The organism is Pseudomonas sp. RIT-PI-o, assembly GCF_001297215.1.
Taxonomy (GTDB): Bacteria; Pseudomonadota; Gammaproteobacteria; order Pseudomonadales; family Pseudomonadaceae; genus Aquipseudomonas; species Aquipseudomonas moraviensis_A.
Map to the genome: position 1 here is coordinate 57,067 of NZ_LHPA01000020.1, position 57,671 is coordinate 114,737.

The 57,671-nt window shown below is 61.7% G+C and carries 44 protein-coding genes (2 of these 44 only partly in view); 23 read left to right on the plus strand and 21 right to left on the minus strand.

Going from position 1 to position 57,671, the window contains the following annotated elements:
- The 5 genes from AEQ63_RS09095 to AEQ63_RS09115 form a co-directional block, all read right to left on the minus strand.
- A protein-coding gene (locus AEQ63_RS09095) for a pilus assembly protein TadG-related protein (protein WP_064362967.1) crosses the window boundary here: on the minus strand, positions 1-26 show its 5' end (the start). 1,972 nt of this gene lie to the left of the window's left edge; 26 of the gene's 1,998 nt are visible here — the first part of the coding sequence; it begins with the start codon at positions 24-26; the stop codon falls past the left edge of the window.
- A gap of 209 nt (positions 27-235) precedes the next feature.
- On the minus strand, positions 236-793 hold the full coding sequence (locus AEQ63_RS09100) for a DUF4136 domain-containing protein (protein ID WP_042608892.1): 558 nt from the start codon (positions 791-793) through the stop codon (positions 236-238).
- Between the two features lie 40 nt (positions 794-833).
- Positions 834-1,445, minus strand: coding sequence for a DUF4136 domain-containing protein (locus AEQ63_RS09105; RefSeq protein WP_064362969.1), 612 nt, complete (start codon positions 1,443-1,445; stop codon positions 834-836).
- Between the two features lie 12 nt (positions 1,446-1,457).
- Positions 1,458-2,207 (minus strand): methyltransferase, encoded by a 750-nt coding sequence (locus tag AEQ63_RS09110; RefSeq protein ID WP_064362971.1) that lies wholly within the window; start codon positions 2,205-2,207, stop codon positions 1,458-1,460.
- The gene (locus AEQ63_RS09115; RefSeq protein ID WP_064362974.1) at positions 2,207-2,509 is read right to left on the minus strand and encodes a MazG-like family protein; all 303 of its coding nucleotides are present in this window, start codon (positions 2,507-2,509) and stop codon (positions 2,207-2,209) included. Before AEQ63_RS09115 ends, AEQ63_RS09110 begins: the two co-directional genes overlap by 1 nt.
- 237 nt (positions 2,510-2,746) lie before the next feature.
- Here AEQ63_RS09115 and AEQ63_RS09120 point away from each other — a divergent pair, with 237 nt between their 5' ends.
- Both AEQ63_RS09120 and AEQ63_RS09125 read left to right on the plus strand, forming a co-directional pair.
- Positions 2,747-3,040, plus strand: coding sequence for a hypothetical protein (locus AEQ63_RS09120; RefSeq protein ID WP_039757018.1), 294 nt, complete (start codon positions 2,747-2,749; stop codon positions 3,038-3,040).
- Between the two features lie 148 nt (positions 3,041-3,188).
- On the plus strand, positions 3,189-4,538 hold the full coding sequence (locus tag AEQ63_RS09125; protein ID WP_064362976.1) for an MATE family efflux transporter: 1,350 nt from the start codon (positions 3,189-3,191) through the stop codon (positions 4,536-4,538).
- Between the two features lie 9 nt (positions 4,539-4,547).
- On the opposite strand, the gene AEQ63_RS09130 is transcribed toward AEQ63_RS09125, so the two are convergent.
- From AEQ63_RS09130 to AEQ63_RS09155, 6 genes are all read right to left on the minus strand, one after another.
- Positions 4,548-5,339 carry a DUF4123 domain-containing protein gene (locus AEQ63_RS09130; protein ID WP_064362978.1) on the minus strand — a complete coding sequence of 264 codons (792 nt, stop codon included), beginning with the start codon at positions 5,337-5,339 and terminating at the stop codon, positions 4,548-4,550.
- Positions 5,336-6,682 carry a type VI secretion system Vgr family protein gene (locus AEQ63_RS09135; protein ID WP_064362979.1) on the minus strand — a complete coding sequence of 449 codons (1,347 nt, stop codon included), beginning with the start codon at positions 6,680-6,682 and terminating at the stop codon, positions 5,336-5,338. Before AEQ63_RS09135 ends, AEQ63_RS09130 begins: the two co-directional genes overlap by 4 nt.
- Before the next feature lie 233 nt (positions 6,683-6,915).
- Positions 6,916-8,829, minus strand: coding sequence for an arginine decarboxylase (speA, locus tag AEQ63_RS09140; RefSeq protein ID WP_016771856.1), 1,914 nt, complete (start codon positions 8,827-8,829; stop codon positions 6,916-6,918).
- 220 nt (positions 8,830-9,049) lie between these two features.
- A complete protein-coding gene (locus tag AEQ63_RS09145; RefSeq protein WP_007914613.1) occupies positions 9,050-9,421 on the minus strand; it encodes a translation initiation factor Sui1 in 372 nt (123 codons plus the stop codon).
- Between the two features lie 217 nt (positions 9,422-9,638).
- Positions 9,639-10,196, minus strand: a complete 558-nt coding sequence (locus AEQ63_RS09150; protein WP_042608899.1) for an NUDIX hydrolase — start codon at positions 10,194-10,196, stop codon at positions 9,639-9,641.
- Between the two features lie 3 nt (positions 10,197-10,199).
- On the minus strand, positions 10,200-11,267 hold the full coding sequence (locus AEQ63_RS09155; RefSeq protein WP_064362981.1) for a DUF2333 family protein: 1,068 nt from the start codon (positions 11,265-11,267) through the stop codon (positions 10,200-10,202).
- A 415-nt stretch (positions 11,268-11,682) separates the two neighbouring features.
- Between AEQ63_RS09155 and gcbA the strand changes: the two genes are divergently transcribed.
- The 5 genes from gcbA to accC all read left to right on the plus strand — a co-directional run bounded on the left by gcbA (position 11,683) and on the right by accC (position 17,916).
- Positions 11,683-13,353, plus strand: coding sequence for a diguanylate cyclase GcbA (gene gcbA, locus AEQ63_RS09160; protein ID WP_064362982.1), 1,671 nt, complete (start codon positions 11,683-11,685; stop codon positions 13,351-13,353).
- A gap of 954 nt (positions 13,354-14,307) precedes the next feature.
- Positions 14,308-15,351: a methyl-accepting chemotaxis protein gene (locus AEQ63_RS29260; protein WP_442965704.1), complete on the plus strand. Its 1,044-nt coding sequence runs from the start codon at positions 14,308-14,310 to the stop codon at positions 15,349-15,351.
- Between the two features lie 253 nt (positions 15,352-15,604).
- Positions 15,605-16,060 carry a type II 3-dehydroquinate dehydratase gene (aroQ, locus tag AEQ63_RS09170; RefSeq protein WP_042608903.1) on the plus strand — a complete coding sequence of 152 codons (456 nt, stop codon included), beginning with the start codon at positions 15,605-15,607 and terminating at the stop codon, positions 16,058-16,060.
- 24 nt (positions 16,061-16,084) lie between these two features.
- Positions 16,085-16,543, plus strand: a complete 459-nt coding sequence (accB, locus tag AEQ63_RS09175; protein WP_016771862.1) for an acetyl-CoA carboxylase biotin carboxyl carrier protein — start codon at positions 16,085-16,087, stop codon at positions 16,541-16,543.
- A gap of 17 nt (positions 16,544-16,560) precedes the next feature.
- A complete protein-coding gene (gene accC, locus AEQ63_RS09180; protein ID WP_024011424.1) occupies positions 16,561-17,916 on the plus strand; it encodes an acetyl-CoA carboxylase biotin carboxylase subunit in 1,356 nt (451 codons plus the stop codon).
- A 66-nt stretch (positions 17,917-17,982) separates the two neighbouring features.
- On the opposite strand, the gene AEQ63_RS28610 is transcribed toward accC, so the two are convergent.
- The gene (locus AEQ63_RS28610; RefSeq protein WP_161806071.1) at positions 17,983-21,942 is read right to left on the minus strand and encodes a type III effector 1; all 3,960 of its coding nucleotides are present in this window, start codon (positions 21,940-21,942) and stop codon (positions 17,983-17,985) included.
- Positions 21,943-22,137: 195 nt separating this feature from the next.
- On the opposite strand from AEQ63_RS28610, the gene prmA reads away from it, so the two are divergent.
- From prmA to AEQ63_RS09220, 7 genes are all read left to right on the plus strand, one after another.
- Complete coding sequence (prmA, locus tag AEQ63_RS09190; RefSeq protein WP_042608905.1) at positions 22,138-23,016, plus strand: 50S ribosomal protein L11 methyltransferase; 879 nt, start codon at positions 22,138-22,140, stop codon at positions 23,014-23,016.
- Positions 23,017-23,046: 30 nt separating this feature from the next.
- On the plus strand, positions 23,047-24,306 hold the full coding sequence (locus AEQ63_RS09195; protein WP_064362986.1) for a DUF3426 domain-containing protein: 1,260 nt from the start codon (positions 23,047-23,049) through the stop codon (positions 24,304-24,306).
- A 185-nt stretch (positions 24,307-24,491) separates the two neighbouring features.
- Complete coding sequence (dusB, locus tag AEQ63_RS09200; RefSeq protein ID WP_042608907.1) at positions 24,492-25,502, plus strand: tRNA dihydrouridine synthase DusB; 1,011 nt, start codon at positions 24,492-24,494, stop codon at positions 25,500-25,502.
- Complete coding sequence (gene fis, locus AEQ63_RS09205; protein WP_002555375.1) at positions 25,499-25,819, plus strand: DNA-binding transcriptional regulator Fis; 321 nt, start codon at positions 25,499-25,501, stop codon at positions 25,817-25,819. The genes dusB and fis overlap by 4 nt, the downstream gene beginning before the upstream one ends.
- Before the next feature lie 83 nt (positions 25,820-25,902).
- Positions 25,903-27,510 (plus strand): bifunctional phosphoribosylaminoimidazolecarboxamide formyltransferase/IMP cyclohydrolase, encoded by a 1,608-nt coding sequence (gene purH / locus AEQ63_RS09210; RefSeq protein ID WP_064362987.1) that lies wholly within the window; start codon positions 25,903-25,905, stop codon positions 27,508-27,510.
- Positions 27,511-27,665: 155 nt separating this feature from the next.
- Positions 27,666-28,961, plus strand: a complete 1,296-nt coding sequence (gene purD / locus AEQ63_RS09215; protein WP_064362989.1) for a phosphoribosylamine--glycine ligase — start codon at positions 27,666-27,668, stop codon at positions 28,959-28,961.
- 99 nt (positions 28,962-29,060) lie between these two features.
- Positions 29,061-31,835 carry a hybrid sensor histidine kinase/response regulator gene (locus AEQ63_RS09220; protein WP_064362991.1) on the plus strand — a complete coding sequence of 925 codons (2,775 nt, stop codon included), beginning with the start codon at positions 29,061-29,063 and terminating at the stop codon, positions 31,833-31,835.
- A gap of 4 nt (positions 31,836-31,839) precedes the next feature.
- On the opposite strand, the gene AEQ63_RS09225 is transcribed toward AEQ63_RS09220, so the two are convergent.
- Genes AEQ63_RS09225 through AEQ63_RS09235 form a run of 3 tightly spaced genes read right to left on the minus strand, consistent with a single transcriptional unit; the run spans position 31,840 to position 33,998 of the window.
- Positions 31,840-32,481, minus strand: coding sequence for a hypothetical protein (locus tag AEQ63_RS09225; protein WP_064362992.1), 642 nt, complete (start codon positions 32,479-32,481; stop codon positions 31,840-31,842).
- Positions 32,478-33,152, minus strand: a complete 675-nt coding sequence (locus AEQ63_RS09230) for a hypothetical protein (protein ID WP_064362995.1) — start codon at positions 33,150-33,152, stop codon at positions 32,478-32,480. The genes AEQ63_RS09225 and AEQ63_RS09230 overlap by 4 nt, the downstream gene beginning before the upstream one ends.
- A gap of 57 nt (positions 33,153-33,209) precedes the next feature.
- A complete protein-coding gene (locus AEQ63_RS09235) occupies positions 33,210-33,998 on the minus strand; it encodes a hypothetical protein (RefSeq protein ID WP_064362997.1) in 789 nt (262 codons plus the stop codon).
- Between the two features lie 245 nt (positions 33,999-34,243).
- On the opposite strand from AEQ63_RS09235, the gene AEQ63_RS09240 reads away from it, so the two are divergent.
- Complete coding sequence (locus AEQ63_RS09240) at positions 34,244-34,840, plus strand: MarC family protein (protein WP_016771870.1); 597 nt, start codon at positions 34,244-34,246, stop codon at positions 34,838-34,840.
- Between the two features lie 78 nt (positions 34,841-34,918).
- Here AEQ63_RS09240 and AEQ63_RS09245 read toward each other — a convergent pair whose 3' ends face one another.
- From AEQ63_RS09245 to cobG, 5 genes are all read right to left on the minus strand, one after another.
- The gene (locus tag AEQ63_RS09245) at positions 34,919-42,025 is read right to left on the minus strand and encodes a TcdA/TcdB pore-forming domain-containing protein (RefSeq protein ID WP_064362999.1); all 7,107 of its coding nucleotides are present in this window, start codon (positions 42,023-42,025) and stop codon (positions 34,919-34,921) included.
- Positions 42,026-42,393: 368 nt separating this feature from the next.
- A complete protein-coding gene (cobJ, locus tag AEQ63_RS09250) occupies positions 42,394-44,094 on the minus strand; it encodes a precorrin-3B C(17)-methyltransferase (protein ID WP_064363000.1) in 1,701 nt (566 codons plus the stop codon).
- The gene (locus AEQ63_RS09255; RefSeq protein WP_376779064.1) at positions 44,094-44,828 is read right to left on the minus strand and encodes a precorrin-2 C(20)-methyltransferase; all 735 of its coding nucleotides are present in this window, start codon (positions 44,826-44,828) and stop codon (positions 44,094-44,096) included. The genes cobJ and AEQ63_RS09255 overlap by 1 nt, the downstream gene beginning before the upstream one ends.
- Positions 44,825-45,451 (minus strand): precorrin-8X methylmutase, encoded by a 627-nt coding sequence (locus AEQ63_RS09260; RefSeq protein WP_042608916.1) that lies wholly within the window; start codon positions 45,449-45,451, stop codon positions 44,825-44,827. The genes AEQ63_RS09255 and AEQ63_RS09260 overlap by 4 nt, the downstream gene beginning before the upstream one ends.
- Complete coding sequence (gene cobG, locus AEQ63_RS09265; RefSeq protein WP_064363002.1) at positions 45,444-46,742, minus strand: precorrin-3B synthase; 1,299 nt, start codon at positions 46,740-46,742, stop codon at positions 45,444-45,446. Before cobG ends, AEQ63_RS09260 begins: the two co-directional genes overlap by 8 nt.
- A gap of 132 nt (positions 46,743-46,874) precedes the next feature.
- Here cobG and AEQ63_RS09270 point away from each other — a divergent pair, with 132 nt between their 5' ends.
- The 8 genes from AEQ63_RS09270 (at position 46,875) to AEQ63_RS09305 (ending at position 55,375) form a co-directional block, all read left to right on the plus strand.
- Positions 46,875-48,086, plus strand: coding sequence for a bifunctional cobalt-precorrin-7 (C(5))-methyltransferase/cobalt-precorrin-6B (C(15))-methyltransferase (locus AEQ63_RS09270; protein ID WP_064363005.1), 1,212 nt, complete (start codon positions 46,875-46,877; stop codon positions 48,084-48,086).
- The gene (locus tag AEQ63_RS09275; protein ID WP_064363008.1) at positions 48,079-49,176 is read left to right on the plus strand and encodes a cobalt-precorrin-5B (C(1))-methyltransferase; all 1,098 of its coding nucleotides are present in this window, start codon (positions 48,079-48,081) and stop codon (positions 49,174-49,176) included. The genes AEQ63_RS09270 and AEQ63_RS09275 overlap by 8 nt, the downstream gene beginning before the upstream one ends.
- A complete protein-coding gene (locus tag AEQ63_RS09280; protein WP_064363010.1) occupies positions 49,173-49,889 on the plus strand; it encodes a cobalt-precorrin-6A reductase in 717 nt (238 codons plus the stop codon). The genes AEQ63_RS09275 and AEQ63_RS09280 overlap by 4 nt, the downstream gene beginning before the upstream one ends.
- 318 nt (positions 49,890-50,207) lie before the next feature.
- Entirely contained in the window at positions 50,208-50,606 is a 399-nt protein-coding gene (locus AEQ63_RS09285) for a DUF2946 domain-containing protein (RefSeq protein ID WP_064363012.1), read from the plus strand.
- 48 nt (positions 50,607-50,654) lie between these two features.
- Complete coding sequence (locus AEQ63_RS09290; RefSeq protein WP_064363013.1) at positions 50,655-51,134, plus strand: copper chaperone PCu(A)C; 480 nt, start codon at positions 50,655-50,657, stop codon at positions 51,132-51,134.
- A 21-nt stretch (positions 51,135-51,155) separates the two neighbouring features.
- On the plus strand, positions 51,156-51,602 hold the full coding sequence (locus AEQ63_RS09295; protein WP_064363014.1) for a DUF2946 domain-containing protein: 447 nt from the start codon (positions 51,156-51,158) through the stop codon (positions 51,600-51,602).
- 84 nt (positions 51,603-51,686) lie between these two features.
- The gene (locus tag AEQ63_RS09300; protein ID WP_064363016.1) at positions 51,687-53,807 is read left to right on the plus strand and encodes a TonB-dependent copper receptor; all 2,121 of its coding nucleotides are present in this window, start codon (positions 51,687-51,689) and stop codon (positions 53,805-53,807) included.
- Positions 53,808-54,001: 194 nt separating this feature from the next.
- Positions 54,002-55,375 (plus strand): PepSY-associated TM helix domain-containing protein, encoded by a 1,374-nt coding sequence (locus AEQ63_RS09305; RefSeq protein ID WP_064363018.1) that lies wholly within the window; start codon positions 54,002-54,004, stop codon positions 55,373-55,375.
- A gap of 46 nt (positions 55,376-55,421) precedes the next feature.
- On the opposite strand, the gene AEQ63_RS09310 is transcribed toward AEQ63_RS09305, so the two are convergent.
- Positions 55,422-57,671, minus strand: the 3' end of a protein-coding gene (locus tag AEQ63_RS09310) for a DUF4329 domain-containing protein (protein WP_161806072.1). Its footprint extends 2,556 nt past the window's final position; the window shows 2,250 of its 4,806 coding nt (coding positions 2,557-4,806); the start codon falls outside the window, past its right edge — the gene reads right to left on this strand; the stop codon is at positions 55,422-55,424.

The following is a 57,671-nucleotide window of genomic DNA, read 5'->3' on the forward strand; positions in this document are numbered from 1 at the left end:
CCGTTGCATTGCGATCCTCGCGACATGGCGCACTCCTGTGCCGGCGCAGTGCCGAGCGCTACCTCCGTTAATGAAAAAGAGTGTAGACGCGGTCGGTCGAGAGTGCTGGCGTCACGTCCCCTGTAGGAGTGAGCCTGCTCGCGATAGCGGTGTGTCAGTCACCGGCCAGGAACCAGACATACCGCTATCGCGAGCAGGCTCACTCCTACAGGGCTGTGCCGGTTTCAGGAAATAATCAACGCGGTGGATAGTTGGCCAGAATCCTTGCGACGGTCTCGCGAATGGCATTGCTGCGATCGGCCGGATTCGGGCGGCTGCTGAGCATTTGTTCATCGCTGCCGCGCCACACCAGTTTGCCGTCCTTGCCGTCGAGCAGGTCGATCTGAATGGTCGCGACCTTGTAGGTGATGTTGCGCGTTTCGTTGTACATCGGCGCGCCCCAGTAGCCGTTCCACGGACCGCCCCAACCGCCGCCGTAATTGGTCGTCACCTGCTGCTGCCGATCCTCGACGATCAGGTAGGTCTGCACATTCAGATCACCCTTGCCGCCGCCAGCGGCCGGGCGCAAACCGCGCTGATCGAGTTGATCGGACACCGCCTGGCGGATGCGCTGTTCGGTCAGATCACTCTTGATGCGCGGGTCATCGGGACGATATTGCAGGGCCGGATCTTTCCAGCTCCAACTGCGATACGCGGCAAAGTCGCGGCTGGCGTCGAAGTCGTGATTGACCTGGTTGGCAGCGCAGGCGCTGAGCAGCGCGGCAAAAGCGAGTAGAGCGAGACGGCGGAACATGATTTTCTCCGGGTGAAGACATGAACCTGCTGACACGAAGTCAGCTGGGAGGATACGCCGCCATGGCTTTTTCCACAGCCTCGCGAATCGCATCGGCGCGTTCGATCTGATTGCCCTGGGTGCCGGTTTCGGCGCTGGCGCTCCACACCGGTTGACCATTGCCGGCATCGAACAGATCGACCCGCACCACCACGACCTGCTCCTGATAAGTGCGCACGATCGGAACGGAGTTGTACATGCCGTAACCGCGACCATACCGATCATAGCCGCCGTAACCGCCGTAGTAGCCGTAATCGTCGCGGACCTGTCGCAATCGGGTTTCCAGATGAAGATCGGCGCTGACCAGCAGGTCGGCCGGGCGGTTGTCGCGCATCGGCCGCAAGCCGCGCTGGTCGAGGGCGTTGCTGACCGCCTCGGCCACCTGCGCCGAGTCGGCCCACGCCGTGCCCGGTGGCAACTGGCCGTTGAGCCAGGCCCAGTTGCGGTAGCGCCCGTAATCACGCGGCGGCGCCGGGTAGGCGCTACGGTCGAAAGTAGTGGCGGCTTGCGGCGGCGCCGGCGGCAAGGGCCGCGACTGCGCCACGTAGGGGTTGCTGCCCTGACAGGCGGCCAACCCCAGACACATCAGCAATAACCCGCATTGAGCTTTCATGTCGCGCTCCGCTCAGATCGGCCGGCAGATCCAGTGCAAGTAACGCCCAAGCCCGGCGAAGCCTGGGTGACGACGGTGCGCGAGTTCCATTTCCAGCAAATCCGCCAGTTCGGCGCGGGCCTGGAATTCCACCGGCATGTAATCGTGAAATACCCGTACGCCGCTCTGACTTTCGACCTGCCACATTCCGCCGAGTTGCGTCGCCAATTCCCGTGGGTCGAGAGGCTGTTGCGGCGTCAGGCTCTGCTTTTCGCCGGCCATGACGTTCTTGCGCATCTTCTTGAAATGGCCTTTGAGCAGATTGCGATAAATCAGTGCATCACGGTTGTAAAACGCCAGCGACAGCCAGCCGCCGGGCTTGGTCAACTGGTGCAGCACCGGCAGGATCGCATGGGGCTCGGCGAGCCATTCCAGCACGGCGTGGCAGATCACCAGATCATAGGGTTCGGTGAGCTGACCGGGGAGTGCCTGCCACGGCGCCTGAATGAACGTCGCGCTTTGTCCGGCTTCGGCAAACCGCTGGCGCGCACCTTCGAGCATCGGTTCGGCCGGCTCGGTGAAGGTGACGTCATGGCCGCGCTCGGCCAGCCACAGCGACATGTGCCCCAAGCCCCCGCCGATATCGAGCACCCGCAGCGGACGATCCGGCAAAGCCTCGCTCAGGTCGGCCTGCAACACGGCGAGACGAATCGCGCCTTTGGCGCCGCCGTAGATTTTTTCGGCGAAGCGCGTGGCCAACTGATCGAAATGACGGTCGCTCATCAGTTGAACCGCCGTTCGCTGTCGGCAAGCTTGGCGCGCACCACTTCATTCATGTCCAGGCCCAGCTCGCTGCACAGCAGCAACAGATACAGGACGATATCGCCGACTTCCTGCCCGGCATGGGCGAGTTTGTCCGCCGGCAACTGGCGCGACTGGTCTTCTGTCAGCCACTGGAAGATTTCCACCAGCTCGGCCATTTCCACGCTGGCGGCCATGGCGAGGTTTTTCGGGCTGTGAAATTGCCGCCAGTCATTGCGGTCGCGAATGGCGTGCAGGCGTTCGGTCAGTTCAACAAGGTTCATCGGGCTCTCCTGAAGACGCATAGCTTCGGGGGGATAGGTGCTTAAGGCAAGCGCAAAACCTGTAGGAGTGAGCCTGCTCGCGATTGCGGTGTTTCAGTTAATAATGATGCTGGATGTAACGACCTCATCGCGAGCAGGCTCACTCCTACAGAGGACGTGCAAACGCTCTATAGTTGCAGGGAACTCGGCCGCCCTCGGCGTGGCCCAAGGCTCAGCTCTTTCATCAGGGATGCAGACATGCGTGTAGAAAGCTTTTTCGAATGGCTCGGCCAGGCACTCGGTTCGGTCATCCGCTTCATCGTCGATGGCCTCAGCGGTCTGTTCAACATGCTCAGCAACGCTGGCGGCAATTTTGTCGATGGCCTGGCGCAGACGCTGGGGATGGACACCTCGATCATCAGCATCATCGCGCTGATCGTTGGCCTGATGCTCTTGTGGTCGGCGATTAGGGCGTTCATGAACGCGTCGATCATTGCCGGGATCATCTGGTTGCTGCTCGGGTTGTGGTTGTTGAGCTGGATCATCCATTAACCCACCGCCCCCTGTAGGAGTGAGCCTGCTCGCGATCGCGGTATGTCATTCGAAGCTTGTGTGACTGAACGGGCGCTATCGCGAGCAGGCTCACTCCTACAGTAAATTGCGTTAATCGCTACAATCCCCGCTCCCCCAAGGAGCCTGCATGTCCTCTCTGATTACCGACTGGCGCGACCGCCCGACTCACCGCAAGGTCTGGGCGCTCGCCGCGCCGATGATCCTCTCCAATATTTCCGTGCCGCTGGTGGCGCTGGTCGACAGCACTGTCGTTGGCCACCTGCCGCATGCCCATCAGTTGGGCGCGGTGGCGGTCGGCGCCAGCCTGTACACGTTTCTGGCCTGGGCGATGGGTTTTCTGCGCATGGGCACCACCGGTTTTGCCGCACAGGCTGCCGGGCGCAGCGATGGCGCGGCGTTGCGGCAGATTCTCCTGCAGGGTCTGTTGCTGACGATGGGGCTGGCGATCGTGCTCGGCTGTCTTGGTGTGCCGCTCAGCGGCGTTGCGCTGCACTTCATGCAGCCATCGGCGGAACTGGAGCTACTGACCCGGGAGTTTTTCCACACGCGCCTGTTCGGCCTGCCCGCAGCGCTGGCAACCTACGCGCTGGTCGGCTGGTTCCTCGGCACGCAGAACGCGCGGGCGCCGTTGGCGATTCTGTTGAGCACCAACCTGATCAACATCGTTCTCAATCTGTGGTTTGTCATCGGTCTGGAATGGGGCGTGGTCGGCTCTGCCCGCGCTTCGGTGATCGCCGAATGGAGCGGCGCCCTCCTCGGCCTGTGGCTGACGCGCACAGCGTTGCGCGCCTATCCGGGGCAGATCATCTGGTCGGCGCTGAAAGTCTGGCAGAGCTGGCGCCCGCTGCTGGCGGTCAACCGTGACATCTTCATCCGCAGCCTCGCCCTGCAATCGGTGTTTTTCCTGATCACCGTGCAAGGCGCGCGGCTCGGCGATGCGACGGTGGCCGCCAATGCGCTGTTGCTCAACGGCCTGCTGCTGACGGCTCATGCCCTGGACGGTCTGGCCCACGCCGTCGAAGCCTTGTGCGGCCATGCCATCGGCGCGCGGGATCGACTGGCACTGCGCCGTTCGCTGGTGGTGGCCGGCGGCTGGTCACTGATCGCCAGCCTTGGCTTCGCTGCGCTGTTTCTGCTCGCCGGACACCTGTTCATCGAAATGCAGACCGATATCCAGAGCGTGCGCGACACTGCTTTCGTCTACCTGCCCTACCTCGCCGTGCTGCCGTTGATAGCGGTCTGGAGTTACCTGCTCGACGGGCTGTTCATCGGCGCCACCCGCGCCCGGGAAATGCGCAACGGCATGCTGCTGACGGTGCTGCTGTTGCTGCCCTTCGCCTGGTTCTTGCAGGACCTGGGCAATCACGGCCTGTGGATATCTTTCCTGCTGTTCATGGTCTTGCGCAGCGTGACCCTTGGCGCGCAAGCCCTGTGGCTGAAACGCAGCGATGGCTGGTTCAGCGGCAAGGCTCACTGAGCAAAACAGTCAGCCCGCCGCACCCCACTGACGACGCAGATGATCGAGCCGCTCCTGCTGCGTCAGCCCCGCCGGCGGCGCAACCAGCGCGGCGCGTGGATGCAGCAGACGCAACCACAGCCAGCCGTCGAGCACGGCACGATCGCTGAAACCCAGCGCCAGACCTTGTTGCACATGCACAGAGATCGTCTGGTAATCGGCGCTCAGGGACTGGCACCAGCGCCAGATATGCTGCTCCAAAAGGCAGGTTTGCAGGCGTTCACGCTGGCGCCGGGTCAGACTTTCCTCGATGCCCAACGGTTCGACGAGCAGACCGGGATTACGCAATTGCTGCCAGCCCTGACTGCCGATGGCGCGGTCGGCCCACGTACCGCCAAACCAGCGCAGGTAGCGGATCGGCCCGAGCCAGCGACTCAGTTGCGCGGCGTCGCAGGCGTCGAAGAAATAGCTCGCGGTCTGACGGTTGTAATAGCTGAGCAAGGCCCGATGATTCAGACCGAACGAAACCGTGAGCATGCGCTGCAAATGGCTCAGCAACTGCTGCGCGGGTATTTCGCAGCTCAGCAGCAGGCCGCGCCAAGTGTCCGGATCGTGCAGACATAACGCCGTCAATCCCGGGCTGTTGCGCAAATCGACGAGGACCGGGCCATGCTCACTGACCGGTTGAAACTCAGTGCCGTCAAACAATCGGTGACGTTGCACATCGGCAAACCCCTGGCGCAAAGTTCGCAGGGCACGTGACGCGTCCGGAGTATCGAGCAACAGCCAGTGCGCCACAGGCTCAAGCGCCGCGCCGCTCATCTTGCGCTGCTCTGGTCGAGCGCAGTGAGCAACCGGCAGCTGCATACGGATTCAGCGCAATGGTTGAAACTCCCCCCACCCGGCAGCAGACACAGCAGCAGCAACGGTTCGCCGGACTGTAGCAATTGCTGCAATCCATCACTGACCAGCAGTTCCGGCAGCGGTGACGGAGCATCGTCCTCAACCGCATCCTCTGGCAGCACCGAGGGCTTAAGAACGCCAGTGACCATCGGCTGATCAGGATCGCCTTCAAGAAAACTCACCACCACCTCCACGCCATCGGCCAACGCTGCCGAAGGCAAATCGCTCAGGGTTGGCGCGAGGGGCAGCCAGCAATGGCTCGGCGCTGCGCCCTCGCCCTGATAGAGCCAGTCGAATTGCACCGCGACGGGCCGCGAGCGATCAGGTTGCGCTTCGTCGACCGACACTACCCAAGCGCGCTGCAGGCTGTGCATGCGTTGTTTGGGCGGCATCGCGGCGGCCGCAGAGACTGGCACCCGCGCGGCCGCGAACAGGCGATTGCTGTAGGCCGGTTCGAGAGACTGATCGGCGCGGTGCTCGATGCGGGTCAGCAACCAGGGGCGATTGCATTCGATGAAAGGATGGTCGTCCAGCGGCAGCCACTGACCGCTGCGCAGGGCGGGCAAATCGCTGTGTCCTTCGGCATAGGGTCCTCGCTGGCTGGCCTGGGAATCGTCTTGCAGTCGCCATTGGCGGACGGCTGGCGCAACGCCCCGGTGGTCATGCTCAGCCTGATAGTGCGCGACATCGGCCTGCGGCAACCGCGTCGGATCGTCGCCGAACACCAGGCAATGCCGGTCGCGGAGATGCTCGAAGTGATAGTGAATGCGGGCCTGTGCGCACAAGCGCTGGAGCAGTTGCAGATCGGATTCGCGGTACTGGGTGCAGAAGGTGCGGGCCGGGTAGTCGCTGTGCAGGTCGAAACGCCGTTGCAGGCCGACGATGCCATGTTCGCGCAGCACCTGTTCGATGATCTGCGGCACAGAGCGGCCGCTGAAAATGCGCTGGCTCAAGCGCAGGTCGAGGCAATCGAGCCTCGGCCCCAGGCGCACTCGGCTCAAGCGCAGACCATGGCTGTGCTCATGCTGGACAAGGCTGTGCAACTGTCCGTGCACGCCTTGGCCGGGCGGGCCGAAACACAGGTAGGCCGAACGGTGCAGCAGGCCGGCGAGATCCAGATGCGGATCGTCGATTACCACATCGATCTCGAAGGCGAAGGGTTCGCTGAGCGCTTCCCTTCCGGTAAAGGCGAGAACTTCGAAGGGGTCGGACAGGCCCGCTACATCGAGACGAAACGACGGCTCGTTGACTGGATCGAACATGGGCGGATCTCTACAGGAGGGGCGGCCGGGGATTCTCGCCGAGAGGCTTGGCCGAGTAGAGAGGCGAAGTACAACTTAGGAAATGACCTACGCGAAAAGCAGACCAGAAGAGTTTGCTGACCTAAGTAGCACAGGTTTTCCTGAAAAAATCAGGAGATGTCCCACCGGGTTATCCGAATTTTCCACAGCTTGCGGAAAAAAATCGGACAACCCGGTCGGAACGCTATCGGGTCTCAGGAAGACAGATAGGACGAGCGGGTCAGGCCCAGACGCAAAGCATCGAGGAACTGCGTGCGCTCGCTGGCGCTGATGCGGGCACTGGCGCACTTGTCACGGTAATGAGTCATCAGTTCTTCCGGCGACAAGTGCACGTACCGCAGCATGTCTTCGATGGTGTCGTGGGTCTCGATGCCCGCGTGGTATACGCTGCCATCGGCGTTCTGATAGATGTTCACCGAGTCGGTGTCACCGAACAGGTTGTGCATGTCGCCGAGGATTTCCTGGTAGGCGCCGACCAGGAACACGCCCAGCAGGTAATCTTCGCCTTCGTTCAACGCATGCACCGGCAGGCTGGTTTCAATGCTCTGCTCGTCGACGTACTGGTTGATCTTGCCATCGGAGTCGCAGGTCAGATCCTGCAGCACCGCCCGGCGCAGCGGCTCTTCGTCGAGACGGTGCAGCGGGATGATCGGCAACACCTGATCGATCGCCCAGGTGTCCGGCAGGCTCTGGAATACCGAGAAGTTGCAGATGTACTTGTCGGCCAGCTTGTCGTTGAGTTCGTCGAGCACCTGACGGTGCGAACGCTGACGCGCCTTCAACGAGTTGTGCAGGCGCCGGCAAACAGCGAAATAGCATTGTTCCGCCAAGGCCTTTTCCGCCAGGGTCAGCTTGCCATCGGCGTACTGCGCGGCCACGTCGCTCATGTAGTGCGTAGCGCGCCAGTAGGTTTCGGTGACCATTTCGATGTCGGTCGGGCCGAGCAGGTCCACCAGCCACTGCACGGTTTCCGGCAGGCTTTCCTTGTTTTCGATCAGCGGGATTTCGTCGTTGTGTTTCTCGACGTCGGTCACCTGCACCACCAGCATTGCGTGGTGTGCAGTCAGCGAACGGCCGCTTTCCGAGAAGATGTGCGGATGCGGCAGGCTCTGCGCGTCGCAGAATTCCTTGAGCATGCCGACCACGACGCCGGCGTAATCGTCCATGTCGTAGTTGATCGAACTGGCGTTGCGCGAGTGGGTGCCGTCGTAGTCGACACCAAGGCCACCGCCGACGTCGATGTGATCGACCGGCAGACCGAGGTTGCGCAGTTCGCCGTAGTAACGAATCGCTTCCTTGAAGCCGTGCTGGTAGTCCGCGAGGTTGGCGATCTGCGAGCCCATGTGGAAGTGCAGCAGGCGAATGCCCTGATCCAGACCGGCGCCACGGAAGCGCTCGACCACCGACAGCAACTGCGCCGCCGACAGACCGAATTTGGATTTCTCGCCACCGGTGTCCGCCCATTTCGACGAGGCCAGCGACGACAGGCGCACGCGCAGACCCACCTGCGGCTTGACCTTCAGCGAGGCCGCTTCTTCGATCACCAGACCGACTTCGGATTCTTTTTCGATGACGATGAACACGTTGTGGCCGAGCTTCTGGCCCATCAGCGCCAGACGGATGAACTCGCGGTCCTTGTAACCGTTGCAGACGATCGTGCCGCCCTTCGGCGCCAGCGCCAGCACGGCCAGCAGCTCAGGCTTGGAGCCGGCTTCCAGACCGATGGAGACGTTCTGGGTGGCGATGATGTTCTCGATCACCGCTTCCTGCTGGTTGACCTTGATCGGGTACAGCGCGGTGTACTTGCTCTGGTATTCCAGGCGTTCGATATTCGAATCGAAGGCTCCGGTCAATTGACGGACACGGTCTTGCAGGATGTCGGGGAAACGTACCAGCAACGGCAAGGACAAACCGCTCTTGCGCAGTTGGTCGACTTGTTCGAACAGATCGATGGGCGAGCTGCTCGGGCCGTTCGGACGTACTTCGACGCGACCGGCTTCATTGATCGCGAAATACCCGGCCCCCCAATGGCGAATCCCGTAAACGCTGCGGCTGTCCGCAACTGTCCATTGGCTGCCATCGTCTTTACGTGTGCGTCGTACGGACATCGAAGTCCCCTATAAAGAAGTCAGAGTGCGTCGCCTGAAGTGCAGGCCGGCGCAGTCTAAAGAATGAAAATGACGGTTCGTCAGTGCGGCGGTAGACCGCACTGACTGCGTGGAGTTTAGAAACCGGTCATGAACAGGCTCTGTGAAAACCATGGCGACGACGCCGGAGTCGAGAACACTCGAAGCCGGATCAAGCCGCCGGAGGGTTTCACAGAGGCTGCTAGCCGCCGGATTTCTTGGCCTTGAAACCGTGCTTGATCAGCTCTGCCAAGAGTAGCTCGACGTGATCGCCCTGGATTTCGATGATGCCGTCCTTCAACGCCCCGCCGGTGCCACAACGTTTTTTCAACGTCGTCGCCAGCTCCTTGAGCGCGTCTTCGGCCAGGGGCACGCCGGTGATGGTGGTCACCGTTTTGCCGCCACGTCCTTTGCTTTCGCGACGCACGCGGGCAATGCCGTCACCGGCCGGGATCACGGTTTGTTTGCAGATACAGGCGTCCACCGGCTTGCTGCATTCCGGGCAATGACGACCTGCGTCGGTGGAAAATACCAGGCCGCCCAGGGCGGCGAAGGATGCGGCTTTCTTGGCCACCGGCAATCCTCTCGGGAGGACAAAGACTGATCGCAACCTTGGGCAAGGTCAGCGACCGCGAAGCCCCACTCAGGCAGGGGCAGCGCTACTGCATCGGAAAACTATGAACGCTGGGCTGAATCTCTGCAGGCCAACCTCAAGCCATCCGGTGCAGCTTGAAAAGGTCGCGCAGTGTAACGACAAAAATCGCGATTGCTAAGTGCCAATCGGCGCCAATTCATGTGTTCTTTGCGACGGGGCTCTGCTGCGCCTTGAGATAGCGCTTCAATGCGGCCAGAGAGTCCGGGCAATAAGGCTTTTCGGTGATTTCCCGCATGACCTGTTCGACGGGAATGAATCGCGCTTCGAGGACTTCCTCCGGCTGCAGTTTCAGCGGCCCGTCCCATACAGCGGAAAACGCCGAACACCACAATCGGTTGCCGGTGTCTTCGAAGTAGAAGTGATCGTGAGCGGTCAGCTCGACGCCGCTGACGCCCAGCTCTTCCTCCAGCTCGCGCGCCGCCGACTCGGCGTAGCTTTCGTCGGCCTGGACCATGCCGCCGGCGGCAACATCCCAGTAGCCGGGATAAATCGCCTTGCTCAATGTGCGCCGGTGCACGCACAACTCACCGGCGGAATTGAACAACATGATGTAGGTGCCACGACCGATCAGCCCGCGTTCGCGCAAATCGGAACGCACCAGGGCGCCGAGCAGGTTGTCGTGCTCGTCGACCCAGGCAATCTGTTCAGCATCCGAGGCAGCGCGATGGGCCGCCTCTCCGGGGGTCTGGCTCACGTATCAGCCCTGATTGAGCAGTTGACGCAGATCGATCACCGCGGCGTTGGCCCGGGAAATGTAGTTGGCCATGACCAGCGAGTGGTTGGCCAGAACGCCGAAACCGCTGCCGTTAAGGATCATCGGGCTCCACACCGGCTCTTGCGAAGCCTCCAGTTCCCGAATGATCTGGCGCACGCTGACGGTGGCGTTCTTCTTCGCCAGCACATCAGCGAAGTCGACTTCGATGGCACGCAGCAGATGCGACAGTGCCCAGGCCTGACCCCGTGCTTCGTAGAACACGTTGTCGATCTGCATCCATGGGGTTTCCACGACTTCTTCGTCAACCTGCGGCACTTCGCCGACCGCCGGGACTTCGGTTTTCAGCGCAGTGTTGAGCTTGACCCGGCCGACACTGGCCGACAGGCGTTGCGACAGCGAACCAAGACGGGTGCCGACGTCGCCCAGCCAGTTGTTGAGGTTGTCGGCGCGGGCATAGAACAGCGCGTTTTTCTGATTCGGATCGGACAGGCGCGCCTGATAACGGCTCAGGGAGTTGATGCCTTCCTGATATTCCGACTCACTGGACGGCAGCACCCAGCTCTTGTTGTCGAAGTTGAAACGCGGTTCGGCCTTGGCCAGATCGGCGTCTTCGGCCGACTGCGATTGCGAACGGGCGAAGTCTTTGCGCAGGGCACGGGTCAGGTCACGCACCTGCACCAGCACGCCGTATTCCCAGCTCGGCGTGTTGTCCATCCACAGGCCCGGCGGGAAACGATCGTTGGAAATGTAACCGCCCGGCTTGTTGAGCAAGGTACCGGCAACGGTTTTCAGGGTTTCGACGGTGGTGTAGCCGACCACCATTTGCTTGCCTTCTTTCTCGGCAGCGACCTGGGCATTTTGCGCCACTGGAAACAGCTCCGGTTCCTGGCTCCAGTACCAGCCCAGCGCGATGGTCACCAGCAAGTAGAGACCAATCACTGTGGCCAGCGCCCGGCTGAAAAATAGCCCGCCGACATAACTGCGGGTGGCCGACTTGGGCTCGGCGGCACGTTCAGGCGCGCTGCCCGCGCGGTTTTTCCAGTCCAGCATGGCGATATCCTTTCAATCACTTGGGTTCAACGGTTCGACCACAACCATACAACAACGTGCCTTGGCCTAGCACCTGCCGCTAACGATAAGCCGCAAATCGTAGGGGCCGATGACGCTTCGCGACACGCTAGGGGATTCCCTGATACTGGCAATGCCTGCGATGCAGCGAACCCTGACCTGAGCGTGGTCCGCGCAACGATGGAGAATTCCCGGCTGTTCTGCCCTTCCTTTCAAGTCGAACGTGCGGATTCCGGGCGTCGGACAGACCCGCAAGTGCGTGAGAAAACCACCCGGTCAGAAACTGAATCGTGTCGTCCAGCAGATTATTGACGTACGACACTCGTCTAAGGGAAAAGAGGTGCTAGCATAGAGCCACCAGTCGATCTCAGCATGCACCCTAACTAGTAGTCAGGATATGACCGAGCCAGAAGACCCCAGCCGTGAGCGTCTCAAGCACCACTTTGCCCAGCGGGTAATTCATCAGGCACGTCAGATTCTTGAGATATGGCAGCGCCTGCAACGCAGTGAGTGGTCCACCGTCGACCTCGCCGAACTGAGCGAGGCGAATCTGCGTCTGCTGCGTTTTGCCGAGCGTTTCGAACAGCCGGAACACACGCAGTTGGCGCATCACATCGGCCAGTCGCTGCAGGCGGTGGACGCCAACCGTGGCCGTCTCAGCAGCGGCCTGATCACCGATCTCAATCGCTTGATGCAGCGCCTGTCGCGCACCGGCCTGCGCCATGGCGATCAGCTCGACCAGACCTTCCTGCCGCCACTGCGCAAGCCGATCTATGTGATGTTGCAAGACCACGACCGCGCCGAACGGCTGGCCAAGCAGCTGGAATTTTTCGGTTTGAGCGCGCAGGCACTGGACAGCGTCGCCGCGTTTCGCTCGTCGATGGTCGAGCGCTTGCCCGCGGCGATTGTCATGGACGTGGATTTCAGCGGTCCCGGCATCGGCCTGAAACTCGCCGCCGAAGCTCAGGTCGGCCTCGAAGAACAGCTTCCATTGCTGTTTTTCAGCCTGCATGAAACCGATACCCCGACCCGTCTCGCCGCCGTGCGCGCTGGTGGTCAAGAATTTCTCACCGGCACCCTCGAAGCTTCGAGCCTGCTGGAAAAAATCGAAGTGCTGACCTGCGTCGCCCAGTACGAGCCCTATAAAGTGCTGATCATCGACGACTCGCGCGCGCAGGCCTTGCACACCGAGCGCCTGCTCAACAGCGCCGGGATTGTCACCCGCACCTTGATCGAACCGATTCAGGCGATGGCGGAACTGGCGGATTTCCAGCCGGACCTGATCATTCTCGACATGTACATGCCGGCCTGCACCGGCCCCGAACTGGCCAAAGTGATCCGCCACAACGACCGCTACGTCAGCGTGCCGATCATTTACCTGTCGGCCGAGGACGATCTGGACAAGCAGCTCGACGCCATGAGCGAGGGCGGCGATGACTTTTTGACCAAGCCGATCAAGCCACGGCACTTGATCACCACGGTGCGCAACCGCGCCGCCCGCGCGCGCAATCTGAAAGCGCGGATGGTCCGCGACAGCCTCACCGGGCTGTACAACCACACGCATATCCTGCAGTTGCTCGAAGACTGCTCGTTCCGCGCCCGCCGCGAGAACAAGCCGCTGAGCTTTGCAATGCTCGACATCGATCACTTCAAACGGGTCAACGACAGCCACGGCCACCCGATGGGCGACCGTGTGATCAAGAGTCTGGCGCTGTTCCTCAAGCAGCGTTTGCGCAAGACCGATTTCATCGGCCGTTACGGTGGCGAAGAATTCGCCATCGTCATGCCCGACACTGATATCGACGCGGCGCACAAAGTCCTCGACGAGATTCGCCAGCGCTTCGCCGAGATTCATTATCCGGCGCAGCCGCAGGATCTCTGGTGCACGTTCAGCGCCGGCGTGGTGGAAATGTGCGATGACTCCGACAGCCTGATGATGGCCAGCCAGGCCGACGAGGCGCTGTATCGCGCCAAGGGTGCCGGACGCAATCGGGTGCAGACCGCCAGACAATCAAAGCAAAGTGCCACTTTTTCATCGGAATCCACTGATTCGGTCATAACCCTGTAATAGAACCGCAATAAATTCAGGCGCTTACCATTTCTGCCGTTGGTAGCCGTCATGCGCCTGAAGTTGCTCACCAATCTCAACACTCTGCTGCTGGTCGCCGTCTGCGTGGCCCTTGGCGCCACGCTGTGGTGGTCGCAAAAAGCCCTCGAACGTCCGTATCTTTTGATGGAGCGGTACCTGGGGCTGTCGCAGCAATTTCAGAATGAAGTGGCGCGCAACGTCGAGGATTACCTCGCCAGCGGTGACGCGCTGCGCCTGAGCAGCGCCGCCCAGGCCATCGACAGCGTGCACAAGCAACTGAGTGAATTGCCCCCGGCGCTGGCCGACACCGTGCAGCCAAGTCTGTCGAGCCTCGATGAATTCAGCAAAACCGACCTGCTCGCCGCCGGCAAACTGGCCGGCGATCCGCAAGCCCTGCTGTTGCAGGCAGAACGCGAACTCAGCGCCGGCCTCGACCAGCTCAACACCTACGCCAATGGCAACGCCGCCTATCTCGCACCCCTGCTCGCCGCGTCGCAGCATCTGGGCAAATTGTCGCTGGCGCGGGACAAACTGGTGAGCAGCGGGCGCAGTGAGCTCGCCGCCGATGTCGAGCGCGAGGTCGGCAGCATGCACGCCGAGGCCCAGGCAATCGACGCCCTGCCCTTGCTCGGAGTGGTCACCCGCACTGAATCGAACAGTGACGATTTCGCCGCACTCATGGGCATCGAGAACACTGATAAAGCCGCCGCCGAGGATGCCGGTGTCGGCCTCAAACGCGAACTGAACAGCTTGCTCGGCCGCTACCCGGCGGAACTGGCGCGCACTCGCGAGCAGATCCAGAAGCGCGCGGATCTCAGCGCCGCCACCCACGAAAAAATCGCCAGCGTGCAACACGCCATTGCGGGCCTCGAACCGGTGGTGCGCGCGCAACACGGGCAGATCCAGGGCGAAGTGCGGCTGATGCAAGGCGTGATGATCGGCCTGATTCTGCTGATCGCCCTGCTCATCGACACCTTGCAACGGCGCCTCGCCCGCACTCTGACCAACCTCGCCCCGGCATTGTCGACCTGGGCCGAAGGCGATTTCAGTCGCGACATCCAACTGGGCAAGACCAACCGCGAACTGCACGACATCGAAGCCTCGCTCAATCGCTTGCGCGCCTATCTGGTGGATCTGGTCGGCACGATTCGCGGCAACGCCGAGCAAGTCGCGGGCAGCAGCCGTACCCTCGCCGAACTGAGCAATGACCTGCACAGCGGCGCCGAGCATCAGGCCGGTGATACTGCGCTGATCCGTGACTCACTGGGCGAACTGGAGGCGACCATTCAGCAAGTGGCCGGCGACGCCCGCCAGGCTGCCGATGCCAGCCGTCATGCCGGTCTGGCTGTCGAGCATGGCCAGGCTGTGATCGGCCAGAGCCTGACCGGATTGCATGCTTTGGTCGGTGAAGTTCAGGGCAATGCGCAGATGATCGAGCACCTCGCCGAGGAGTCGGCAACTATTGGCGGCGTGCTGACGGTGATCCGCTCGATTGCTGACCAAACCAATCTGCTCGCCCTGAACGCCGCGATCGAAGCCGCTCGCGCCGGCGAGATGGGCCGGGGTTTCGCCGTGGTTGCCGAAGAAGTGCGCTCGCTGGCGCAGCGTACTGCCGGAGCGACGGCGGAAATCCAGACGCTGATCGCCGGCCTGCAGACCGCCGCCCGACAATCGGTTGAGGGTATGCGCGCCCAGGTCGAACACGCCGAAGCCACGGCCAGTCAGGCGCAGGCGGCGGACGGTGCGCTGGATAAAATCGTCGGCGCGATTCAGACCATCGCCGACACGGCTGTGCGCATTGCCGATGTCACCGCACAGCAAAGTGGCGCGGTCAGCGAGATCCGCGATCACAGCGAGCGCATTCATCAACTGGGTGGGGATAACCTGCTGCGCATCGGCCAGGGGCGCGAACAGGGCGAGAATCTGCTGGTTCTCGGCGGCCGACTGCACACCGCCGTACAAGCCTTCCGCGTCTGACAAACCGCTATCGCGAGCAGGCTCACTCCTACAGGGGATACGCATTCCAAATGTAGGAGTGAGCCTGCTCGCGATAGCGTCAAACCAGACACCGCCGATCCCGCAGAATGACCGGATGTGAACTCATGGTCACAAATTTCGCGCAAACATCGCCCATCGTGCCGGCTATTGCATGGAACTGGACAGTCACAAAGGCTTTGCGGCATAGTCGCCGGGTTCTGACGACTGCTCATTGATAACAAGGACAACGCAGATGGCGACGCTACTGGTGCTGCACGGCCCCAACCTGAACCTGCTCGGCACCCGGGAACCGGGGACCTATGGGTCGACGACCCTGGCGCAGATCAATCAGGATCTGGAGCGTCGCGCCCGTGAAGCCGGCCATCATCTGCTGCATCTGCAAAGCAACGCCGAGTACGAATTGATCGATCGCATCCACGCTGCGCGCGATGAAGGCGTGGATTTCATTCTGATCAATCCGGCGGCTTTTACGCACACAAGTGTCGCATTACGTGACGCGCTGCTGGGAGTGAGCATCCCATTCATCGAAGTGCACTTGTCCAACGTGCACAAGCGCGAACCTTTCCGCCATCACTCCTACTTCTCCGATGTAGCGGTAGGAGTGATCTGCGGCCTTGGCGCCAGCGGTTACCGACTGGCCCTGGAGGCCGCACTAGAGCAGCTTGAACACCAAGCTATACGCCCCTGACCGACCCTTGGGAGTTGATGATTCATGGATATCCGTAAAGTTAAGAAACTGATCGAATTGCTGGAAGAGTCCGGCATCGACGAGCTCGAGATCAAGGAAGGCGAAGAGTCCGTACGCATCAGCCGCCACAGCAAGACCCCGGCGCAGCAGTACTACGCGCCAGCCCCGATGCAGGCTCCGGCCGCTGCCCCTGCTGCCGCGCCAGTCGCCGCCGCTGCTCCGGCTGCCGCTGCTGCACCCGCGCTGAACGGCACCGTTGCCCGTTCGCCGATGGTCGGCACCTTCTACCGTAAATCTTCGCCAACCTCGCCAGCCTTCGTTGAAGTCGGCCAGACCGTGAAGAAAGGCGACACCCTGTGCATCGTCGAAGCCATGAAGATGATGAACCACATCGAAGCTGAAACCAGCGGTGTGATCGAATCCATCCTCGTCGAAGACGGCCAGCCGGTTGAGTACGACCAACCGCTGTTCACCATCGTTTGAACCGCGGAGAGCCTTTGATGACTGCGAAGTTGGAAAAAGTTCTGATCGCTAACCGCGGTGAGATCGCCCTGCGGATTCTGCGTGCCTGCAAAGAGATGGGCATCAAGACCGTCGCCGTTTACTCCAAGGCCGACAAAGAGCTGATGCACCTGGGTCTGGCAGACGAATCCGTCTGCATCGGCCCGGCGTCCGCCGCTCAGTCTTACCTGCACATCCCGGCCATCATCGCTGCCGCTGAAGTGACCGGCGCTACCGCCATTCACCCAGGCTACGGTTTCCTCGCGGAAAACGCCGATTTTGCCGAGCAGGTCGAGAACTCCGGCTTCGCCTTCATCGGCCCGAAAGCCGACACCATCCGCCTGATGGGCGACAAGGTATCGGCCAAGCACGCGATGATCGAAGCAGGCGTACCCACCGTTCCAGGCTCCGACGGCCCACTGCCGGAAGACGAAGAGACGGCGCTGCGCATCGGTCGCGAAGTCGGCTACCCGGTGATCATCAAGGCCGCCGGTGGCGGTGGTGGTCGCGGCATGCGTGTGGTGCACAAGGAAGAAGACCTGATCGCCTCGGCGAAACTGACCCGCTCCGAAGCAGGCGCGGCGTTCGGCAACCCGATGGTCTATCTGGAAAAATTCCTCACCAATCCACGTCACGTCGAAGTGCAGGTCCTGTCCGACGGCCAGGGCCACGCCATCCACCTGGGCGACCGCGACTGCTCGCTGCAGCGTCGTCACCAGAAGGTTCTCGAAGAAGCGCCGGCACCGGGCATCGATGAGAAGGCCCGTCAGGAAGTCCTGGCTCGCTGCGTCAAGGCGTGCATCGACATCGGCTACCGTGGCGCCGGCACCTTCGAGTTCCTCTACGAGAACGGTCGTTTCTACTTCATCGAAATGAACACCCGTGTTCAGGTGGAGCACCCGGTTTCGGAGATGGTTACCGGTATCGACATCGTCAAGGAGATGCTCAGCATCGCCGCTGGCAACAAGCTGTCGTTCACTCAGGATGACGTGGTCATCCGCGGTCACTCGCTGGAGTGCCGGATCAACGCTGAAGATCCGAAGACCTTCATGCCGAGCCCGGGCACCGTCAAGCATTTCCACGCCCCAGGCGGCAACGGCGTCCGCGTCGATTCGCACCTGTACAGCGGTTATGCCGTGCCACCGAACTACGACTCGCTGATCGGCAAGCTGATCACTTACGGCGCAACCCGCGACGAAGCCATGGCACGCATGCGCAATGCCCTGGACGAAATCGTGGTCGACGGGATCAAGACCAACATCCCGCTGCACCGTGATCTGGTTCGTGACGAAGGCTTCTGCAAAGGTGGTGTGAACATTCACTACCTCGAGCACAAGCTGGCCAAGCAGTCGTAAGACTGACTTGGCGTGAAAAAACCCGATCCCTGCGGATCGGGTTTTTTTATGCCTTAAGCCAGCGCATCAGTTCATCGATACCAAGGTAAAAGCCTGCTCCTGAATCATCTCGGGAGTTGCCCGGCGCCCGTTCTGGTCGACCACGGCGCCAGAGGCATCCTCGTGCAACGGCTTTCGCCGAAACCGCTCCATGAATACCTGTGCGCGTCTGGACACCGGATCGCTGGCATGGCTCGCCCGCTGCAAAACCGGCGAATACATGCGTTCAACCTGACTGGCGGATGTCTTGAACACGGTCGAAACACCGCTATCGAGATTCAACGACACTGCATAGTTATTGCCCAGACAGGAAGAATACGACCAGTAGTCCCACGTCGGCTTCAGCCCCTCTTGACGCAATACTGTCCTGACCGTCCCACCGATGTCGGTCCCGGTCAGCCAGTCACCGCCGACCAGCGTGACCCGAACATCTTTGCTCGAGCCTCCCAGACGCGCCATCGTATCCTTGACCGTGTCTTTGATCAGCGTGCGAATGTTGTGATCGAAATGAATGACAGCGCCGACCTTTGTCGTCGGGTTGTAGATCGAGGCAATCACGCAGGTTTGCGCATTCAGCGAAAACAGGTAATTGTCCCGCGAGCCGGCGACAAACTTCGCCACCAGCGCTTCGCCCTGCAACGCGCCACGGTTAAGCACCGGCTCGACGCGCCCGGGAAACGCATTGCGCAGATTGGTCACATGGCCAAGATTGCGCACCTGATCATCGCCGCCGCGCAACCCGACGCGATCGTGCGTCCATTTGCCGCTCGCGGTCAGTCGTACCGGTTTTTGATAAATCGCTGCGGGCCGCCGAGCATCGACCAGGCTGAGACCATCGAAATGCGGGTTTTCCCTGACCTGGAAATACTTGCCCCTGTTGCGGATGTAATAGGTCTGTTGAGCCTGTGGAGTCATGGGCGGACTGCGCCATGTGCCAAAAAAGACACCTTCTTCAGTGACCTGCTGCAAATCATTCGGCTTTCTGCTGACGGCCTGTCTGGCATGAAAACGCACCTCGCGAACCGCCGGCAGCGTTTCCTTGCGAACAGGAGCCACGCTGCTCAGACGCTCGGTGAGCAATGAGACCGGTCGCATCGTGTGCTTCAGATTGCTGACCGAACGCCCGAGCAGCTTGACCGTACCGCCGGCGCCGACCATGGCAAACAGGGCGCCCCACGATGCCTCGAGCCAGTGGCCGAGCGCGCCCTCGACATCGCCTTCCAGATGCGCCGCGACGGCCTGACCGGCGCTGACGGCAATGAACACGACATCCAGCAGCAAGGCAAAGGGTGGAAACACCATGCAAAACGGTGCGGCGCCGAACATCAGTCCTTTGACAACCTGTCTCTCGATCATTTCTGCCCGGCTGGTTGTGATGTCCTCCACATCCGTGACGGTGCGCTCGATGTAGGCGTTGAACTCGCTGCGCGCATCACTCACGCGCTGTGCTTCGTACAGCGTATCGACGCGCTGTTTTCTTGCCGCTATCGCATACAGGGCACGCGAAACAGTGTTGCGCGCAGCAACCGGCGTGCGCGCGAGCAGATAATCATGCAATGCACCGGCGATGTCGCCATGCAGTGACTGATACGGGCGCAGCGTCAGATCATCGGGAGCATCCGGCGTGTACAGCCACCAGGACGGTTCGGGATCGAAACAGGTGAAAACGTAGACCCCAAGCACAACGTGGCTGCGCACGGTGAATCTGAAAACACCGTCACTGCTGACCATGCTCGCGCCCCGCAAAGGCTGGCCCGCCGCTGGCAGCTGACTCAACAGCGATACCTGACGGACCAGCGCCGAATAAACCGCGTCGCTTAACCGCGCCTGACTTCTGGCGACGCGCAAATCACGGTCCATTTTCGACAGCAGCACGTTACGGTAGGCGAAGCGACGCGGCTCATAGGCAGCATCGCGAGCGTCGAGATACCTGCTGCGGATCTCGCTGGCATACTTTTCACCCAGCCACGCCCGGCGCAGATACAGCGCCAGATCAGCGCTGCGCACCTGACTCAAATCCTGACCAACGGAGGAGCGCACGCCTTTCTTCGGATGGTCGATACCGGCGTTGTCGTCGTAGCCGTAGATCGCCAGGTCGAGCAGGCTGGCGACCGATTGCTTCCTGCGATCGACGATGCCGGCGCTGTAATCGATCAACACGGTGGCCGGGTCGACCGGTTCCAGTACCTGTTTGCTGCGCATATAAGGCGCGATCTCTGCGGCAACCGTGCGCCTGGCGAAGTCGACAAAGACTTCGAAACCGCCCAGCCACTCATTGAAGACCTGCTGATGGACAACCAGCTCCTGATTCAGGCTGCTGAGGCGTCGGCGCGCATCCGGGGCCTGCGTCGAGGACCAGCGAAGCGAGTTGTCCTCTTCAACCTGCTGCAGGTTTTTCGCCAGGCCCATTTTCACCGCCGCGTCGACGCATTCAGCGAACAGCAAGGGCGCACGCCGGATGTCACTGCTCATCCCCCACCGGCCAGGGTCGGCAGCCACGGCGACCAGATACTCACGGGCTTGACGATGGGCAGTGGGGGAAAGCTGCTGCAAAAGGTATTCGCGACCGGACTCGCTCTGCGTCCAGCCCCAGACCTCTCCGGTCAATGCCGCCAGCGAAGGCAGGCGCACCCACTCCTGGCCGTCTGGTTTGTTTGGCGCGTACAGCAGCAGATCAGTTACCGCTGGTGCAGCCTTTTCTCGGTAAAACACCAGAAAGTCGGCACACTGCATGCCATTGGGTAACGCCAGTGCGGCGACGCGCAAGGATTCATCCATGGCCTCCCCGGCCCACAACGATTCGAGACGATCATGGTCGTCAACCGCCAGATGCCCCGCACAACGCGCAACGAACGCGCTTTGCCTGAGTCGCGCGATAAACCAGTCGATCAAGGCTTTCTGTACATCCTCGCGCTCATACTGTCCGGTGAGGGCGCGCAGGTAGCCGACCGGATAATCCTGGCCGGCCAGCATGTCGGCGATGAATGCCGGTTCCAGCGGCTGATTGCGTCGCGAAGGAGCACTGGTGACTTCCAGGACGGTAGCGAAATCAGTCCCGATCGGCCCCGCCGCGAGCAACTCGCTCAGACTGCGGTTCTGTGTCGGCTCACCGACCGCTGAACGCCATTTCAGGCGGACGTCGATCCGGTCCGGCTCCACCTCCATGTCGAGCTTGAGCCTGATGTAGTCAAGCGCCTGTTGCCGGGCATAGGCGCGCAACGAACCGTAGCCTTCCAGCAGATCATCGAGCGCTGCCCGGGCCAGCGACGTCTGCTCTTGATAACCGCGCAACCTCGCACGCTCCGGGTCGTTCAGCACTCGCAACCAATGTGGCAACTGCGCGTATGACTGCGCTTCGAGCCGCTTCTTTTCCGCGCCCGTTGCCAGCGCGGTCAACCGATAGCGGCGCGCGCCTCGCTCCTGAACCTTTTCGATCTGCCTGCGCAATCGATCCGGCGTCAGTTCCGCGAGACGATCCGGGTGGAACAGCGCGTCGATGTCGTCGACGTAACGCCGCAACTTGCGCAGGACCAACTGATCGAACGCAGCCTCCTGGCCTTTGGTGTCCCAGTGTGCTCGCAGGTATTTTTTGTATTGCTCAAGGAAATGCACAGAAACGCTGTCCACGGTCTGGATGACCGCTTGGCGATGGCCGGGCGGCAATCCCCGATCAGCAGCGCCCGGCCAGCGGTACGGAGCGTCACGGATCGCCAGGTACATCAGCGGTTTGCCGTCGATGATTTTTTGCAGGATCGCATCCAGCACAGCCAGCACGAACCCCGGATCAATATTGCCGTGCGGGTAATGACCGCGCAGCTCGGTCAAGGCGAAATCTTCCATGGCCTCCAATAAGGTCAGCTGACTGCTCAGGCGCTTGTCGATGATCACCTGCCAACGCGTGATCCGCAGGAGAATCTCCTGGGCCGTTCCTGTGGGCGCAGCGGCTTCCGGTGGTTTTTCTTCTACAATCGCTTGTTCACCCGCCATATCGTCCAGCCCGTTCTTGCGTAGAAATGAGCTTTCACTCTATTTGTCGGCAACCGCGCTCAGGCGATACATATGTATATCGCGCTGGCGAATGTGTAACAGCCGAGCGGCGTGTCCACTTTGCCGGCGACCTGGCGTAAACTGCGCGCTTTTGCAGCTTCGGGCTGCCCCACAGATTTTTCAAAGGTGCCCGCCATGCCTTGGCTGCAAGTCCGTCTCGCCATCACCCCGGAACAAGCCGAAACCTATGAGGACGCATTTCTCGAAGTCGGCGCCGTGTCGGTGACTTTCATGGACGCCGAAGACCAGCCGATCTTCGAACCGGAACTCAATACCACGCCGCTGTGGTCGCACACCCACTTGCTGGCGCTGTTCGAAGGCGGCACCGAACCGGAGCCGGTGCTGGCTCACCTGGAGTTGCTGACCGGCAGCCCGTTGCCCGAGCACCACAGCGAAGTCATCGAAGACCAGGACTGGGAACGCAGCTGGATGGACGGTTTCGAGCCAATGCGCTTCGGCCAGCGCCTGTGGATTGTGCCGAGCTGGCACGCCGCGCCTGAGCCTGACGCGGTCAACCTGTTGCTGGACCCGGGCCTCGCATTCGGCACCGGCACCCACCCGACCACCGCGCTGTGCCTGGAATGGCTCGATGGCCAGGATCTGAAAGACTGCCACGTGCTCGATTTCGGCTGCGGCTCGGGGATTCTGGCGATTGCCGCTCTGCTGCTCGGCGCCAAACAAGCCGTGGGCACCGACATCGACGTGCAGGCGCTGGAAGCCTCGCGCGACAACGCCGGGCGCAACAACATCGCCGATGAGCTGTTCCCGCTGTACCTGCCGGAAGATCTGCCGCAGGTCCAGGCCGACGTGCTGGTCGCCAATATTCTCGCCGGCCCGCTGGTGTCGCTGGCGCCGCAACTGTCCAGCCTGGTCAAGAGCGGCGGGCGCCTGGCGCTGTCGGGCATCCTCGCCGAACAGGGTGAAGAAGTCGCCGCTGCCTATGCGCAGGACTTCGAGCTCGACCCGATTGCCAATCGCGATGGCTGGGTGCGCATCACCGGGCGTCGGCGCTAAAATGACCGCTTGCCTGAACCGGATCGCCGCATGACCGACAGTTTCGTCACCCAGTGCCCGCATTGCCAGACCAGCTTCCGCGTCAACCATGCGCAATTGAGCGTGGCGCGCGGCGTGGTTCGTTGCGGCTCCTGCCTGCAAGTGTTCAATGCTGCCAAGCAGCTGCTCGAGCAACATGCCGGCAAGGACACGGTGACGCCGGTCGCGTCGCCACTGCCTGAAGCGCCAACATCAGTCAGCGCTGCACCGAGCACCGATGACACGCCTGCGCCGCGCGCCATCAGTCAAAAGCAGTGGAGCGCGTCCGAACTCGACCTGGACAGCCTCGATCTGGACGAAGAACTCGCCCGCCTCGAACAGCGCGAAATCCAGCCGGTCGCCGAGTTCGGCCGTGCCCGCGAAGAGTCCTTGAGCGCGCGGCGCGACAGCCCGGAACCCGACGAAGGGACATGGCCCGACAGTCTGTTCAGCGAGCCTGCCGAGGAGCGCAGCGCCGCGCCGGATATCGAACCCGATCTCGACGAGATTGAAACCCTCGAACCCGAGCGCACCGAACCGTCGTTGTCACTGGGGCCGGTGGACCCGGACGACGAACCGCCGATCCCGCAACTGCGCCTGCACGACCCGATCAATCCCAACGCCCGCCGTGAACGCCTTTCGGCCAGCGACGACAGCGAGGACGACGATCTGCCGTTGATCACCTCGCCGCGCAAGAAACGTGAACGGGCCGAGCCCGGCGTGCGCGCCGAAGTCCTGCAGGATCTGACCGACGACCCGCTGCAACTGGACTGGCAGCAACGTCGCTCGCCCTGGGGCCGGCGTCTGCTCTGGCTGGTGCTGGTGGTGTTGGCGGCCGGCGGGCTTGCCGCTCAGTACATCGCCTATCATTTCGAGGAACTGGCGCGGCAGGATCAATACCGCCCATGGTTTCAGCAGATCTGTCCGCAGATCGGCTGCACCGTGCCCTCCAAAGTCGATATCGGCAAAATCAAGAGCAGCAACCTGGTGGTACGCAGCCATCCGGAATTCAGCGGAGCGCTGGTGGTCGATGCGATCATTTATAACCGTGCGACGTTTTCCCAGCCGTTTCCGTTGCTCGAGTTGCGTTTTGCCGACCTCAACGGTCACCTGATCGCCAGTCGTCGCTTCAAGCCCGGCGAGTACCTGAGCGGCGATCTTGAGGGTCTGGCGGAAATGCCGCCGCAGACGCCGATCCACATCGCCCTGGATATTCTCGATCCGGGGCCGAAAGCGGTGAATTACAGCCTCAACTTCCATTCGCCGGAATGAACCGCTTCAGCGTTTCCCGATTGACGGCATTTTTCTGACTGGATCGCGGCCAACCAAACCGTTGGCGATAACAGAATAACTGTTCAGATTTTGTTCAATTCAGCCTTTAACCAGTCATCGAGAGCGGGTATCATGCCCACCCTTTTTCGAACTCTCATGATCCGGCCCCACTTCAGGGAAGTCCTATGTCGGCGGTACGCATCGGCCCATATACATTGCAGAACGGTTTGATTCTCGCCCCGATGGCGGGCGTCACCGACCAGCCCTTTCGTCAGCTGTGCAAGCGTCTGGGCGCAGGGCTTGTAGTCTCGGAAATGGTCACCAGCGACATGAGCCTGTGGAATACCCGCAAGTCACGCATGCGCATGATCCACGAAGGCGATCCCGAGCCGCGCTCGGTGCAGATCGCCGGTGGAGACGCGCAGATGCTGGCCGATGCGGCACGGGCCAACGTCGAGCTGGGCGCACAGATTATCGACATCAACATGGGCTGTCCGGCGAAGAAGGTCTGCAACAAGGCCGCCGGCTCCGCGTTGCTGAAAGACGAAGCACTGGTGACCGAGATCCTGCAGGCCGTAGTGGCCGCGGTTGATGTGCCGGTCACCCTGAAGATCCGCACCGGTTGGGATCGCGAGAACAAGAACGGCCTGACCGTGGCGAAGATCGCCGAACAGGCCGGGATCACTGCGCTGGCCGTGCACGGCCGTACGCGCGCCGATCTGTACACAGGGGAAGCCGAGTACGACACGATTGCTGCGATCAAGCAGGCCGTGTCGATCCCGGTGTTTGCCAATGGCGATATCGATTCGCCGGAAAAGGCCCGATACGTGCTTGACGCGACCGGTGCCGATGGCCTGCTGATAGGCCGTGCCGCTCAAGGGCGGCCATGGATTTTTCGCGAGATCGAACACTTCCTGCGCACCGGCGAGAAATTGCCCGCGCCGGAACTGAGCGAAGTGGAACGCATCCTGCTGGAGCATCTGGCCGCCCTTCACGCCTTCTATGGCGACGTGATGGGCGTGCGCATTGCCCGCAAGCATGTGGGCTGGTATCTCGCAACCTTGCCGGGCGCCAGGGAGTTTCGCGCCCGTTTCAATCGTTTGGATGGTACGGAAGCACAATGCGCCGACGTTCGGGAGTTCTTCGCCGAGCGTTACAAGAGCCTGACAGGGGACGAAGAAGGGGTGGCCGCATGACGATGATGACCGAGACTTTAGTGAGTGGAACAACACCCGTGAGCGACAACGTGAATTTGAAACAGCACCTCAACACGCCGAGCGAAGAAGGCCAGACCCTTCGCGGGAGTGTCGAGAAGGCGCTGCACAATTATTTCGCCCACCTTGAGGGCGCGTCCGTCACGGATGTGTACAACCTGGTGCTGTCCGAAGTCGAGGCGCCCCTGCTCGAAAGCGTGATGAACTACGTCAAGGGCAACCAGACCAAGGCCAGTGAGCTGCTGGGACTGAACCGCGGCACGCTGCGCAAGAAACTCAAGCAGTACGATCTGCTGTAAGCATTCAATCAAACCAGAAAGGCGCCCGCGTAAAAAACGGTCGCCTTTTTTGCTGACTTCCTTTGCTTTTGATGGAAATTGAGATGACCGACCAGACTACCCGCCTGCCGATCCGCCGCGCCTTGATCAGCGTTTCCGACAAGACCGGGATCCTCGAATTCGCCAAGGAGCTTGAAGCTCTGGGCGTCGAGATCCTCTCCACCGGCGGAACGTTCAAGCTGCTGCGTGACAACGGCGTTGCCGCAGTGGAAGTCGCGGATTACACCGGTTTCGCCGAGATGATGGACGGTCGGGTGAAAACCCTGCACCCGAAAATCCACGGCGGCATCCTCGGTCGTCGCGGTACTGACGATGCAATCATGAACGAGCACGGCATCAAGCCGATCGATCTGGTGGCGGTCAACCTGTACCCGTTCGAAGCAACCATCAACAAGCCAGGCTGCGACCTGCCGACCGCCATCGAGAACATCGACATCGGCGGGCCGACCATGGTCCGTTCGGCAGCGAAAAATCATAAAGACGTTGCGATCGTGGTGAATGCCAGCGATTACGCCAACGTCCTGGAAAACCTCAAGGCTGGCGGCCTGACCTACGCTCAGCGTTTCGACCTGATGCTCAAGGCCTTCGAACACACCGCCGCCTACGACGGCATGATCGCCAACTACATGGGCACCGTTAACCAGGCCGCTGAAACCCTGAGCACTGAGGGTCGCAGCGAATTCCCGCGTACCTTCAACAGCCAGTTCATCAAGGCCCAGGAAATGCGCTACGGCGAGAACCCGCACCAGAGCGCGGCGTTCTACGTTGAAGCCAAGCCTGCCGAAGTCGGCATCGCCACCGCCACCCAGCTGCAAGGCAAGGAACTGTCGTACAACAACGTTGCCGACACCGACGCTGCGCTGGAATGCGTGAAGAGCTTCGTCAAGCCAGCCTGCGTGATCGTCAAGCACGCCAACCCTTGCGGCGTGGCAGTCAGCCCGGACGCCGAAGGCGGCATCCGTCAGGCCTACGAACTGGCCTACGCCACCGACACCGAGTCGGCGTTCGGCGGCATCATCGCCTTCAACCGTGAACTCGATGCCGAGACCGCCAAGGCGATCGTCGAGCGTCAGTTCGTTGAAGTGATCATCGCGCCATCGGTCAGCGAAGAAGCCCGCGCCATCGTTGCCGCCAAAGCCAACGTACGCCTGCTGGCCTGTGGTGAGTGGTCGGCTGAGCGCGCCGCTGCCTGGGATTACAAGCGCGTCAACGGTGGCCTGCTGGTGCAGAGCCGCGACATCGGCATGATCAGTGCCGATGACCTGAAAGTGGTGACCAAACGCGCGCCGACCGAACAGGAAATCCACGACCTGATCTTCGCCTGGAAAGTCGCCAAATACGTCAAATCCAACGCCATCGTCTACGCCAAGAACCGTCAGACCATCGGCGTCGGCGCCGGCCAGATGAGCCGCGTCAACTCGGCACGCATCGCCGCAATCAAGGCTGAGCACGCTGGCTTGCAGGTTGCCGGTTCGGTCATGGCCTCGGACGCATTCTTCCCGTTCCGCGACGGCCTCGACAACGCGGCCAAGGTCGGCATCACCGCGGTGATCCAGCCGGGCGGCTCGATGCGTGATGCTGAGGTGATTGCTGCTGCCGACGAAGCCGGCATCGCGATGGTCTTCACGGGCATGCGCCACTTCCGTCACTAATCACACGATCCACTGTAGGAGTGAGCCTGCTCGCGATAGCCATTGGTCAGTCAAAGCTGCAGTGACTGACACACCGCAATCGCGAGCAGGCTCACTCCTACAGAAAAGCGTCCCTGCGGCGCTCAACAGAATTAGCGTCATCCGAGGTTTTTGAAATGAATGTTTTGATCATTGGCAGCGGTGGCCGTGAACACGCCCTGGCCTGGAAAGTGGCTCAGGATCCGCGTGTGCAGAAAGTCTTTGTCGCGCCAGGCAACGCTGGCACCGCCATTGAAGCCAAGTGCGAAAACGTCGCCATCGACGTATTGGCCCTTGAGCAACTGGCCGATTTCGCTGAAAAGAACGTTTCGTTGACCATCGTTGGCCCGGAAGTGCCGCTGGTGGCTGGCGTGGTCGATCTGTTCCGCACCCGTGGCCTGGACTGCTTTGGTCCGACCGCCGGCGCTGCGCAACTGGAAGGTTCGAAAGCCTTCACCAAGGATTTCCTCGCCCGCCACAAGATTCCGACCGCCGATTACCAGAACTTCACCGAGATCGAGCCGGCCCTGGCTTATCTGCGTGAGAAAGGCGCGCCGATCGTGATCAAGGCCGATGGCCTCGCTGCCGGCAAAGGCGTGATCGTTGCCATGACCCTGGCCGAAGCCGAAGACGCCGTGCGTGACATGCTCGCCGGCAACTCGTTTGGCGACGCTGGTTCGCGCGTGGTGATCGAAGAATTCCTCGACGGCGAAGAAGCTTCGTTCATCGTCATGGTCGACGGCAAGAATGTCCTGCCGATGGCCACCAGCCAGGACCACAAACGTGTCGGCGACGGCGACAGCGGCCCGAACACCGGTGGCATGGGTGCCTACTCCCCTGCCCCGGTGGTCACCGCCGACGTGCATCAGCGCGTGATGGACCAGGTGATCTGGCCGACCGTGCGCGGCATGGCCGACGAAGGCAACGTCTACACTGGTTTCCTCTATGCCGGTCTGATGATCGACAAGGCCGGTAATCCGAAGGTCATCGAGTTCAACTGCCGCTTCGGCGATCCGGAAACCCAACCGGTGATGCTGCGTCTGCAATCGAGCCTGGTGCTGCTGGTCGAAGCCGCGCTGGCGCAAGCGCTGGACAAGGTTGAAGCGCAGTGGGATCCGCGTCCGAGCGTCGGCATCGTTCTGGCTGCCGGCGGCTATCCGGACGACTACGCCAAAGGCGCAGCGATCAAGGGTCTGGATGCAGCGGCAGGTCTGGAAGGCAAAGTCTTCCACGCCGGCACCGCATTGAAGGACGGTCAGGTGGTTACCGCCGGTGGTCGCGTGCTTTGCGCCACGGCCATGGGCGCCACCGTCGGTGAAGCTCAGCAGCAGGCCTACCAGCTTGCCGCTGCCATCGACTGGGAAGGCTGCTTCTACCGCAAGGACATTGGCTACCGCGCCATTGCCCGTGAACGCGGCGAAATCCAGGAATAAGCGATCCATCAGGCCCGGCGCGGGAGGCCATTTCTCGCCGGGCTGTTCGGTCGTCGCGCATCGTTATATTCTGGCATCAACCTACGAAGGGATTTCGCCGTGCGCTGGCTCAGGATTGCCATAAGCTTCACCGTCACGCTGATGACCTTGCTCTGCATGCTCCCGGCCCAGGCCGCGCAAGGCAGTGGCTGGTCGGTATTGCTTGACGATCAGGGCATCCTGCAACTGAGCGACATCCGCTCCGCTCGCTACACCAATCAATTCAGCCCCACCGACCTTGACCACCTGACCGCGGCCGAGCCCGAGGGCGCCCTGTGGCTGCGCTTCAAACTGGCGCCGGGCAAGCACGAACAGGTGCTGCGCATCTTTGCCCCCGATCTGTCACAGCTCAATCTCTACGTGCTCGACGGCGACCGGCTGATCGAGCAACGCAACACCGGCACCGCACGGCCACAGGCCGAACGTCCCTTGCCGAGCAGCGATTTCATGCTGCCCCTGCCCCAGGCCGACAAGCCGCTGGACATCTACGTACGCATGGTCTCCGACCATCAATTGCGCCCGCACATCACCCTGCAAGCGGCGGTGCAAGGCGCGGCCGATCAGAAGCAGACGCTGATTTTCGGCCTGCTGTTCGGCTGCCTCGCCATGCTCCTGCTGCACAATCTGGTGCGCTACGCCTACTCGCGCTCGCGCAGCAGTCTGTGGCTGGCGATCTGTGAAGGCCTGCTCGGGCTGAGTCTGTTCCTGTTGCTCAACCTCGCCGGGCCCTGGCTGCCGAACTGGCATGCGATCCAGACGCCGGGGGCTTATCTGGCCCTGTTGCTGACCGCCCCGGCCGGATTGATGTATGCCCTGCGCTTCTTCGCGCCACTGGGCCAGCACCCGCTGAACAAACTGCTGTGGGGCGACATTCTGTTGATCGTCACGTGCAGCCTGTTGCTGCTGTTCGTCAACACCTTGCCGCTGAACATCATCACCTACGCGCTGGTGGCGCTGGCCGGCCTGAGCATGTTGCTGGTGGGCTTCTATCACTGGCAAAAGGGCTACCGCCCGGCACGCCTGTTCGTGGCCGCGATGGTCGTGTTCAACATCGGCACGCTGGTCATCCTGCCGGCGCTGCTGGGGCTGACCCTGGTCACGCCGCAAGGCCTGATCATGACGCTGATGGTGTTCATCTGCATCAGCGGCCTGCTGATGAGCATCGCCCTGGGCGAGCGACAGCGCAGCATCACCGAAAGCCGCTTCAGCATCAGCCGCGACCTGGCGGCGAGCAATGCCGAGATCAATGCCAAAGCCGAGTTCCTCGCCAAGATCAGCCACGAAATCCGCACCCCCATGAACGGCGTACTGGGCATGACCGAGTTGCTGTTGGGTACGCCGCTGTCGGTCAAGCAGCGTGATTACGTGCAAACCATCCACAGCGCCGGCAACGAACTGCTGACGCTGATCAACGAGATCCTCGACATCTCCAAGCTCGAATCCGGGCAGATCGAACTCGACGACGTGCAGTTCGACCTCAACGCGCTGATCGACGATTGCCTGAGCATCTACCGGGCCAAGGCCGAGCAACAGAACGTCGAGCTGATCAGCTTCATCCAGCCGCAAGTGCCACGGGTGATCAGCGGCGATCCGACGCGGCTGCGCCAGACCTTGCTGAGCCTGCTGGAAAACGCCCTGAAGAAAACCGAAGAAGGCGAAGTGTTGATCGTCGTCGCCCTCGACGAGCGCAGCAGCAAACCGCGCCTGCGCATCGCCGTACAGGACAGCGGCGTGCCGATGGAGCCGGAAGAACGCGATGCACTGCTGCACGCCGAGTTGCACAGCAAACACTTCCTCTCGGCCAATCGCCTCGGCGGTAATCTGGGGCTGGTGATTGCGCGACAACTGATTCGCCTGATGCACGGTGAGTTCGGCATCAAGAGCGGCGCCACCCAGGGCAGCACCTTATGGCTGACGCTGCCACTGGACCCCGATCGCCTCGAGCATCCGACCTCCGATCTGGACAGCCCGCTGCAAGGCGCGCGGGTGCTGGTGGTCGACGACAACGACACCTGTCGCAAAGTGCTGGTGCAGCAGTGCAGCGCCTGGGGCCTGAACGTCAGCGCCGTGCCTTCGGGCAAGGAAGCGCTGGCGCTGCTGCGCACCAAGGCGCACCTGCGCGATTACTTCGATGTGGTGCTGCTCGACCAGAACATGCCGGGCATGACCGGGATGCAACTGGCGGCGAAGATCAAGGAAGACCCGAGCCTGAACCACGACATTCTGCTGATCATGCTCACCGGCATCAGCAACGCGCCGAGCAAGATCATTGCGCGCAATTCGGGGATCAAACGGATTCTGGCCAAACCGGTGGCCGGCTATACGCTCAAGACTACGTTGGCGGACGAACTCAATCAGCGCAACAAGGGCCAGGTGGTGTTCCAGCCGCAAGTGGTTACAGCGGCCGCTGCTGCGAAAGTGCCGAGCGACTTCCGTATCCTGGTCGCCGAAGACAACACCATTTCGACCAAAGTGATTCGCGGCATGCTCGGCAAGCTCAACCTGCAGCCGGACACCGCGAGCAATGGCGAAGAAGCGCTGCAAGCGATGAAAGCCCAGCGTTATGACCTGGTGCTGATGGACTGTGAGATGCCGATCCTCGATGGTTTCTCCGCCACTCAGCAACTGCGCGCCTGGGAAGTGAGCAATCAGCGGATCCGCACACCGATCGTGGCCCTCACCGCGCACATTCTTGCCGAACACAAAGAACGCGCCCGGCAGGCCGGCATGGACGGGCACATGTCCAAACCGGTCGAGCTGTCGCAGTTGCGCGAGTTGATCGAGCACTGGGTGGCACAGCGTGATCAGCAGAACCGTACGGCTTCCACGTACTGAGCGATCAGAGTTCAAGCTCGCTCAAATATTTCAGTGACTGGGTGAGCACCGACTTTTTCACCTTCTCGCGAAACGTACCGTAGTGAAGCGTATTGAAGCTGATCAGTGCCATCTGTTCGAGGCTGTTACTGATGAGTGATTGATCATCGAGAAACAGGAACCCGGTGGCCTTTCGTTCAAGTTTGAACTGCCGATGATAGACACCCATATCGACCCTGTTCGGGCCATTCATGACGCAGGGAATCAACTGAAAAATACTGCCCTGCGCCCGCAGTACGGTTGAGTCGAACAGTTCGCTCGCAGATGCATTCCTCTCCATTTGCTTGAGGGCGCGGCTCATCGGCCAAGCGAAATCGGCGCCCAGGCGCGTGGAAATGCGGTTGATCGCCTGCCCGGCCATCACACCGCCCTGCTCAGGTACGAAGGCTTGCGGACGGGGTACGTCCCATCCCAGAAATCTCAACTGGTTGCAGTAGTACTCGAACCATTCCCCGGACAATCCTGCTTCGAATGCTGCGCGCGTCGCGTTTTGCGCGAACGCCGTGCTCATGTAGACGTCTTCCCGGTGGGATGGGGGCAGACCGCTGGCGAACGACACGACGCTGCCGCCCACGACCGCAGCGGGTGGTGCGAAAAGCTCGGTCATTGCTCATGCTCCAGGGACAGCGCCGCCACGTTGGCCGCAATGCGATCTTGAATCTTCAGCGCTATGTCGCTGGCGACCATCTCATACAGACCTTGCGACAGCGTTGATCGGGCAAACCGCAGCGTGACAGGACCTTGAACCTCCTCTGCCTGATAGGCATGGGCCAACGGATTCACAGGAAGCGCTTGATGCGTTCTCAACGTCACGAATACGCTGGTGAGATGCGTCGGGGAGTGCGCCACGATCACCAGCAACTGCACAGGCATTGCCGTTGCATCAGAGATCTTTTGCATATGCGTACGAAGCAGGTGGATGGCCGGATGCTCCGCCGGCAGATTCGCACATTGATCCAGCATGGCTGCAATCGCAGGCACTCGATCTGGATCGGCCTTACCGATGCAATCGACTACCCAATCGATGACTGACTCCATATTCCCAGACAACACATTCCTGTCCTCACGCGCCCTCGTCTGGCGCACCCAGAAGTTGTCCAGGACTTCTGTATAACACTCATACCATTGGGATCCGGGTTGTTTTTCCACCGATTTATTGGCGACCAATTGTGCGTACAGCACACTGTTGATGACGTTGTCACAAGCCAACATTTCTTCTGTTTCAGGCACCAGCAAAATTGCCGTACCAACAACAATTGCCGTATAGGCCGTATCCATAACAAGTTATCCCCGCACAAAAAAGGCGGCCGTTATCCGGCCGCCTTCATGTTGTCATCAAATATCGTAATCGATGGCTTTAGCCAAGTGATTCACCAGAGCGGTGGCAATCTTTGTGCGAGTCGCTTCAGCAACAAACTCGTTTTTCTCGAAGACAGTTTCACCGCGATAAAGGCCGACATTGCGAACATCCACATCGACAAACATTACTTTGGTCGAAGAGTTGCGTCGGGCAAAGCGCACGGCACCAACTGCAAAAATAGTCGCTCCGTTGATCTCGGCGCACGCGCCGGCGGTCACTCCACCGACACCATTTTCCAGCAGGTTGCGCTCATACAGGGTCAATGCCGTTTGACGCTCTTTCAGCGCAGCGATCGCATCGCCCGCTACCTTCAACATCAGCGCGGTGCTAGGACCAGGTACAGCCAGGCCAGCAACTACCGAGCCAAGGATTTCAAGCACCAGCTTGTCCATCCGCACGCTGGTTCCGCTGACTTGCAAATCACTGTAGAAACGGCGGATAGGCGCCCAGCCCGCATTGGTCATGACTTCGCGAAACAGCATGTACCATTCTTTGCCCTGACTCTCCAGGGGGTAGCGCTTGTTAGCGACCAGCGACGCATAAAGAAAAGCATTCTGCGCATCGGTGCGATTAACACCGGTGATGTTGCCGCTGAAGGAAATGATCCCTTCACCGACAACCGAGCCCTGGGAGGGCGCTTCAATATCGTCACCCGGCATGATCAGACTACGCGAACGGATAATGGGCGCATCATCCAGTTCATATTCGTCAATGTTTTTGACACACGCATCGATATATCGCTGACTTGCAACTTGAGCATTCATTACAACTGTTCCTTATTCAATTCAATGCAAGTTCCTCATGAACTTGCCAAACAAACAATAACCAGCAAAAACATTACCCACAAACCCAAACATGTAACAGCATATCCAGCACGAAACCAAACCAACAAAAAGAAGTTATCCCACTCCCCGGAATAACAACTAAGCAACAATTAAACATCAGACTCACAGCCATTAGATCAGTCTGATAGACTCCAACTCATCTACTCTGGATGCGAGCCAAAATCATGCTCCACGTGTTGTTCAGCGTTTACCTGAAGATGCTGGTGCTCTACAGCCCGTTCTTCGTGTTGTCCTGTTTTATCAGCCTGACCCGCGGCTATTCGCGCAAGGAGCAGCGGCGTCTGGCGTGGAAGGTCGCTCTTGCAACACTGATTTCCAGTGTTCTGCTGTATCTGTTCGGGCGGGTGATTTTCGACGTGTTCGGCATCACCGTGGACGCCTTCCGCATCGGCGCCGGCAGCGTACTGTTCATCTCGGCACTGGGCATGGCCCAGGGAAAACCGGCGGTGCAGGCCGACAACGTGCAGCAGGATGTGACCATCGTGCCGCTGACCATTCCGCTGACCGTCGGCCCCGGCACCATCGGTGCCTTGCTGGTAATGGGCGTCAGCCAGCCGCACTGGGACGACAAGCTGACCGCGATCATGAGTATCGCCCTGGCCAGTTTTACCGTCGGTGTGGTGCTGTATCTGTCCAATCGTATCGAACGGATTCTTGGCGATCAGGGTTTGCAGATCGTCAGCCGCTTGATGGGGCTGTTCGTCTGCGCGCTGGCGGCGCAGATCATTTTTACCGGTGTGAAGGGCTATTTGGTGCCTTGAGCATTGCCGCAGCACGACGACCACAACAAAACGCCGCGCACGGTAACCGTTCGCGGCGTTCTGTTGTGCAGAGCGACCTCAGTGCAGGGCTGCGATCACCGCTGTCAGGCTGGCCGTTGACTCAGCACCGCGCGCGGTGGCCAAGGCTTCCACGCCTTGAGTCAGGGTGAAGGTATGTTGCCGCCCGGCGATGGGGAGCATCAGTTCCAGTGGTCGCTGTGCGTCGAAATTGCGCACGATCAGACTGCGCCCGGAGTCCGGATCGCTCAGCACCACGTCGCCATCGACCGATGACATCAACCAATGCCCGCACTCGTCCAGGTCCAGAGCCAGCAGGCAAGGCTCAGCCGTTTCCGCGTCCGACGCCTGTCTTCCATCGACCACGATGCAGTCCAGGCGCTGCCAGGTTTCCAGCGACAGCCGATAACCAGAGGTCTGCGCAGCGTAAACCAGCAACAGCTTGTCGACCCCATCGGGCAGCAACGTCGCAATCTCCGTAATGTCATCAGCCACTTCGAGCGTCATGACCTCGGCGTCGCGATGGGCATGACTTGCGGGTAGCCAGACGCCGTCGCTTGGGCCGGCGCTGAAAGTCAATGGGGCGATCGGGTCGTACAGCAGCGGCTGCCTGGACCCGCGCGTGCCGAGAAATGTCGACCACGATCCGTCGCTGCGACCTGGAAGATCGAACAGCCGATCGAGGTCCGGCACGTAATACACATAGCGTCCGGTTGCGCTTGCCACTTGCACGACCGGCGCGTGGGCATGCCCGCTCAATAACGCTCGCAGGCGTGCACGTAACTGCTCATCGGTCTGCCCCGGCACGCAAGACCAGCGATTTGCCACGCCAACGATCATCGCTGGCTGGTTATCCAACAATTGCAGATGCACCCCGTCGAAGGTCTGCGCGATCAGCCCTTCACCCTGCCGCTGCACCTCGCTACAGGCCCATGATGGCCAGACCTTTTCAGGCCTGACCAGCAACTGCGGCTGCACCAGGCGATGCTCGGCTGAAAACGCTCCGCGCAGCGCTTTGATCGCCACCAGCGGCTGGCGATAAAGTCGCCCGGTGGCGACCTCGAACAACCAGACCGCGGTTTTGTCCGGCGTCGGGCCGAGCAGCGACAATTCCCTGCCTTGACCGATCTCGGCCAGAGCGATTTGCCCCTCGATAAACCATGCCGCCAGCAGGGCCTGACCCGCTACATCGCGCAAACCCAGGATCGGAAAAGCCACCAACGGCGCGGCCTTGGCCAGCGCGGGCAATGCACTCAACCAATCGGGGTTGCGTTGCAGCCAGCGTTGACCAACGCCGGCAAACCTGAGAATCGTGGGTTTATCTGCCAGATCACGCCACGCCTCATCGCTTCTGTGGCTGAGCGCAGGTACCCCGAACTTGAGCGCAACGTCGTCGGCAATCGCTGGCGCAGCAGGCACATCGACGATATCGACCTCGAACAGGCGACCATCGTCCCGGGTGGCGATGAAGCGCTGATTCGTGCGGGTGATCTCGACCACATCGTGCTCGATCACCACATTCTGCCAATGCCCTTCGCTCGGTTCGATGCCGCGGCTGATGGTCCGCTCCTGCTGACTGTAGAACAGCACCGCATTGTTTTCAGGACTGGACGGCATCAGCATCAGCAAGTCCTCGGGCCATGCCAGGTTTTGTCCGGCCTGAATGCACTTGCCCGTCGTCTTGTTCAGCCAGGCGCGGTCGCGCAACTGCGACCCGACGTAGCCTTCGACGACAATGAACGGAGCATAGGACCAATCGCTGCTGCTGGCGGTCGTGTCTGGCGTGTCGTCAGCGAATGGCACATCGATCTGGCGCAGTGCTTCGCGCGGCTGAAACCGATAGTCCTGCGCCGCAAAAGCAATCTTGCAAGCCGTCAACTCCACCTGTTGGGCGCTGATCCGATACTCGACGGTGGTCGTGCCATGCAGCGCTTCTGCCGTCAGCCTCTGCGCAATCCGCAAGGCACCATCGGCTTGCTGGTGGCAGCCGATGATGGTCGAACCTGTGCGCGGTTTTTTCAGCCGGTAGCGATGCTGGACAGTGCCGGTCAGCGCATCGACCCGCCAGACCAATGGATGGTCTGGATGGTAGAACCACGCATGACGGGCGCTGACGCCGGCCAGAACCACGCCCTCGCTGACGTCTTGCGGCAGGTTGCGCGCGAACAGCACTCGATCCCGCGCAGTGTCGTAGTAGCCAGTAGTGATGACTGGCCGGCCCGGCGCGTGGAACGGCACCCTGAAGTTACGCAACGGCAGACAGGCCGCTGTCAGTTGTCCGGTTTTGACCTGAGTGCGCAGAAAGCTCAGAACCGGCGCTGGAATGCCACTGGCGGTCTGGTTTGCGCTGCGCAGGTGATCCGCAGCTGTATTTTCGTAGTCGAGGACCACGCTGATCAGATGCAGGCTGCGGCCCGTCCAGTCGATCCGGTACAGCCCCTCGGCCAGCTCGATGACGCCGCCGAAACGATTCAACACCAGGCCATCGACCAGCATCTCAGGTGCGCTGTCGGCACTGTCCCGTGGTTTTTCGCGGAAGCTGACCTGGGCCAGCCGTGCCCAGGACGCCTGCACCGTCCATGTCACCTGTTCCCAGCCCTGCGCTTGCTCGAAGCTCACCGCCAGCAGGCCCGGCACCAGCCGGATCCGGTACTGCCCCTGCGGTGCGGTGATGCGGTACGCAATCTTCTTGCGCCACTCTGGTGGCAGATCCGCAACTACCAACTGGCGAACCGATTCGCTCAATTGCACCGAGATCGTCGTGGCCAGGAATACCGGATGCAGCTTGAAGAGTATGTGCGGCGCAAACGGTGTACTGAACAGATAAAACTGCCGATTGCCCTGGGTGTCATATTCCAGCTGATGCGCCAGGCGATCATGCAACTGCGGATAGCGAGTGGTGGAAAAGGGTACGGCGCCGGCGCTGCCGATCTGATATTCGTAGCCGTAGTAACAGATTGGCGCACAGGGCAGCACAATCACCTCGGGTAACGTGCCCCAGACGCTAGCGACCGCAGGTCGTTGAAAAGCGCTGCGGATATCGATCGCGGCGTGCCGCCGGGCGGGATCATCGTCGTACTGCGGCAGCTCCAGCGCGCTGCCCTTCCACGGGTAGAACTTCTGCCCCTCGAACACCACCCGTCTGCTTTGCAGATTCAGATCGGTGATCACTGCCAGTGAGGGGAACTGCAAGACCGCACCATGGCTTTCGTAAGACGCCTGATAAGCGTCATGGATCTGCGAGAGGTGCTCGCCAATGGCCGCAGCCTTGTCCATGATCTGCCCCAGATTGCTGGCAATGGCGGTCACGCCGATACCCACGCCCAGGAGCGGCACGGACAGCGCTGCGGCGAACGCGCCCACCGCTCCGCCCGCCGCCAGGGCGACGATATCCAGGCCCAAGGCCGCCACGTTGAACGCCAGAGACGTGGAAAAGCGCGCACGCTGCTCACGATTCTCTACCTGCGTCAGGTTGTAAATGTCGAAGCCGATGTTGGCCACGGAAAACGCCACCCCGACGCCCGTGGCGGCCTGCCCTGCCAGGCGAGCGGATAACGAAGCCGGCTTCAATGCCTGCTCAGCCGCCGCCACCTGGCGCACCAGTTGGGCAATCTGAAGTGCATCGCTGACCACACCAGTCCCCAGCTGTGCATAACTGACGTACAGCTGGATTTGCAGGGAGACGGTCAATGTCGGCAATGAATCGCCAGCGCGGTACTCGCGCTGGCGCATTTCACTGATCAGCGTCTGGATCGCGAAGGCGAAACTCAACCGGCTGCCACCGTCGTGATCAGCCGCCAGACCTGGCCTGGCCGCGCCGCCCTGGACGAGTCGTTCGACATACTGCCTGATTCTCTGAAAACGCGAATCCCGGCTGAGGACCGTCACGGTATTTTGCGCATTGCGTGAATCCATCAGCGTCAGGCGATAGCCGCCGTCGGCGTCGTTGCCGAGGGTATCGAGCAGCGGCACATACTCACGCGCCAGCTTGTGCTCACTGCGCAAACGCTGGGTCGCCTGTTCGAACTCGCTGGCCCAGTAGCGCGCATCGAGCTGCGCCAGACTGGCGCCCAGCCGCGAGTTCTGGCCCAGAGACCGGATGCGGGCCAGCGCTTGTTTGTGCCAGATCGACGCCCCCTGAGGGTCGGCCAGCGCAACGTTGTGCAGAAAACTGTCCACGCGCAGATCCGATGACAGCCTGCGTTCGGCGATCGCCACGGTGTCCAGCTCAGTCACGGTGAACTGCGCCGTGGCCATATCGCCCAGGCCATAAAGCTTCGCCAGGGCGTTATCGTCCGCGCTCAGATAATGCTCTATGCCACGCAGCAGTTGTGCGCCATCGGCAAACCCGTAGAGGGCAAAATTGGGATCGTAGAAGCGATAGGTCGGGTGTTCACCGGTCAGGACCTTGGCCAGCAACAGGGCGTGGTCGCCAGTGTCGAGCAGCAGCACCGCAGGCCCCGCGCGGGCGTCCAGTGCAGCCATGATGCTGTCGAGACGCTGCACGCCCCTCGCGGTGCCGACCTCGGCGGTGGGCACGGCACGCAGTTCGTCCAGCGCACTGCGCAACGCCTGTGCACCGAGTTCGTCGGGACTCGCGCTGGCGGTGGCGACATGCCCTACCAACGCCCGCTCGGCCGTCTCGCCGGCAGCCACGGCGGCGGCCATCAGCAGCGCCAGCGGATAGCAACGGCGACCCGGATCGCCCGCGCTGCGTAGCAGGAGATCCTGCGGCAACTGCTTGACCGAGATGGCGCCAGCCGTGAAAAAGGCGTCGCGCACTTGCCCGCTGCGCTGGAAGATCTGCGTGCGCAACTCCTGCTGGGCGCTGCGCTTGATCTGGCCGATACGCTCGCCCCACTGGCGTAGCGTCAGCGGCTCGGACATGGCTTGGACCTTGAGCTCGCGGGCCGTCGATGCAACGGCCGGCAGGTCACGCGCCAGTCCGTTTTCGAACGTTGCCGAGTGGCGCTGGCGCACGGCTTTTTCGATCGCATCGTAGCGGGCGAACGTACCGTCGCTGTCCGTTTCGAGGGCGAGGTTGCGCACGTTCTGCCAGGTATCGGCGAACCCTGCATCGTCCAGGTGCGTCGCACCGAAAATCCCCCCGAGCACCACTCGCATCAAAGGACTCAGTTGTTCCAGCGGCATCGTTCCGTGGGCGATCCGGCTGAACAGTTCGTTGAGGTGGCTGACGGAATCCGCACCGCGGGAGGTCGGCACAACGGCAGGCCTTTGCGCCAGTACTTGCTGGCGGGTGTCGAAGTCGATGACCACGGCCTGGTGGAAAGCGACTTCACCACTCAACTTGTCGCGCATTGCTCGAATGAACGGCTCTCCCAGATCATCCATCAAACCTTGCAACACCGAGGTCAACAGCACCGGTTTGCCTTCGATAATCGGCCAGCCGCGCTCGAAGGTCAGGCTTCGATCATTGAGCAGTTCGGACAAGCGACCGGCATACCGAGACTTGAGCTTTCCCTCGGCCCACCGGGCGTGCTCCCGTTCCAGCCAGTCTTTTTCCTTGCCCCTGACGATCCAGCCGGAAACGGTTTCCTCTTCGGTATTGACGTTGTAGCCCTCGCGCAAACGCTGTTGCGCCAATACCTGACGGCTGAAAGACGGATCGGAATTGGCTTCGATATATTCATGCAATCCGGCGAGTGCCGCGCCCGGGCCGGTAAGCGTTACGGTACCCCCGGCGTCATTACGGATACCGTCCTGGTAATAGGTGACAACCGCTTTAAGCAACTGATAGGCATACGCCTCATCCCATCGGGTGAAGTTCGACCTGACCAGAATATCTTCAATGACTGTTGCAGCAATGCCGGTCAGGGTTTCGCTGTCGGCCCAGCCCGCTCCCGAATTCGCCATGCGTTTTTCAACTTCAATGAGCACGTCGTAATTAAGTCGAATGACTTGCATGATCGACATCGTCATGCCGCTGCCTGGCTGAGCAATAAAATGCGCGTTCATTTCTTCGCCGATTTGCAGTCCCATGCGAAAGCCGTTCTCGACAGCGTCCATGGTTTCTGGCGGCACGAACAGTTCAAGGACGTCCGGCTTGCTCCGAGCAAAATCCTCCAGAAGTTGTTTATGTTGTTCGGGAAGGCTGTCGGTTCTGTCCGGGTAATGCTGCGGATCGCGCCCAGGCATCAACTGTCGGTTGTTATTCAACAACAGTTGCAGAACACCGATTTTCTGCGTCTGGCTGTAATCGCTGATATCGACACCACCCAACTTATCGAGCAGTGGCGGCAGATAATCCATGTCGGTATAACGCCCGCCTTCAAGGAGTTCTGCCTGCAAGCGCACCACATCGCTCGCCGCGGCGAAATTGCCACGCATCGCCACTTCGCGGCGGTAGACGTCCGCCAGCAGGTCATCGGTAAAGGCCTGAGCTACATCGCGTAATTGCAGGTCCGGACCCACCATGGCGAGATGGCTGTCGAGGCAGCGTTGCCGGAAAGCCTGCAGCGTCGCGCGGTCCTTGCCATAAGCACGCACCATCAGATCGATGCGCGCTTCATCGGTTCGCCCCTTCCATTTCGGCTGGCTGAGGTAGTCGAACATTTGCTGTTTCAAGACCCGCGCGCGGTCTTCAATCATCGTCGCCAGTTGCCCGGCATGATTGAGTTGTGCGCCACCGGACGCCATCGCATCAGCCCTGGCACTGTCGAGAATGACCCGGTTCATCTCGAAAGCCAGCAACGCGTCGCTGTCGTACCAAAGGTTGAAGCGGTAATCCTCAGCCCTCATCACCTGGCGCCAGATGTTCATGTAATCGCGCTGGTTGACACCGACTTCGCTTCCGCCAACCCAGACGAAATGAACAATTTTCGGCACCGGTCGGCCCACCCCCGACAACATTTCCACGGTCGTCGAAAGCCGTGCCAGATAACGCTGCAGCCCGCTCGCAATGTTATCCACAGCCACAGGCACAGCGGTTTTCTTGCGTTTCAACAATGCTGCAAGTTGCTCTTGAAACAAGCTCGCCAGATTCAGTAACAGCACCGGGTCAGTCGTCTGACTGGCCTGCTGATAATAGTCGTTCAGCGCTTGGTATTGCGCCGAAGCGGAAAACTCTCGAAGTGCCTTGGAAAGCACCGAATATTCTTGCGCAGATACGAATGCTCGTCCGAACGAATAATCATTTTTTAAAGCCATCACACATTCCTTGTTTATTGAATGACCCATTCACCGCGCACACTTTCGCGCCGCTGCAGAGCGGTAATCCGATTTAAATGACACTCGACAAGTGCTACGAACACAGCACCCTAGTGGGCCAACAAGCGCCATACAAACAACAAGGAATACAAAGCTTGTCGCCGGCAATATCTGATCACACGGAAATCATCCAACCGTAACAGCAGTGCGATTACTAACGGGCCGGCGCAATCTCCAGGCATAAAAAATGGCCCTGTCCGGGGGGACATGACCATTTTTTATGACTTGAAGAAAACAATTGAAACTTCAACTCAACTTACAACCGCTCAAACTTCTTACAGCTGGAAATCGAATGACTGGCGGCTTTCTCAGGAACGTGGTTTTTCGCCATACCAACGCGGCGTATACACCCAGTCACCGCCCCCGGCACGAGCGAAAGTGCAAGTGGTCGACGAACCGATCAGCACCATCGTGCGCATGTCGACCTGTTCCGGCGTCAGCGCACCCAGCGTCGTGGTGCGCAGGGTCTGTCCCGGGCGGCCGATGTCTCGTCCCAGAACCACCGGCGTTTCCGGCGAGCGGTGCTGTGCAACGATTTCCAGCGCGCGGCCCAGTTGCCAGGGGCGCGCCCGGGAAATCGGGTTGTAGAACGCCAGGGCCAGATCCGCTTCGGCGGCCAGATCCAGACGCTTCTCGATGATCGCCCACGGCTTGAGGTTGTCCGACAGCGACATCACACAGAAGTCGTGACCCAGCGGCGCCCCGGCCTGAGCGGCGGTTGCCAGCGAGGCGGAGACACCGGGCAGGATCTCCAGCTCGACAGTGTGCCAGGCCGGATCATCCGATTCGTGCAAGGCCTCGAGCACCGCAGCGGCCATGGCGAACACGCCCGGATCACCAGAGGAAACCACGATTACCGAGCGCCCTTCGGCGGCAAGCCTGAAGGCGTGGCGGGCACGCTGCATTTCTTCACGATTATCGGTGCAGTGCTGCACTTGATCATCGCGGGAAGGGCCGGCCATGCGCACGTAGGTTTCGTAACCGAGCACATCGGTGGCGCGCGCCAGTTCGGCTTTCACCGCCGGCACCATCAGGTCGGCGGCGCCCGGGCCAAGGCCGATCACCGCGAGTCGACCCCTTGGGCGGCCGATCTGCGAAACGTCCAGTGGTTGCTCGGCAATCGCCACCGCCAGATGTTCAACGCCAATCACGTTCGCTTCAGGCACTGCGATACCCGCCAGGGCCTGCAGATCGCTTTGCGCCGCCACGAAGCGCAGTGGCACGCCCAATTCGAGCGCAGTCTCGCGCAAGTTCGTCGCGGCCATATCAGTGTCGGCAGCCACGAGGCAGGCGAGCGCCGGCACGGCGACGTTGGCCCGTTGCAACGCGGCGCGAACGACGTTTGGCAAATCCGCCACTTCAGCATCCACCGCCACCGCCACACTGCGCGGATAGATCAACAACTCGTCGGCACTGGCCAGACGCTGCGCACTGCTCACATGGATCGAACGCAATGCCTGCGGATCCTGTGGCAACTGCGCCTGATCCAGCCACGGCGCCGCGCCTTCGATACGCACGCTGTGCCCGGCGAGCAGGTCGGAGACGAAGCGTTTGCCCGATTCCAGATCCGCCAGCGCATAACCACTGGGCGGATTGAGCAGGCAGGTGCCAAAGCGCAATTCCCCGCTGGTGGTGATTGCCGGCGCCACGTGCAGCGCCGCCGCGATCTCCCGGGCCATGACATTCACTCCGCCCAACCCGCCAAGTAGTGGCACCACGGCGCTGCCGTCTTCAGCGACAGCCAGCACCGCCGGTTCGGCGCCCTTCTCCAGCAGCAACGGCGCCAGGGTGCGGATGACGATGCCGGCCGCACACAGGGCAATGATCGGCGTGTCCTGCTGATACAACGCGCGCAGGGTCGCGCCGAATTCCTGATACAGGCAATCAGCGCCTTCAACCCGCCCGGCGAGGCCGTGGATCTGCGCCGCCGGATAGACCTGCTGAATCCGCCGTGCAGTCGCGAGGCTGCCCTGGCCGAGGATAACGATGGCGGGAGTCGAGAACGTCATCAGCCTTGCCACCGTTCGCCCGGGACGATGATCAGCGAGAAGTATGGCGAGGACATCGGCTCGACCTGATCCATCGGCACGATCTTCTGATTGGCCATGGTTGCCCGTTCGACGTACAGCGCGCGCTCGGCGAGGCCGAGTTCTTCCAGCACCTGACGCACCTTGGGAAAATTGCGTCCCAGCTTCATGATCACCGCCGCATCGGCATCGGCCAGACGCCGTTTCAGCTCTTCATGGGGGAGCACGCCCGAGAGCACCGACAGGCTCTGATTGCGATACACCAGCGGCGCGCCGAGCACCGAAGCGCCGCCGAGCATCGAGCACACGCCGGGCACCACTTCAGCCTCATAACGGCTGGCGAGGCGGTCGTGCAGATACATGTAGGAACCGTAGAAGAACGGGTCACCTTCGCAGATCACCGCCACGTCGCGGCCGGCATCCAGATGTTCGGCCACCGCCACCGCGGCTTCGTCGTAGAAATCGCTGATGACCTGTTCGTACGACAGCGGCGCTGGCAACGCCTCGGTGGTCACCGGGTACACCAGCGGCAGCAGATTCTGCGCCTCGACCAGGTGCGCCTCGATGATCCCGAACGCGTTGCCCTTCTTGCCCTTGGCCACGAAGTACGCGACCACTGGCGATTCGCGCAACAGGCGCAAGGCTTTGATGGTTATCAGTTCCGGATCACCGGGGCCGACACCAAGGCCGATCAGACGTCCTTTGGCCTGCATCATTCGATCTCCGTGGCGAGGGCATTGACGGCAGCGGCGGCCATGGCGCTGCCACCCAGGCGGCCCTGCATGATCACGAACGGCACGCCACGACTGTCGGCAGCCAGCGCCGCTTTCGATTCGGCAGCGCCGACGAAGCCCACCGGGAAGCCAAGAATCAGCGCCGGTTTCGGCGCGCCGGCGTCGAGCATTTCCAGCAGGTAGAACAGCGCGGTCGGCGCATTGCCGATCACCACGACGCTGCCTGCAAGGTGCGGGCGCCACAGCTCGAGCGCCGCGGCCGAGCGGGTGTTGCCCAGCTCGCGAGCAAGCTCCGGCACGCTGTCGTCGCGCAAGGTGCAGATCACTTGATTGTTGGCCGGCAGACGAGTGCGGGTCACGCCTTCGGAGACCATGCGCGCGTCGCAGAGAATCGGCGCACCGGCCGCCAAGGCATCGCGCCCGGCCTTGCCCGCGCCTTCGGAAAACTGCAGACCGTCGACGGCCTCGACCATGCCGCACGCGTGGATCACCCGCACCGCGAGTTTTTCCAGATCGGCGGGGATGCGCGCCAGATTGGCCTCGCGGCGAATGATCGCGAAGGAGTTGCGATAGATCTCCTGACCGTCGCGGATGTAATCAAGCATCAAGGGGGCTCCGGGAGCGGGCGTCGAGCAGGGTCGCGGCCGCTTCAATAGTAAGGTTGCAGGCGTGCAGCGAGCCGAAACCGGGCTGTGCTGCATCGCGAAAATAGAGGTCGTAATGACCGGGGGCAACGGCCAGCAGCGTGGCTGGCGCGCAGTGAGCGGCGGCGCAGGAGCGCGAGCAGCCAGACAGGTGCACGCGCAGCCCTTCGGGCAGCAAAGGTGCCAGTTGCCGGGCATCCTGCTTGGTGTCGGCCAGGCCTTTGCCGCAGCCATCGGCACCGGTGCAGGCGATCAGCCGGGCCAGCGGTTCGGCTTCGGTCGTCAACAGGCCCAACGCCCGTAACTGCTCAAGCACTTGCTCGGTCTCAGTGGCGTTCACGTTCGGCAACAGCAGGCTTTGCCATGGCGTAAAGCGCAGGCTGCCATCGCCAAATTGACGGGCCAGTTGCGCCGCGCCGCGTAGCATCAGCGGATCGAGTCGTCCAAGCGGCGGCACCGCGCCGATGTAAAAACGATCCGTCGTGTTTTGCTGCCGGGCGCCAATGTGCAGCGCGTCTGCCGACGTCGGGCGCTGCCAATCGCTGATCGCCTTGACCAACACGCGCTCGCGCAACGATTCAAGAAACGCGAGCCTCGGCAACTCATCGAGCAGATGGCGCATCCTTGTTTGCTCTGGCCGGGCGAGGTCGAGGAACAACTCCAGCACCGCGACCACCAGCGCGTGAGCGTTGTCCAGGGTCACGGCGCCGAGCGGGCGATCGGGCGGGCAACCGGCCAGACCGAATGCCCAGAGGATTTCGCCATCACGCTCGCACGCCGACAGCCACAGGTCATGGGGATGTTCGAGCATCGCCAGCGCTTCACCACCATCGAGCTGCACGGCGAACTTGGCGCTCAGTTCGTGGAAGCGCGGATGGCTTTGCAAGGTGTCGAGGATCTGTTCGGCGAGCGGATGCGTGTCGATCAACAACTGCTGATCGACCCCGGCGGTCGGGCTGAGCATCAGATTGCGCACATCATCGCCGGCGGCGGTTTTTGGCCCAAGGCCAGCGGCGAGCAAGCGCTCGATCAGCGCCGCCGATTGCGTAGCGATTCCACGAATCTGCAGATTGCCGCGATTGGTCGCCTCGATCGCGCCACTGGCGAACTGCTCGGCGGCAGCGGCCACCGCATCGGCCTGATCGGCACTGATCGAACCGCCATCGAGTTTGATCCGACAGATACCGCCGTCCACTGCCTGGACGATACGCAGCAACCCCGGGCAGGCCGAGGGGCGTAAGGCGGTGGACATCGGGCGTTCGTTCAAGGGGCTGACCGGTTGCGTGGCAGAAGCGCTTCGCGGGCGAAGGCGCGGTATTATGCCTGCTTTGTCCGGCGGCATGAAAAGTCTGCCCGTCGGAACGGCACGTTTAGAGGAATATAGATGTCACCCTGGCTGACGATCGTGGGAATTGGTGAGGACGGCTTCAAGGGCCTGGGCAAGAATGCCCGGCGTGCCCTGATGGGCGCTTCGCGGATCGTCGGCGGCCAGCGGCAACTGGATTTGCTGCCGCCGTGCATTGGCGGCGAGCGGCAGTCGTGGCCCAGCCCTTTTTCTCTCGCGCTGGTGCTTGAGTCCCGTGGCGAGCCCGTTTGCGTGCTGGCCAGCGGCGATCCGATGTTCTACGGCGTCGGTGCCAGTCTGGCGCGTCTGGTGCCGAGCGCCGAGATGTCGATCATTCCCGCGCCTTCGTCGTGCGCATTGGCGGCGGCGCGCTTGGGCTGGCCGCTGCAGGAGGTGACGGTTGTGTCGCTCGTGGCGCGGCCGCTGGCGGCGCTCAATGCGCACCTGTTCAGCGGCGTGCGTCTGTTGTTGCTGAGCAATGACGGCAGCAGCCCCGCCGCCGTCGCGCAACTGCTGCGCGAGCGCGGTTTCGGCGCCAGTCGCCTGAGTGTGCTGGAGCATTTGGGTGGCGAGGCCGAGCGGTGCATCGACCGCCGCGCCAGTGAATGGGACAACCCGCCCGTTGCCGATCTCAACCTCATCGCTATCGAGTGCCTGGCCGAGCCCGGTGTTGCCGGCCTGTCGCGGCTCGCCGGTTTGCCCGATTCGGCATTCCGCCACGACGGCCAGTTGACCAAGCGCGACGTGCGCGCCATCACCCTCGCCCGTCTGGCACCGACGCCCGGCGAACTGCTCTGGGATGTCGGCGCCGGCAGCGGCTCGATCGGTATCGAATGGATGCGCGCCCATCCGAGCTGTCGCGCCATCGCGGTTGAGGCCGACGCGGGCCGTCAGCAATTGATCGAACACAACCGCGATGCGCTGGGCGTGCCCGGCCTGCATCTGATTCGCGGCAAGGCACCGCAAGCGCTGCATGGCCTTGAACGTCCGGACGCTGTTTTCATCGGCGGCGGCGTCACCCGTGAAGGCGTGGTCGAAGCCTGCTGGGAACAACTCAAGCCCGGCGGCCGTCTGGTCGCCAACGCCGTGACGCTGCAAAGCGAAGTCGCCCTGATGCACTGGCGCGAACGTTACGGCGGCGAGCTGACGCGCATTCATGTCGCTCAGGCGCAGCCGCTCGGCGAGTTCGACACCTGGCGTCAGGCCTTGCCGATCACCCTGCTGGAATTGGTCAAACCCCTCGATGCGTGACGAAACCGCCGAACAACCCGCGCCCCTGCGCAGTGGCCTCACCACCGGCAGCTGCGCCACCGCGACCAGCCTCGCCGCGGCGCGCCTGTTGCTCACCGGCGTCGGCGCCGACGCAGTGCAGATCACCTTGCCCAAGGGCAAGCAGGTACAGATGCGTCTGGAGTTCTGCCGCCTGAGCGAGAACGGCGCCGAGGCCGGCACGATCAAAGACGCTGGCGACGACCCCGATGTGACCCACGGTGCTTTGCTGTATTCACGAGTGCGCTTGCTGGACGAAGCGGGGATCCGTTTCAATGCCGGCGCCGGGGTCGGCACGGTGACCCGCCCAGGACTGGTACTGGCTGTCGGCGAGCCGGCGATCAATCCGGTGCCGCGCAAAATGATCAGCGATCACCTGACCCTGCTCGCCGCCGAAACCGATTATCACGGCGGCTTCGAGGTTACGGTCAATGTCGAGGGCGGTGAGGCACTGGCGCTGAAAACCATGAATCCACGGCTGGGCATTCTTGGCGGCCTGTCGATCCTCGGCACCAGCGGCATCGTCCGGCCATTTTCCTGCGCTGCCTACATCGCCTCGATTCATCAAGGCATCGACGTGGCGAAAACCAACGGTTACCTGCACATCGCCGCCTGCACCGGCAACGCCAGCGAAGACACCATGCGCCGGGTCTACAACCTGCCGGAAATCGCCCTGATCGAAATGGGCGACTTCGTCGGCGCGGTGCTCAAGCATCTGCGCAAGGTACCGGTGGATAAACTCAGCCTGTGCGGCGGCTTCGGCAAGATCAGCAAACTGGCCGCCGGGCATATGGATCTGCACTCACGGCATTCGAGCATCGACTTGCCGCAACTGGCCGAGTGGGCGGCGGCGATTGGCGCGGACGCGGTGTTGCAGCAAGGCATTCGCGCGGCCAACACCAGCCAACAGGCCTTGGCCATGGCCAGTGCGGCGGGGATCGATTTGGGTGATGAAGTTTGTCGCCACGCGCTGAATTTCGCCCGCAGCGTGGTGCCTGCGCAGGTGCAGGTCGAGGTGTTTGCGATCGATCGCCAGGGCGGGATCGTCGGGCACGCCGGAGGTTTTGCATGAAACGGATCTTGCTGCTCGGTGGTGTGACTGAAGCGCTGGCGATTGCCCGCACGCTCGGGCCAGAACATATCTACAGCCTCGCCGGTGTTGGCCGGGTGCCGAGCGACTTGAGCTGCCAGGTTCGGGTCGGCGGTTATGGCGGCGCTGAGGGACTGACGCAGTTCATCGCTGATGAAAGTGTCGATCTGCTGCTAGACGCTACGCACCCGTACGCCGCACAAATCAGCGCTAACGCCGCCCGCGCGGCACAGCTCGCCGGCATTCCCTGCTGGGCCCTACGGCGCCCAGCATGGCAGCCGCAAGCAGGCGATGACTGGCGCGAGGTGAGTGACTGGCCCGAGCTGATCACAGCCCTAGAACCCTTCCACCGCCCGCTGTTCACCCTCGGCCGCGAACCACTGCAACACCTCGACGAAATCCCCGCCCACCAGTTCTGGACCCTGCGCGCCCTCGACGTTTACCCCGGCAATGAACGCTGCGAAGTGATCGGCGCCCGTGGGCCGTTTCTGCTTGAGGATGAGCAAGCGCTGTTCGAGCGCCGGCAGATCGACGTGCTGATCAGCAAGAACAGCGGAAGCACCGCGACCGAGCCGAAGCTGGAAGTGGCGCGTGAGCGTGGCGTGCCGGTGCTGCTGTTGAAGCGGCCGGGGTTGCCGGGGGTTGATCGGGAGTTTGCCTCGGTTGACGATATCCTCGCTGCCCTCTCCCTCTGAATCGGCACGTCCCGTCGTGGGAGCGAGCCTGCTCGCGAAGACGTCAGCACCGACAGCCCATTAGTGCCTGACAAATCGCTTTCGCGAGCAGGCTCGCTCCCGCAGGAACCGTGGATGTTGCTGATAGCTGTGCGCAGCCACAAAACCTGTGGGAGCGGGCTTGCCCGCGAAGACGTCAGGTCTGGCACTGCAAATCCAAGTGGCTACACTCTTTTCAACGGCGCACTGCGACACCAGACCGCAGGACGCTTTTTTACTTATCGGCCCTGATCAGGCTAAATGGGCCGCGCCTGATCGCCCACCCAACGGACCTGTCCCATGAACCGACGCCGGTTAGCATTTGCCTGGATCGCCTGCTTTGCAGTGCTGTTCAACATGCTCGCCATGCCGCTGAGCGGGGCGATGGCGCAGGCGGGCGGCGACCCCGCCGAGCAGATCCTCTGGAGCAGTTTCTGCACCGGCAGCGGCATGAAGATGGTGGCGATCGACATCGGCGCTACAGATCAAAAGGCCCCGCAAAACGATAGCCATTCGAACATGCAGCATTGCTGGTGCTGCTCAGGCTCGGCGCCACTGCTGGCGCTGCCGGGGCATTCGCCGCAGTTGTATTTCGCGCGATTCGAAAGTAACCGCAGCGTTGCGCCCGTCGCCCTGCAAGCCCCCGCTCCGCGCCAGCAATGGCCGAGTCTCAATCCCCGTGCATCCCCTCTGGTCTGATTTGTTCGCGCCATAAATCCGCGTTTCAAATCGTTCTGGAGAACTGCCATGTTGAAGAAACTCTTCGTCCTCGCTGCTCTGCTTTTGCCGGCGTGCTTCGCCCATGCCCACGAATACAAGGCCGGTGCGCTGGAAATCGCCCATCCGTGGTCACAGGAACTGCCGCCGAATGCGCCGACCGTTGCCGCCTATTTCATCATTCACAACACCGGCAAAAGCGCCGATCGCCTGCTCAGCGTCGACTCGAAGATTGCCGCCGAAGCACAACTGCACGAGCACGTGATGCAGGGCGACCTGATGAAGATGCAGCAGGTTCCAGGCGTGGATATTCCACCTGGCGGCACCGTGACGTTTGCGCCGATGGCTTACCACGTCATGCTGCTCAACCTGAGCGATCGCAGCCTGCTCAGCGATGGCAAGCGCTTCCCGATGACCCTGCATTTCGAGAAGGCCGGCGATGTCACGGTCGATGTCGCCGTGCAGAAGAAACCGCCGGAATCCACCCAGGCCCACGTGCACGCTCAGTAACCGACCCGGCTGACTTCGCCCATGCGTCCTTTGCGCGCCAGGCCCGCCCCGCACCACCGTCAGACTCAAGCGCTGACGCGTGGCAGCTGGATCGCCCTGTTCGCCATGTTGATGATCTTCATCGGCCCACTGATTTCTCAGTCGATGCCGATGGATCAGCACGCCTCGACATCGATGCCAATGAGCATGGACATGTCGATGGACATGCCCGGCATGGACCACCGCAGCCATGACGCCAAGCCCTCGGTAGAGCACTGCCCGCCGCAATCCTCGCATCACGTGCTGTGGGAAAAGTGCGGTTACTGCAGCCTGCTGTTCAATTGCCCGGCGCTGACCGGCGGTGGCGATTTCATCGCTTTCAACATCCCGCCACCCAATACCTTCACCCCCCCCTCCCCGCGTTTGGGCCACGCCCGCCAACCCTTCTTCCCCGGCGCCCGCACCCGCGCCCCGCCCGTCGCCACGTAAACACGCACCTCTGATTGCACACGGTTGAGAAGACAGTTTCAGGCTGTCGGCCGTGGTGTTTACGACTGTTCGATGGAAATTGTCATGTCCAGGTTTACTGCTGTTCTCTGCGCGGAATCCGCCCGCGCGCCTTTTACCCTGAACCGATCGCGGATGCGGTTCGGGCACGCCAGCGCCGTGCTCTGCGGCGTATTGCTGACACCGCTGGCCCAGGCCGATGAGCATGCCGGCCACCCGCAAGAACTGAGTCCGACGGTGATTACTGCCATCGCCCCCAGCTCACCACTGACGATCGTCACCGATCCCAAGGACCCGCGCCAACCGGTGCCGGCCAGTGACGGCGGTGACTATCTGAAGAGCATTCCCGGCTTCGCTCTGGTGCGCAATGGCGGCACCAACGGCGATCCGGTGCTGCGCGGGATGTTCGGCTCGCGGCTGAACATCCTCACCAATGGCAGCATGATGCTCGGCGCCTGCCCGGGCCGAATGGATGCGCCGACTTCGTACATCTCCCCGGAAACCTACGACAAACTCACGGTGATCAAAGGCCCGCAAACTGTGCTCTGGGGCCCCGGCGCGTCGGCTGGCACGGTGCTGTTCGAGCGCGAACCGGAGCGCTTCGGCGAACTCGGCACGCGAGTGAACGCCAGCGTGCTGGCCGGCTCCCACGGTCGTTTCGACAAGGTGATCGACGCTGCTGCCGGTGGTGCGTTGGGCTACATGCGGGTGATCGGTAACACCGCGCATTCCGACGATTACCGCGACGGCAACAACGACGTCGTCGCCTCGCGCTACGACAAATGGAACGGTGATATCGCGCTGGGCTGGACGCCGGATGCCGACACCCTGATCGAGCTCACCGCCGGCAAGGGCGATGGTGAGGCGCGGTATGCCGGGCGTGGCATGGACGGCTCGCAGTTCCTGCGCGAAAGCCTTGGCCTGCGCTTTGAGAAATCCGATATCACCGATGTGCTGGAAAAACTCGAGGCGCAGGTCTACTACAACTACGCCGACCATGTAATGGACAACTACACCCTGCGCACACCGTCCGGCACCGGGATGATGGCCGGCCCCATGGCGTCCAACGTCGACCGGCGCACCCTCGGCGCGCGGATCAAGGCGACCTGGCGTTGGGCGGATATTCAGCTGATCACCGGGCTGGATGCGCAGACCAATGAGCACCGCGAGCGCAGTGCGATGGGCGTCGATACCTACAAGGATCTGCCGTACAGCAAGGACGCAGACTTCCACAATTACGGCGTGTTCAGCGAAATGACCTGGTACGCCGCCGAGCGTGATCGCCTGATCAGTGGCGCGCGGGTCGATCGCGCTTCGGCCAGGGATTATCGCCAGACCACCGGGTCGGGGATGATGTCGCGGCCCAACCCGACCGCTGACGACACCCGCGCCGATACGCTGCCCAGCGGCTTCGTGCGCTATGAGCACGACTTGGCTGACAGCCCGACCACGCTTTACGCAGGCCTCGGCCACGCGCAACGCTTCCCGGATTACTGGGAACTGTTTTCGCCAGACGCCGGCCCGGCGGGTTCGGTCAATGCCTTCGATTCGATCAAACCGGAAAAAACCACCCAGCTGGATTTCGGCGTCAATTACAAAGGCGCCGACCTCGAAGCCTGGGCCTCGGGTTACATCGGTGTGGTCCGCGATTACATCCTTTTCGACTACACGCCGGGAATGATGGGTATGAGCACTTCGCGGGCCGAGAACATCGACGCGCGGATCATGGGCGGTGAACTCGGCGCCGCCTACAACCTCAGCGAACACTGGAAGGCCGACGCAACGCTGGCCTACGCCTGGGGCAAGAACAGCAGCGACGGCTCGGCGCTCCCGCAAATGCCACCGCTGGACGCGCGTTTCGGCCTGACCTACAGCGAAGACAACTGGAGTGCCGGGGCGCTGTGGCGGGTGGTCGCCGCGCAGCACCGCATCGACGCAAACAAGGGCAACGTAGTCGGCAAGGACTACGACCAGAGCTCGGGCTTCGGTGTGTTCTCGCTCAACGGCGCGTACCGCATCAACAAGCACTGGAAGGTCAGCAGCGGCGTCGACAACCTGTTCGGCAAGGCTTATGCCGAGCACTTGAACCTGGCCGGCAACGCCGGGTTCGGCTACCCGGCCAATGACCCGCAGGCAATTAATGAACCGGGGCGAACGCTCTGGACCAAAGTGGATATGAGTTTCTGACACGCCACGAGAAATTCCTGGTGTGAACACTGCCCTGTGGCGAGGGAGCTCGCTCCCGCTGTGGCGCGTAGCGGCCCTCTCTTGATTTGCAGAGCCAGGGCCTGCTTCGCAGGCCAGCGGGAGCAAACTCCCTCGCCACGAACAGGCAGTTCAGACAAATAACGAAAAGAACCAAGCCCAGCGGAGCACACGTGATGCAAAAGCCTCAACCCAATTTCTACAACCTGGCCTGGCGCTGGCATTTCTATGCCGGCCTGTTCGTCGCGCCCTTCATGGTGATGCTGGCCCTGACCGGGATCATCTACCTGTTCAAACCGCAGCTCGACGCGCTGATGTACAGCAGCCTGCTCGAAGTGCCGGCCGGGCACCACACGGTCCCGGCCGATGACTTGCTGCAACGGGTGAAAAACGCTTATCCGCAAGGCCAGGTCACCCAGTACCTGCCGCCGGTGAATGCCGAACGCAGCGCGCAATTCGTGGTGAAAAATGCCGGGCACGAACTCAACGTGTTCGTCGATCCGTATCACGGCGACATCCTCGGCGAGCAGGACGCCAAGCAGAATCTGCAAGCCATCGCCCGGGCGATCCATGGCGAATTGATGATCGGCACCGTCGGTGATCGGCTGATCGAAATGGCCGCTGGCTGGGGCGTGGTGCTGGTGGTGTCGGGCCTGTTTCTGTGGTGGCCGCGTGGTCAGGCGGCGGGCATTCTGTGGCCGCGCCTGAGCAGCCGCGGTCGGGTGTTGTGGCGTGATCTGCATGCGGTCAGCGGTTTCTGGGGCGCGACGTTGCTGCTGGTGATGCTGCTCAGCGGTATGACCTGGACCGGTTTCTGGGGCAAGCAGTACGCGCAGGTGTGGAACGTGTTTCCGGCCGCGATGTGGAACAACGTGCCAACCTCCGACATCGAGGCGCGCAGCCTCAACAGCGCCACTCGCCAGACCGTGCCATGGGCGATGGAAAACACGCCGATGCCCATGTCCGGCGACCACGCCGAACACATGAACCACGGCAACGCCCACGCCGGCCCCGCGGCTCCCGCGATCAGTCTGCAGGAGGTGCAGAACATCGCCAGCGAGCGCAAGGTCGAACCCGGCTATAGCATCACCCTGCCAACCACCGCCACCGGCGTGTTCACCATCGCCGTGTTCGCCGACGACCCGCGCAACGATGCCACCCTGCACGTCGATCAGTACACCGGCAAGGTCCTCGCCGATGTGCGCTTCGAGCACTACGGCACGGTTGCTCGCGCGACCGAAATCGGCGTGATGCTCCACGAAGGCAAGATGTTCGGCACCTTCAATCAGATCGTCGTGCTGCTGATCTGCCTGATGATCCTGCTCAGCGCCGTCAGCGGTGTGGTGATCTGGTGGAAGCGTCGCCCCGAAGGCAAGTTCGGCGTACCGCCGCTGCGTCATGACCTGCCGAAGTGGAAAACCGGCGTGGCGATCATGCTGGTGCTGGCGGTGGTGTTTCCGCTGGTAGGCGCCTCGCTGGTGGTGGTGTGGTTGCTGGATCGTTTCCTGCTGCCGCGTTTGAGCCAGCGCACCGCCGGCCAGCCCCAGTGATCTCGCGGCGCGGGCTCAATGGCCCGCGCCCGACATGGCGTTCGATTTACAGCTCATCTCTGATCCGCACGGTGCCTCGAGCCGAGGGCTGTTGGCGACGGGTGCGCCAACCGCTGCCCAGGCGCCCGGTATGGCGCCAGTACTGGCCTGCCACCAACACCTGGAGCTCGCCCAGTTGCATGAGCCGCGAGACAAATTGCCCAGGCGTCAGGTGGCTGATCCATTGCCCGTTTTCATAAACGATTGACCGGGTCAGCAACAGATCCTGTTCGGCGTCCGAGTACACAGGCGTGTATTTGAGCAACTCATGGCCGGGCGTCGAGTAGTAATAGGCACGGATATCGAAACCCTGGTTTTTCAGTTCATGGGTGTGTGCGTGCACCTGCGCGGGATCGGCGAAATTATTGCGAATCTGTTCGCTGTCGACGACCAACAGGGTGTTGCCCGACAGGCTGAATTGGTGGCTGGCCACCACGACGTATCCGTGAGGGAAGCGTGGCACCGGCCGACGCCAGTCGGTCGCCGGGTCTGCGCTGGTACGGTAGAGCCGCAGACGCAGGTTTTCCTCATTGCCGAACCAGGCAATCGGCTCCAGCGGCACAAAGCGCTGCCGCGTCTTTTCCGCAAGAATCGCCCCCTCATAACCGGTCCGGCTGAGCGTTTCCCTGTCAGTCCGATGCTGGGCATAGCGAGCGGCATCGTCGGGATGCTGAAAAATCGGCCCCAGTGCCGGAACCGGATGGTGTTGCCAGCGAAGCATGCGCGACGTATCGGCGAGACTTGGCTGCCAGCTTTCATCCACCCGCCCATGACGCGACCAGCAAGCACTGGTTTCAATCACATCAAGCTCACCGGCACGGGCCATGCGCCTGATGTAATCGACCATGCTGAACGTCCCCTTGGCGATGTCGCGCTCATCGTCTGCGGCCTGCTCCATCGAGACAAAGGCGTTGGGGCGCAACTGGATCTGCCCGAAGCCGTCGTAAAACGTGCCAGGCTCGAACGCGTGCAGTTGCAGCCTCAACATTGCACCGTCGACGCAGGAGAAGTAGATCGGCCGATAGCCCTGCGGCGTAGAGGCCCGTCTACAGGCCTGCTGGACATCGCCGGGCGAAAGCAGCACATGCCGGATATCCCCGGACTGCGCGGCCAATGGCGGCAGAGCGGCACGCAAGTAGATGGAATCGAGCAGATAGCCTGAAGGCAGTCGCCCTTGCTCGAACACCCGGTCCAGCGCCAGCGCCGAGCGTTGCGTCGTCAGCGGCAGACTGGCAAGAAACAGACCCTCGGCCGAGCGCAGAACGACACCAAATGTCTGCGCATCCCGGCTCACCGCCAGCTCATGCACGTATCGGGCGGCTGCCTCCGCCTGAAGGAACAACGGGCTGCACACCGACTCAGTGACGGCTTTGCTGTAATCCGACCCGGTCTGCAGATCGGTCGAGAACGGCACCCAGCGCGATACTTGCCGAGGCAGGCCCCACAGGTCACTGCCGGTGACAACTTGCAAATAGCCTGTTCTGGCCAGCGAGTCGATCCAGGCAATCGGTTTCAATGCGCCGCTGTAGAGGCGCTGCTTGATGACCTCGCCGTTCAACGAGTCGGGCAGCGTATTGTTTGCGGTCAGCGCAATCGACAGATCGGCGCGCAAGCGCTCCCACAGTCCCGGCTGATAGCGAATCGTCGCTCCGTCCGGCGCGAACAGGTATTCATCGTGCACCGGCTTGCGCGTAAAAGCCGAATACAACGTATCGACCGAGAGCATGTTCAGATAAATCCGTTTTTCCATGGACGAGAAGGCGACCGACAGTTCCCGTGCAACTCTGGAACGGTAACGCGCAACGATCCGACAGCCTTCCGGAAACAGTCCGGCGGAGCGGCTTTCATCGGCGATGATCTGCGTGCTGTCGAAATTTTCCCGGGTGACTTCCACTGGCGTCGTGGCGACGTACAGGCCGTCGAGCCTTTCCAGAATCAGCCCCCCCCAGATTTTTTCCGTAACCTCCGGCACAAGCGATCGGGCGTGAACTGCCGCATCATCGGCACTGCGAAAAACCGGGCCGAGGGCGCGCCGCTCAAGATTTGCAAAGGGCTGCCAGGTTTTCCTGACGATGCCCGGACGGTCCCAGCACAGGCTGGTTCGCAGCACGCTCAGTTGGCCACTCTCGGCCACGACATGGACCAGATCCGACGGTAGCAACCGTTGCGCAGCAAGATCGTCCTTGAGCGATTCGAGCGTCTGTTGCGAGCTCTCGTCATGGAACAACTTGCCGGAACTGCTGCGCACATATTTCAG

Excerpts from the sequence above, each read along its gene's own strand:
- AEQ63_RS09100 (WP_042608892.1), bottom strand. The coding sequence starts at position 793 with ATGTTCCGCCGTCTCGCTCTACTCGCTTTTGCCGCGCTGCTCAGCGCC.
- AEQ63_RS09105 (WP_064362969.1), bottom strand. The coding sequence starts at position 1,445 with ATGAAAGCTCAATGCGGGTTATTGCTGATGTGTCTGGGGTTGGCCGCC.
- AEQ63_RS09110 (WP_064362971.1), bottom strand. The coding sequence starts at position 2,207 with ATGAGCGACCGTCATTTCGATCAGTTGGCCACGCGCTTCGCCGAAAAA.
- AEQ63_RS09115 (WP_064362974.1), bottom strand. The coding sequence starts at position 2,509 with ATGAACCTTGTTGAACTGACCGAACGCCTGCACGCCATTCGCGACCGC.
- AEQ63_RS09120 (WP_039757018.1), top strand. The coding sequence starts at position 2,747 with ATGCGTGTAGAAAGCTTTTTCGAATGGCTCGGCCAGGCACTCGGTTCG.
- AEQ63_RS09125 (WP_064362976.1), top strand. The coding sequence starts at position 3,189 with ATGTCCTCTCTGATTACCGACTGGCGCGACCGCCCGACTCACCGCAAG.
- AEQ63_RS09130 (WP_064362978.1), bottom strand. The coding sequence starts at position 5,339 with ATGAGCGGCGCGGCGCTTGAGCCTGTGGCGCACTGGCTGTTGCTCGAT.
- AEQ63_RS09135 (WP_064362979.1), bottom strand. The coding sequence starts at position 6,682 with ATGTTCGATCCAGTCAACGAGCCGTCGTTTCGTCTCGATGTAGCGGGC.
- speA (WP_016771856.1), bottom strand. The coding sequence starts at position 8,829 with ATGTCCGTACGACGCACACGTAAAGACGATGGCAGCCAATGGACAGTT.
- AEQ63_RS09155 (WP_064362981.1), bottom strand. The coding sequence starts at position 11,267 with ATGCTGGACTGGAAAAACCGCGCGGGCAGCGCGCCTGAACGTGCCGCC.
- gcbA (WP_064362982.1), top strand. The coding sequence starts at position 11,683 with ATGACCGAGCCAGAAGACCCCAGCCGTGAGCGTCTCAAGCACCACTTT.
- AEQ63_RS29260 (WP_442965704.1), top strand. The coding sequence starts at position 14,308 with ATGATCGGCCTGATTCTGCTGATCGCCCTGCTCATCGACACCTTGCAA.
- aroQ (WP_042608903.1), top strand. The coding sequence starts at position 15,605 with ATGGCGACGCTACTGGTGCTGCACGGCCCCAACCTGAACCTGCTCGGC.
- accB (WP_016771862.1), top strand. The coding sequence starts at position 16,085 with ATGGATATCCGTAAAGTTAAGAAACTGATCGAATTGCTGGAAGAGTCC.
- accC (WP_024011424.1), top strand. The coding sequence starts at position 16,561 with ATGACTGCGAAGTTGGAAAAAGTTCTGATCGCTAACCGCGGTGAGATC.
- AEQ63_RS28610 (WP_161806071.1), bottom strand. The coding sequence starts at position 21,942 with ATGGCGGGTGAACAAGCGATTGTAGAAGAAAAACCACCGGAAGCCGCT.
- prmA (WP_042608905.1), top strand. The coding sequence starts at position 22,138 with ATGCCTTGGCTGCAAGTCCGTCTCGCCATCACCCCGGAACAAGCCGAA.
- AEQ63_RS09195 (WP_064362986.1), top strand. The coding sequence starts at position 23,047 with ATGACCGACAGTTTCGTCACCCAGTGCCCGCATTGCCAGACCAGCTTC.
- dusB (WP_042608907.1), top strand. The coding sequence starts at position 24,492 with ATGTCGGCGGTACGCATCGGCCCATATACATTGCAGAACGGTTTGATT.
- fis (WP_002555375.1), top strand. The coding sequence starts at position 25,499 with ATGACGATGATGACCGAGACTTTAGTGAGTGGAACAACACCCGTGAGC.
- purH (WP_064362987.1), top strand. The coding sequence starts at position 25,903 with ATGACCGACCAGACTACCCGCCTGCCGATCCGCCGCGCCTTGATCAGC.
- purD (WP_064362989.1), top strand. The coding sequence starts at position 27,666 with ATGAATGTTTTGATCATTGGCAGCGGTGGCCGTGAACACGCCCTGGCC.
- AEQ63_RS09225 (WP_064362992.1), bottom strand. The coding sequence starts at position 32,481 with ATGACCGAGCTTTTCGCACCACCCGCTGCGGTCGTGGGCGGCAGCGTC.
- AEQ63_RS09230 (WP_064362995.1), bottom strand. The coding sequence starts at position 33,152 with ATGGATACGGCCTATACGGCAATTGTTGTTGGTACGGCAATTTTGCTG.
- AEQ63_RS09235 (WP_064362997.1), bottom strand. The coding sequence starts at position 33,998 with ATGAATGCTCAAGTTGCAAGTCAGCGATATATCGATGCGTGTGTCAAA.
- AEQ63_RS09240 (WP_016771870.1), top strand. The coding sequence starts at position 34,244 with ATGCTCCACGTGTTGTTCAGCGTTTACCTGAAGATGCTGGTGCTCTAC.
- AEQ63_RS09245 (WP_064362999.1), bottom strand. The coding sequence starts at position 42,025 with ATGGCTTTAAAAAATGATTATTCGTTCGGACGAGCATTCGTATCTGCG.
- cobJ (WP_064363000.1), bottom strand. The coding sequence starts at position 44,094 with ATGACGTTCTCGACTCCCGCCATCGTTATCCTCGGCCAGGGCAGCCTC.
- AEQ63_RS09255 (WP_376779064.1), bottom strand. The coding sequence starts at position 44,828 with ATGATGCAGGCCAAAGGACGTCTGATCGGCCTTGGTGTCGGCCCCGGT.
- AEQ63_RS09260 (WP_042608916.1), bottom strand. The coding sequence starts at position 45,451 with ATGCTTGATTACATCCGCGACGGTCAGGAGATCTATCGCAACTCCTTC.
- cobG (WP_064363002.1), bottom strand. The coding sequence starts at position 46,742 with ATGTCCACCGCCTTACGCCCCTCGGCCTGCCCGGGGTTGCTGCGTATC.
- AEQ63_RS09270 (WP_064363005.1), top strand. The coding sequence starts at position 46,875 with ATGTCACCCTGGCTGACGATCGTGGGAATTGGTGAGGACGGCTTCAAG.
- AEQ63_RS09275 (WP_064363008.1), top strand. The coding sequence starts at position 48,079 with ATGCGTGACGAAACCGCCGAACAACCCGCGCCCCTGCGCAGTGGCCTC.
- AEQ63_RS09280 (WP_064363010.1), top strand. The coding sequence starts at position 49,173 with ATGAAACGGATCTTGCTGCTCGGTGGTGTGACTGAAGCGCTGGCGATT.
- AEQ63_RS09285 (WP_064363012.1), top strand. The coding sequence starts at position 50,208 with ATGAACCGACGCCGGTTAGCATTTGCCTGGATCGCCTGCTTTGCAGTG.
- AEQ63_RS09290 (WP_064363013.1), top strand. The coding sequence starts at position 50,655 with ATGTTGAAGAAACTCTTCGTCCTCGCTGCTCTGCTTTTGCCGGCGTGC.
- AEQ63_RS09295 (WP_064363014.1), top strand. The coding sequence starts at position 51,156 with ATGCGTCCTTTGCGCGCCAGGCCCGCCCCGCACCACCGTCAGACTCAA.
- AEQ63_RS09300 (WP_064363016.1), top strand. The coding sequence starts at position 51,687 with ATGTCCAGGTTTACTGCTGTTCTCTGCGCGGAATCCGCCCGCGCGCCT.
- AEQ63_RS09305 (WP_064363018.1), top strand. The coding sequence starts at position 54,002 with ATGCAAAAGCCTCAACCCAATTTCTACAACCTGGCCTGGCGCTGGCAT.